This window comes from Streptomyces sp. NBC_00224, from assembly GCF_041435195.1.
In the GTDB taxonomy this organism is placed as follows: Bacteria; Actinomycetota; Actinomycetes; order Streptomycetales; family Streptomycetaceae; genus Streptomyces.
Map to the genome: position 1 here is coordinate 1 of NZ_CP108107.1, position 53,955 is coordinate 53,955.

Consider the following 53,955-nt stretch of genomic DNA (forward strand, 5'->3'; position numbering starts at 1 on the left):
TCCGCAGACACGCCGCGCCGCCGCTACGCGGCGGAAACCTTGCCCCGCTCCGCGCGGCAGCGATGCCGATCGCTCCGCGATCGGCATGAGGGAGCCCGCTCCGCGGTCCCCCTCAAGAATTCACTCCGTGAATTCCCCTGTCTGGCTAGGGAGTTAAGGCTGTTGATTTCTGACCGTTTATCAGAAATCAACATAACGAATAGTCAGCACTGAAGGTCCGGCCAGCGATCAAACCCTCCGCCGCTACTGTTGCTCCTAGGAATCATTCGGGCGCCATGCCGACGGCCAACATGTGCGAGCTCGCGGCGAGCAGGTCCGGATACGGCTCCGCCAGCCGAGCCGCCTCCAGCGCCGCGCGGAACATCGCGGTGTCCCTCACCGACTCCCCCGAGTGCTGCTCGGCGCCCTTGAGTACGGCCCAGGCCGGGCCCTCGATCCCGTACACCTCCACACCACGGACACCAGCCGCCGTGAGTTCCTCGGCCAGGCCCTGAGCAGTGTGGAAGTACGCGGCGGTAAAGCCCTTCCGGCCGGGCTCGTGCACGCCTGTGCCCAGGATGTCGGTAACGGCGTCCCGTACACGGTCGATGTCGAGCAGCGTCGTGGCCACGTGCTCGAACAGCGAGGCGTACCGGCCGATGGCAGCCGCCGCGACCAAGCCGCCGGGCTTCACCGTCCGCAGGGCCTCGGCGAGCGCCCGGTCACGGTCCTGGCGTTCCAGAAGGTGGTAGAGCGGCCCCATCAGCAGCACGACGTCGTATGAGTTGTCCAGGGCAGTGAGTTTGCGGGCGTCGCCGAGCTCGGCGGTCGCCCCCGTCTTCACTGCCTGATTGACGTGGCGGGGCACGGGATCCACGACGTGGACGGTGTAGCCGTCTTGGATGAGCCACCGGGCGTGAATACCAGGGCCGCCTCCGACGTCCAGGACCGTCGCCGGGGAGGGCGGCAGATGGCGGTGCAGGATCTCCTTCGTGCGCACGAGTTCCAATAGCCCGTCGGCACTGGAGGTGAGTCGCGTCGATTCGTCAATGGTGTCGGTGTAGAAGGCCAGAACTTCAGGTGCGACTTGGGGTTCTGGTGTCATATCGGAGATGCTCTATCTTGATCGGTCAACCTGTCCAGTCTCTGAGGAGTTTCCCCATGGTCGCCCTCAAGTACGAACTGATCGCCGACTCGTTGCGCCAGCGAATCGCTGACGGCGAGTTCACTCCCGACGATCTATTGCCCTCTCAAAGGGACTTGAGTATGCAGTGGAACGTCAGTCGGGCCACGGTGATCAAGGCGTACGACGTCCTGATACAGGACGGCCTGGTCGTCGCCCGGCAAGGACAGGGCTTTCGGGTCACCACGACGCCGCTGGCGCGCCCGGCCGGCGGAAGGAAGGCCGGGACTGCCCGGACAGCAGGCGGGCGCGCCTTCCAGATCGTCGGCACTCCCGCGCGATACGTCCCACCGGGCCATGTCGCCGCCGCTCTCGGCCTCCGTGACGGGGAGTCGGCGCTGCGCCGTGACCGACTGGTCCAACTCACGGACGGCTCGCCGTTCTCCCTCGTACAGGCATGGTTCCCGCTGGAGGTCGCAGATCTGTGCCCGCGGCTGGCGGGGACAAAGCAGATCTTGGAAGGAACGACTCGCTACGTCACCCGTATGACGGGCCGAACGGTGTCGCGCGGGGTGGACATCAAGACCGTGCGGCTTGGGACGGCGGAAGAGGGAGCCTTGCTGGAGCGGGCACTGCCGTTCTCTGTCGCGGTGCTGCTGCACACCGCGTACGACCAGGAGGAACGCGCCGTGGTGGTCGAGAACGGCGTCACGCCTGGAGACCTCTGGGAAGAGACCGATACGTACTCAATGCACAACGTCAAGTAACGCCTCGTCATATGTCATACAAGGTACGCTTGTTGACGGCCTGTTGACTGGACCGGTCCACCGGTCCAGTATGTTGCTTGCGGCCCCACCGCGAGTCACAGACCACCGCTTCGGCAAGGAGCAGACCCATGAGGAAACCGTCATCCGCCGCAGAGCCGACGCTCCTGGGAAGTCCCGGACCTGAGGTCCCTGCCGTCGCCGGCGCTGACAGAGCGGTATCAGACTGGCTTGCGGCCTCCCTGGACAATCCGGCGAAGGCCCACCGCGAGTGGGATAGCGGCGTCGCCCTGCTGCGCACCGGCCTGACCTTCGACGCGATCCGTATCCCGGCCCCGGTCATTCACGCAGCCGCAGCCAGCGAAGACCCCGACACCGTCAGCGCGTTCCTCGCCGACAACCTCAACCAGGGCGCCGTCATCCACGACGCCTACACCGTCGGTGTCTCCTACTACGCCCTCGTCCCCGCAGGCACCCACGCCAACTGGCGGACCTCCGGCACCCCTTGCCTGCCACCTGGCACATGGCTCGGTGTGCCACACCCCAGCCGCACCGCCCGGCCCGGACCCTACTGGGCACTCCCACCCCACAGCCCAGGCGACCTCTGCACACCACTCGCCCTCGTCACACTCATCGCCGTCGGCCACATCCAACTCCACCAGCTATCGATGCCGTCCTGACAACCACTGCACTGGTTACGAGGTGACCTGCGTTGGTTCAATTCCGCGCCATGATTCAGGCGTACGGACGGCTCGTACGAGCAGGCTGCTCCCGCTGATCGCCGAGCGCCTGAACCCCGGCGGAGTCCTGTGACGCTCACCGGACCACCTCCCCACCGGGCCACATCTGGTGGTCGGGGTGGCGGGTGATCTCGGCGGTCGCCCGCCGGACCCGCTGGTGCTCCCGGTCCTGGCGGGCCACCTCACGATCAGCACGCCACGCGTCGCAGAGATCGCATCCCGGCGCACCGGCGCCCAACACCACGGAACGCGAAGGGCAATACCCTCTCCGCCCCCACATCCACGACGACTTCTGGTCCGCCCCCGCCACGGGCGGCCCGAGCCCTCAGAGACCCTCCCCCAACTCCGGGCGATAGAGCCCCCGTTACCGTTTTCCTGGCCCCGCAATGGCGCCTCCGGCCTTCGGGCCCGGCCCAGGGTGACGAAGAGGGTGGCCGGGAGTTCAGCGGCTAGTGCCAGGTCTGGAAGGGGCTCCTGGGGTTGTGGGTGCCGCAGGGGAAGGTGCGCAGGTGGTGGGCGGGGCTGTCGTCCAGGCACAGGCCCGTTGCCTGGTTCTTGAACTCGACGGCTCCGTCCGGGTAGCGGTGGACGATCCAGCTCTGGTCCTTGGCCTTGTCGCAGGGGTGGGGTGCGGCCTTGCCCCGGGGGTAGTCGGTGAGGCAGAGCCTGGTCTTGGAGTTCCGCAGTTCACGGGTGCCGTCAGCCCAGGGGTGGACGTTCCACTTCTGGTGGGTGTTGCCCTGGATGCAGGTGTACGTACGGACGCCGCTGGTCTCGCTGTCGTCCAGGCACGCCGAGGTCGCGGCGTTGCGGAAGGTCTGGACGCTGTCCGCCGCCTCGGCCGGTGCCGCTGCTTCAGCGGTGACACCGGCCGAGGCCAGAGCGGTGGCGAGCAGGACGCCTGCCAGGGCCGCCCGGATCCGGGTCCTGTTCGTGATCGTGTGCGTGTGCGTGCTGCTGTTCGTGGTGGTGGTCATTGTTGGTCCTTGTCGTTGTGACAGGTGTCTGTCGCGGTTCGGGGCGCTCCCGCCTCGCTGTTTTCGGCGGGGCGGGAGCGGGCCTTGCGCGGCGTGGCAGGCGATTGCCGTGCGGTGCCGTGAGACGGTGCGGGGATCCGGCGGGCAGGTCAGCCCGTGATGTTGACGGGGCGGTAGGCGTGGTAGCCGTCGCGGCCGTTCACGCCGTACGAGTGCTGCTTCCAGCGGGTTCCTACGCCGCCGGCCTGCTCGTAGGACTTGTAGACGGTGTGCGTGTTGTTGGCCCAGCCGTCGAAGATGACGACGTGGCGCTCGTCGGCGCTGTTGCTGTTGGCCTTGATGACCAGGTCGCCGGGGGCGAGCTGACTCATGGCGATGGGGCGGGTGTAGGCGCTCTTCTTGAGCTGGACGGTGTTGGGGCCGGGCATGGACAGGCCGAGGGCCATGGAGGCGTAGCCGGAGCAGTCCTGCCGGTAGCCGCCCTTCCAGTACTTGTTCTGGAAGTACGGCACGGGCCGTCCGTTGTTGGCGGTCAGCCAGGTCTTCGCCCGCTCCAGTACCTGTGCGCGGCTGATGCTAGGAGCGGCCTGGGTGAACTGGCTGTGCGGGGAAGGGGCGCTGATCGTCCGGGTCGCCGTGGGCGGCGCCGCCGGCGCCGAGGGGGCGGTCAGCGCGGCTGAGCCGACGCAGACTGCGGCGGTCAACGCCGCCATGCCCCAGCGGCGGGTGGTGTTCTTGGAGATGTTCTTGGACACGCTGGTTCTCCGACTTCTCGTAGGGAAACACGCCGGTCGGCAGGGAAGTGCGACCGGTCGGAGGCGCGCGGGCTCGGGTGATGCTCGGTTGCCGGCCCTGGCAGGTGAGGAAGTGGGCTCTTTCGCCCCTCACCCGCCGTCACGCCCAGGCCCTCGCCCTCGCCGCGAGCGCAGGGGTTCCCGCGGTCTCATGGGTGGCGAAGGGGGGGTGATGAGGAGTCTGCGGGGGCGTGTCGGGGTGCGGCAAGGTTGTCCCGGTTGCTTCACCAATGTCGGGATCCCTAGGCTTCTGACCTGCTGGGACATGACCATCCCGGGACAAGCGCGGCGGGCCGCAGGACCATGCGCGCGGCGGGCCGGAAGGGGCGAACATGACGGGCGTCGACGGGCAGCAGGCCAGTGCGGTCAAGCAACTGGCGCGGGCGCTCAAGGAACTGCAGCAGCGGTCCGGGCGCACGCTGCGTTCTCTGGAGGCGGAAGTGATGGCCAGCGACTCCTCGCTGTCGCGCTATCTGACGGGCAGTACGGTCCCGCCGTGGGCCACGGTCGAGGCTCTGTGCCGGGCCCTGGAGGTGGATCCCGCGGAGTACCGGCTGCTGTGGGACGCGGCGAACCGCTCCCAGCCCAAGCCGCCCGGAGCCCCCGGACCCGCCGCCGCACCGGGGCCGAGGTGGCGGCCGCGCCTGGCCGGGACCCGGGCCCGCGGCCGCTGGGCCTGGGGGGCTTGGGGCGCCTTCGTCGGCCTGCTGCTCGGCGCCGTACTCGCCTCGTCCGTCCTGCTCACCGACTCAGCGCCGGAGCGGAAGCCGCCGCAGGCGCAGCCGGCGGCCCAGGAGGCCCCGCGCGGGGCGCCGGCATCGCACGACGAGGTCCGCACCTTCATCAGCCGCGCAACGGGAAACAGCCTGGACCACAGCCTCGACAAGGGGTTGCGCTTGTACGGGCCCAACGGAATGAGCTACCAGCGCTGGACCGTTCACCCGCTGCCCGACGGCGCCAGCCAACTGCGCAACCACGCCACGGGAGCCTGCCTGGACAGCAGCGGCTCCGGATTCGACGCCCGCGCCTGCGGCGGGGCCGCGTCCCAGAAGTGGTCGCTCACCCGGTGGGCCGACGAGTCGGTCCAGATCAGGAGCCGCACCACCGGCGCATGCCTGGACGACGGCGGCAACGCCGGGCTGCGCGCCCTGCCCTGCAACCGCTCCGCATCGCAGAGATGGGGCTGACGCGCTGACGGGGCGGTTCAGGCGACTTCGGCGCTGTCCAGCTCCGCGTAGTTCTCGCCCTTGGACAGGCGCACGGTGTTCCAGCCTCCGCGCAGGTCGAGGGCGACAGCCGACTTCTCCCAGTGGTCCCAGCCGTGGTGCGGATAGGTCACGGCACCGGCGGCTCTGCCGTTGACCGTCAGGCCGTGCGAGGCGGGGGCCGGGGCGTCCGCGCCGTCCCGGGAGCCGTTGGCGTACCGCACCCAGAGAGTGTGGGGGCCCGCCGACGCGGCGAACACGGTGAACTCGACGAAGCTGTCCGGGTAGTCGATGTGGCCGACGGCCCGCCCGTCGAGCGCACCGGCGGCCTCGCGGACGGCCGCGTGGTTCACCCGGGCGTTCTCCGCCTGGTAGACCACCTTGCTGCCCCGGACCACGGGGTAGCCGTTCGCGAAGCCCAGATCCGCCGCGTACATGACGCGCCGCCGTGTGCCGTCGTCCCGCCAGCCGTGGAAGACGATCCGGTCCTGCCCGTCCGGCCCGGTCACCACGTCCTGGCCGCCGGGGCCGCGTACCGCGCCGTCGAAGGACGCCGTGGTCATCAGGGGTACGTCCGCCTTGGTGTACGGGCCGGTGAGGGCGGCCGCCACGGCGTAGCCGGTCTTGTACTGGTCCTCGCCGTAGAAGTCGGCCGAGTAGAACAGCACATAGTGGCCGTCCCGCTTGACGAGGGTGGGGGCCTCGACCACCTTCCACTCCCACTCGCGGTCCTGCCTGATGAGCCCGATGGGCTCGCCTTCCGTACGGGTACCGTCCCAGGAGACGGCCTGGAGGTGGATCCAGGTCTCCATCTCGCAGCAGTTGCCGTCGTTCTTCCACAGGAGGTAGCGCCGGCCGTTCTCCGTGTAGCTCGCGGCGTCGATCGCACCGCCCCGGTCGGCCGGGCACACCAGCGGCTTGTCTCCCACGGGGCGGAACGGGCCGTCGGGGGAGGCGGCCAGGGCCACGCCGATGCACTGTCTGTCGCCGGCACGGTCGTGGGCGGTGTAGTGCATGGTGAAACCGTGGCCGTTGTCGAAGACCTCGGGAGCCCACACCAGTTTGTGGTCCGGCTCCGCCCACGCCCCGACCTCGGGCAGCGCCGCAGGCCCGGCCATCGACCAGTGCACCAGGTCCCGGGAGGTGGCGTGCTGGATGTACGTGCTGCCGTCATTGCTCGCGTAGGCGTGGTACGTGCTGCCCACCTTCACGATGTCCGGGTCGGCGAATTCCCGGTCGAGGACGGGGACCGCCGCACCGGTCCCCGCCGGAGCCGCAGGCGGGGCCCCGACCTCGAACGCGACGGCGGCCAGCACCGCGAGACAACGTCCGAACCGGCGCACGCCCGAGGAAAACACGTTCTCGACTCCTTCGCACAGGACCTGTTCGTCCGATTCGCACAGGACCTGCCCGCCCGAAAGCGGAAAGCCGGCGGGCACGGCGGTACCCGCCTCGCGCCACTGGTGAACGACGCAGCCCCGCACGGGTAATGCCCGGTGCCCGGATGGTCGGCGCGCCTACTGGCGGGCTCGCCGAGCCGGGCGGGCGCTCGCCGACGGGACCGCGAGATCGTCCTCTCCCCCGGCTGTCCCGTCGTACGATCTTCGAATGGTCAAGCGCAAGGTGGAACGACGAGCCCGGAAGATCCTGGGCGAGGACCCTGTAGCCCTCGTGTGGTGCGGCATAGGCAAGGCGATCCCGACGCCGCCCAAGGACGTCCACCGAGCGGCGGGAAAGGGACGGCTCAAGGGGCGACACCACTGGCTCCTCTACGTGGGCGCCGTACTGGGGTTCTTCATCATCATCCCGTGGTACCTCCTCGACACGCTGGGCAAGAAGATCGACGGGCATCCCAGCTCCAGGCCCGCACAGGGCCGGCAAGTCCGACAGACGACCGAGGGCGACACCCGCCCGCCGACGCCGCCGACGCCGACGCCGACGACAACGGCCGACCGGGACCCGGCCGAGGGAGTCTTCGACGGAGACTGGAGCCTGACCGCCGGCCAACTACTACTGCGCTGGTACTCGCAGTCCCCCAACCCGCGACGCCTCGTCCTGCTGGCTCGGGACCGGATCTGCGTGGCCGCCTCACCCCGCCGCCATCTGTCGCCCACCAAGGCCGACGACTTCCAGATTGTGACGGAGTTCAGCCACCACGAGGCGCGCATCGAAGCGGAGACCGGTCAACCACGCGGTTTCGCGACCTTCCGCATCCACTTCGCCGACAGTTCATGGCTGGAACTCCGCCAGCTCGCCACACCCCAAGACGCGGACCACTTCCTCAGCACTGCCGGCGCTGCCGGCGGCTGACACCGGAACATGGGTCTCATCCCTGCCAGTCCGGGTTGCGCAGGCATTCGGTGGTCAGGTCGACTGTCACCTGGTTGAAGGCCGGTGCCTCGGTGGGGCGTTCATGGCTCGCGGCGACGGTGGCCATGCCTGAGCCGGGCATCTTCAGCCGCGCGGAGACCTCGCCGTTCACCGGTGCGATGTCGTCAGGTCGTGGCCCTTTCCATCCTTTCCGCTCCATCCGCGTGACGACTTCGCGTACGAGCCGCGTCGGCGTGCGCTTGTCCGACGGGGACGCGTAGAGGGTGATCCGGGCGGACCCGATGACCTCGCTCTCGTCCTCGGAGTCGCCGATGAAATCCGTGGGGTGACACGCGTCGCGTCCCCCGGCGATCTCTTCCGGTTCGATGTGCGGGTCAACGGACTTCACCGCGTCCAGGGCAGGTGGGTACATCGCATCCCATGCCTGCCTGTCCGAGCGCGCGGAAGGGTCGACGCGGCCGGCGCAGGCTGTTGCGGCGCCCGCGATGGCGAGCAGGGCTGCGGTGCGCAGAGCCCAGGTGAGCGGCAGGGAGCGAGACATGCCTCCACCTCATCGCGGTGCGGCCGCCGTGTCATGAGTGCTGGTACTCAAGGTCGGCTGTCCGGGGCCGTGTGGTGCCTGGCTCGGGTCGTACCAAGTCTCGGCGTGTCTTTCGCCCGGTGCGCGGGCACGGAATACACGTTCGCAACCGTCGCACGTCTTCCGGCGGGATGGACGCGATGGGTGACCGCAGGCAAAAGGCCCTGGCCTCCATAGGGAGGCCAGGGCCTTTGTACATGTGAGCGCTGGGCAGGCCTTGCACCTGCATCTCCCCACAGGAAGTGGGGCGCCTTTCCTTGGACCACCAACGCCGGGCCCGCAGCCGCTTGTTGCTGCTACAAGCTCAAGATCCAATATAGCGCATCCCCCGCGCCCCACGCACACCCGAGCGCCCCACGCTGCCGGAACACGGCGCCCGCCAGTGAGAGGCGGTCAGCCGCGGCGGGAGAAGAATATGGTGGACGCGACGTAGACGGCGCCGGACACTCCGCACAGGACGTCCCAGGGGTGGCCGCTGTGTCCGCGGATCAGCTCGGTCACGAATCCGGCCAGGAGCACCAGCACGAGTACGTTCATGGTGAACGCGGACGCACGCTGGTTGATGGCGTGGCGGCGCTCGTCCGTGGCCTCGCCGCGCAGCAGGGCGGCGGCCTCCGACCGGCGGGATGCCGTGACGAGGATCAGCACGTAGACGGCCATGACGACGAAGCCGGCGGCAGCCATCCCGGGCTCATGCCGGGCCATGAAGATCGCGATGTAGCCGACACCGATGGCCAGGCCCAGGGCCGGAACGCCCCAGCGCTGGCCGCGCGTGGCCTCGGGCTTGTGGTCAATCGACATGGAAGATCTCCTCCACCGTTTTTGCGAAGTAGCGGGCCATACGGATGGCCAGGGGCAGCGACGGGTCGTAGCGGCACTGCTCGATGGCGTTGATCGTCTGCCGGGACACGCCGAGCGCCTGCCCCAACTCCTGCTGGGACAAGCCCTGGGCCACGCGTAGCTGACGTAGATCGTTCCGCATGTATGGAAAGTAGGCTTTACAGCTGGGGGATGTCAAGCGTCCTTTACATCGCGTCGTGGTGGGCGGATCGGGTCGTCCTGCCCCGCACCCTGCGCACCGAGCCCGGGTCCGGGGCGACGCCCTGTGTGAAGGAACCGCCGCCCCTCCCCCGGCGTCCGAGGGCTTGGAGTTGAGCAAAGAGGCTCTTTTGCTTGTGAGTTGACGGACCATCACCGGATCGAGCCCGATGGGGCGCGGGTGGCTGCGGGGGCTGCCCGGGCGGCCTCGTCCGCCGGCTCGGGTCGACCCCGCTCGGCCGCCCCCGGCCGGCCCCGCGCAGAATGCGGGCATGCGTATTCCTACCGAACTCGTCCGGCTCGACGGCCAAGTCCACGCGTGGCTCCCTCAGTTCCCGGGCACCTGGGGTATGGCGAACTGCATCGTGGTGACCTCCGGCGCCGAGACCCTGCTGGTGGACACCCCGTACACCGCTGATCTGACGCGGGCGCTCACCGCGGCGGTGCGACGGGTGGCCGGGCCGGGTGCGCGGGTGTCGACGGTCGTCAACACGCACGCCAACGGCGACCACAGCTACGGCAACGGCCTGTTCCCGGACGCGGAGATCATCAGTACCGACGCCAATCTGGCGCATCTGTGCGCGGAGCCGACGCCGGGGCAGCTGCAGGCGATGCTGGACGGGTGCCGGGCCGAGGTCGCCTTCGAGCGGTATCTGCTGACGCACTTCGGGCGGTACGACTACGGCGGCCTCGAAGTCGCCCCGCCCACACGGACGTTCAGCGGCCGCCTGGACCTGCTGGTCGGGTCGATGCCGGTCGAGTTGTACGAGGTGGGGCCCGCGCACACCGTCGGGGACCTGATCGTGCATCTGCCGCGGAGCGGGGTGGTGTGCGCCGGGGACGTGTTGTTCGTCGGGGACGTGCCGGTGCACTGGGCCGGGCCGCTGAGCGGGGTCGTCGACGCGTGCCGGCAGATCCTCGACCTGGATCCGCGGGTGGTGGTTCCGGGGCACGGGCCGGTGGTGGGGCAGGCGGAAGTGCGCACGTACATGGCGTACATGGAGGAGCTGCGGGGGCGGCTGCACGAGCTGTACGGCGCGGGTGTGGACGTCGAGGAGGCATCGCGGGTGCTGCTGCGGGAGCACCGGCGGGCGGGGCTTGGACTGTGGGAGCGGCTGGCGGTGCTGGCGGCGGTGGAGTACCGGCATCTGGGCGGCGTCGAGGAGCCGCTCAGCCTGGTCGAGGTGCTCGCTTCGGCGGTGCGGCTCGCGCCGGACTGCGTACCGGCGGTGGTGGCTTCGCGCGGGGAGCTGACGGCGGGGCTGGCGGAGCTGGGGGTGGCGGCTGTGCCGCCTGGGCCGCGGGACGGTGGGGCTGCTGTGGCCGGGGATGGGGCGGGTGTGGTGCCTGGGGATTGGGCGTACTAGGGGGCGGCTGAGGGGTGGGTGTGCGGTGCTGCGCGAGCCGTAGGTCGACGTCCGGCCCGTCCCCCATCGGCGCGCGGGAGAACCGTCGGCGCCAGCCCCTCTGCCTGCCCCGCCCCCGGCCCCCGCCGTGACGGCAACTCGGCCTGCCGCGCGGGTCGTTACGGCGGCCGCGCCGTGCGCGGGCCGGTCAGGGGCGGTGCACGGGGCGGATCATCGCCGTGTACACGGTGGGGTCGCCGGGTCCTCGGTGGTTGGCGACGCTCCGGTACCCCCAGGTCTCGCAGACGGTCTGGAGCGCCCCGGCGCCGATGGCGGAGTCCACCAGGAGCGTTACGCGCTCCTCCGGCCGGAGTGAGAGCCATATGTCGTGGAGCTGCGCTGCGACGCCGGTGCCGCGCCAGGGCTCGCGGACGACGACCTCGCTGAGGACGGCCGTCCGCTGCCCGCTCTCCCTGGTGACGTACTCCGGCAGCGGCACGATCACGTTCGTCCACCAGTCGGTGTCGGCCGCGAGGGAGAAGCCATGGCAGTACCCGACGGCCCGGCTTCCTTCGTACGCGATGGCCGTCATCCAGCCCGGCTCGGCGACGGCCGCCTGGAGGCGCGCCTCGGACTGCTCGGCGTCGGAAGCCTCGGCCTCCGTGTGCACTTCGAGCAGGCTGTGCTTGACGTACGGGAGGTGCTGGGCGTCGGCCAGGCTGTACTCGACTGTCACGGATGTCGTCCTCTCGCCTGCGGTGGGCCGGTGAGCCGTGCCAGTGAGTCACTCGGCTCCGGCGAGTCGGCCGCACCAGGCTAGCCGGAAACCGACCGCCTGCGCTGTTTTGGCCTCTCCCCCGTCGGCCCTGTGCTCAGTAGATCTGGAGGTTGGCCCCGAACAGGCCGAGTCCGGCCTCGGCTGCCTGTCGCCACTGTCGCAGGGGGCCGTCCAGGACGTTCTCGTCCGTACTCTCGTCGAGCCAGTTCTGGTCGTCGGCTGCGGCCCGTTCCTCGGCGGTGAACGTCAGCGCTCGCTCGACTTCCGGCAGGGTCGCGCACACCTGCGCCGAGGTGAGCAGGAAGTTGCCGCACCAGCCGGGGATCCGTGCCGCCCGGACCGGTCCGATCGCATGGAAGAAGGCCCTCAGCGCGAAGTCCTTGCTCTGCACGGAGAGGAACATCCGGTCGGGGGACTCGTCGGGTTCCCATACGTCGTCGACGATCCAGAAGTCGTCCTCCGGGCCCGCGCCGCCGTACAGCTGCTGGATGTGCTCACCGGGCGCGGTCAGCTCGCAGAACGAGTCGACGGCAGCGGCCGTCTCGGCGTCCGCGCCGTACCACGTACGGTGACTCGGCAGCGGAGCCCGCTGCCATCGCTGCCACCGCTCCCGCGCGTACGGAACGTCGCGCTCGGCCGCGATCAGTGGCAGTACCCGCGGGGCGAGTTCGCCCACCACGCTGTCACGGTGGGCGCTGATGGCCCAGGCCGAGGTGATACCCATCGCGCCACCGTACGGCAGACGACTGACAGCGCTCAGGCGGCTGCCATGTCCGCTCCGGCTGAGCGGAGTCGGAGCAGCTCGACGTCAAGTCCGACGGCCGGGCGACTGGTCCTGTCCCCCGACCGTGACGTTGCGTGGATCCGCCTGCCGTCGACAAGAGTCGATGTGACTGAGCGCTTCAGTTGGCCCGATTGGCCAACTGACGCACTCAGTCTGCACAACCCCGGTTACGGGTGTTTCAGGCTACGAAGGCCGGTGCTGCAGGCGCTGACCAGTACTCGCCCAGCCACGCTTCCAGGGACGTCAGCCCGGGGTGCTGTGCACGCAGCGTCGCCAGGTCGGCCTTGAAGCCGACCGTGTTGAACCAGTCGAACATGGCGGCCAGCTCCTCGCTGTGGGCGCGTACCTGCTCGATCGGCTGGGAGGTGAAGCGGACCGGACGGGCTGCGGTGCGAGCGAAGGCTTCGGCCAGCTGCGGGCCGGTCAGTTCGTCTGCGGCGATCTCGACGGTGCGCCCCAGGTAGTCGGCCGGGGTGTCGAATGCGTCGGCGGCGATGCCCCCGATGTCGCCCGGGGTGATCATCTGGAGCTTCGTGTCCGGGGCCAGCGCCATCGTCAGCGTGAGCTCGCCATCCACCCACTGGGGGCCCAGGTGCTCGAAGTTGGTGATGAAGAAGGTTGGCCGCAGGATCGTCGCGGGCAGGCCCAGCGCCTCGATGTGCCGCTCGACTGCGCCCTTGCTCGCGAAATGCTTCACCTGGCCGGGGCGGTCGGCTCCGTCGACGGAGCTGTAGAGGAAATGCGCGACGCCCGCGCGGGCGGCTGCCTCCGCGACCGCCTCACCCTGGCGGATTTCGCCGGCGAAGCCATCCGGCCCAGCGAAGGTCTGCACGCTGAACACGCCGTACGCGCCACGCAGGGCCGCATCCAGCGATGCTACATCGTCCAGGTCACCGCGGACCAGGACGGCGCCGGCCTCCTTCAGCGCCAGCGCCTCGGGCTTGTCCGGATCACGGACCAGCGCGTGCACCGTCCAGCCGCGAGACAGCAGTGCGCGCGCGGTGGCGCCACCCTGTCGGCCGGTCGCACCAGTCACCACAATGACGCGGTTGTCAGACATCTAAGGCTCCTCGGTAGCGCAGGTCCGGGTGCCTTGAGCGGCATCCCCCGGTGCCCAGAACCCTGCCTCCTCAACCAGAGTTGAGGTCAAACCCCCGTGGCCTACCTCATAACCACCAGGCCACCGTCACCCCACGCCGCAAGCGAACCATCGCGCTCAGCGAGCCGACTCGGGCACTAAAGGACCAACTGAAGCGCTCAGTCACAGTCGACTTCCCAGGCCGGTTTTCGAGGCCGCCCGGGCGGATCCCGAAACCACACGGCGCTGTGCAGCTCCCTGACGGCCCCGCGCAAGCTCCCGGACCCGATCACACCAACTCCCTCCCGAACGGGCGCCACAGGCCCTCTCACGCGAGTCGCCTCTGTGCCGGTATGCCAGTTTCTGCCTTCATTCATCCGATGTACCGAAGATCTGCACGTCATCCTTGAACCCACCACCGTCTGCCCCGAGCCGCGCTCGTCGGGCTGAGCAGGGGCGGCCGCCCTTGGGCCGCGCGGCTCCTGGCGGAGAGCTGATCAAGGCGATGGTGGAGGAGAACGTGACACGGCGAGTCATCAGCGAGCGGCTCTTCCCGCACTCCCCCGACCGCGACGCCGAATCAAGGCTGGGCCGCCGCATCACGGCGCCCACCCTGGTTCTCCATGGTGACCATGGCCACCCGGAGGTCGAAGTCATCGCCAGCCGGCGCATCGCCGACATCCCCAACGCCCATGGCCAGGTCATCCCCCATGCCGACCGCACCTGCCGCTACGCGCCCCCGCACGGCTGACCGCCCTGCTGCTGGCGCATCTGCGCTGAGGGCTCCCCCGGCTCCGGTTATCACGGCGTGATAAGTCAGTTGCTGATGCCCGATGGGCTCGCTTACCTATCACGCCGTGATAATCCGGCTGCCTCCTCGGGGGCTGCTCGCCACGCCTGAGGCGGCGTGATGGCTCCCCTGTCGACGTACTGATGTACCGGTACGCCGAGGTGCCCGCCGGGCCGTCAGTCAGCCGTTGCCGGTTCCGTTCTGGTGGCTTCTCGGGCCGCCTCTTCCTGGAGCCGTTCCAACATCCGGTTGCGCTCCGCGGAGGTCATCCGCGAGATCGCGATCTCGGCACATGCGACGCCGTCGTTCCACGGCATCTTGACGACGGGCCGGGCGCCGGGGCCGGAGTTGGTCTCGGGGCGCGGGGCGGGGAGGTCACTGCCGTGGACGGGGTCGGGTTCGGCCTCCGACCTATCACGGCGTGATAGGTCGGCATCGGGCGTGGAGTTATCACGGCGTGATAGGTCCGTGTCGGCCCTGTGGGTATCACGGCGTGATAGGTCGGCGTCGTGTGCAGGGCTGTCGTGGCGGGATGGGGCGGGGTCGGTCGGTGGGGTATCACGGCGTGATAGGTCGGCCGCTTCGCCGGGTTCGGCCTGGGGGTACAGCTCGACCTTCTGGCCGCGCGCCAGGGCGACGATGGCCGAGGTGCTGTCGTTCGGTGCGAGGTCCGGGATCATCGATGAGCTATTACGGCGTGATAGTTCGGCTGCTCGTCGGGTCGCCTCGCGGCGTTCGTCCGAGGCGGTGGCGCGGGCGTCGGCCTGTTCGCGCTGCTGGTCGGCGGTGTACTTGGACAGGTTCCGTACATGCTCGACCTTGCGGCGGCCCTCGACCAGGTCGGCCTGGAGTTCGGGGGTCAGGTCCAGGACGGACAGCTTGGAGGAGATCGTGGACTGGGCGATGCCGAGCCTCTTGGCGGCGCGGTTCTGGGAGCCGTAGAACTCGACGAGTTTCTTGAGCGCGTTCGCCTGCTCCAGCGGGTTCATGTCGTCGCGGTGGACGTTGGCGACGAAGGCCGCTTCGAGGAGCGCCTCGTCCGTGGAGACGAGGGCGTTGTCGACGCTGACCCGGACGGTCGGTACGCCGGCGAGCTTGGCGGCTGCCAGGCGGCGGTGGCCGTCGATGACGATGAAGCGGGTGTCGGGGTCGAGGTCGTCTGCGCGGTCGGGGCGTTCGCGCAGATAGGCCTCGACCGAGGCGATGGTGATGGCGTTGACGAGGCCGATCTCGCGGATGCTGTCGGCCAGGCCGTCCAGGTCGCGCAGTTGCTCGCGCGGGTTGTCGGGGTTCTGGCTGATGCGGCCGACGGGGAGCTCTGTGGGGTCGGGGACGCCGGCGGTCGGCGCTACGGTCGCGGCGCCGATCGCGGCGCGCCGGGCGGAGACGGCCCGGGCCTGGCCGAACGACGTGCCTGCTCCGAGGTCCTTGGCTTTGCTCACTTGCTGATCTCCCGGGCGAGGGCGCGCAGCCCGACGGACTGGTCGCAGCGCGGGGCGTACGACAGGAGCGGACGCTTGACCCGTACCGCTTCCTTCTGCTCTTTCAGGTCTCCGATGACGCCGACGACACGTGGGTCCTTGATGTCCATCCAGGACTGGAGGGAGGAGGTGGCGATGTACCCGCGCCGGGCGTCGTAGTGGTTGACGACGATCCCGAGGTAGTCGAGTTCGAGCGCGAGGTCGGTGCGCATGTCCTCTATCTGCGACGTCAACAGGTCGTAGGCGTCCGCGCTGCTGTCCTCGGCCTGGACGACGATGAGCGCGCCGGAGTTGCCGGGCACCTCGTCGGGGCGGCGGCGCCCGTAGTACGCGGCGGCATCCATGCTGAGGCCGAGGCTGGGCGGGCAGTCGATGAGGATGACGTCGTAGTCGGCCTCGACGGGGGCGAGGGCACGTTCGAGGGCGGCCTCGCGGGCGCGTACCGATGCCAGGCGTACGTCGAGGAGGAAGGCGTCGGTGCAGGCGGGCAGGAGGTGGAGGCGGTCGCCGAAGCGGTCCTCGTCGATGGCGACGATCACGTCGCGCAGCTCGCCCTTGGCGTCGCCGGCCATGTGGTTGGTGAGGGAGTCCCCGCCCATGGGCAGTGGCTCCTGGCCGAGCTGCTTGGTGAGGTGGCCCTGCGGGTCGAAGTCGACGAGCAGGACGCGCTGGCCGAGGCCGGGCAGGTCTTCGAGGGCGAGGGGGTCGTAGCGGTCGCCGCCGTTGTCCGTGTCCGTGTCATCGGCTTCGTCGAGGAGGGCGGCGAAGTGCTTGGAGACGCGTACGGGCATGAGGACGGTGGGGTCTTCGGCCAGGGCCTCGCCCGTCCCGGCGGTGATGGCGGTCTTGCCCACGCCGCCCTTCTGGTTGCAGACGACAATGCGCCGCACGATCGCGGGCCGCCGTACGGCCGGGGCGGGGTGGTGGTCGAGCCATACCTGTACGGACTGGGCGAGGCCCTGGATGAGGGAGACGCCCCGGTCCTTGCAGTCGGCGCGGAAGCCGGTCCACTGGGTGGCGGGGAGGAAGGTGGCGAACGATTCGGCGCCGGAGGTGTCGATGGGGGAGAGGTTCGAGCCGAGGCTGCGCCAGGTCGTGATGCCGGTCTCGACGGCTTCCTGGATGTCGACTCCGAGCTGTGCCGCGCGGATCTTCAACTCCTGGCGGAGCCGCAGGGGGAGCTTCGAGACGACCTTCTCCCGGTCGCTTCTGGTGGCAGGTGAGGTCATGAACGTAACCCTACTAACGTTGTAGATCGTTTGATGGATCGACACGTTAGCTTTCTGGCTTTGCGGGCGGGGAAGTTGGGGTGATTGGGGTGAATCGGCCGATGTGGTGGTGAAGTGCGGAGTGGGGGAGGGGAGTTATCACGGCGTGATAGGTCCGGTGCTGGAGGCTGACCTATCACGCCGTGATAACTCGGCTCTCCCGGCTTGGTTGCGGCCGCTGACCTATCACGCCGTGATAGGTCAGCCTCGCGTCACCTTGTTCTGCCTCCGTGCGCGTCGGCTGGCACGTCGGGCTTCAGGTCGTGGGCCGGCTCCAAGCACCCGGAGCCGGGGCCTTCCCGGTCACAGCAGGGCCGCCAGGCGCTGAACGCTGCGGCTGCCCTCACGACGCACGCCCAGGGGGATCAGGGCGGCGCGGGTCGGCAGGCGCACCCCTCCGGTGAATGCGACCCGCGTGCCCAGTCCGTCGGGCGCTGCAGCCACGCCGAGCAGCAGGAAGCGGCTCTGCAGCCAGCACCAGCCGGGGCGCTGCACCCCGCGCAGTCGTGCCCGCATCCCGTACTTGCTGCGCGCCAGCGCCTCTACGCGCTCGCCCTGACGACGGACGACGCGCAGCCGCTCCATGTCGGGCACGACCTGCCCGAAGGCGCCTTCCAGGTCACCCAGCAGGGCCCAGACCTGCTCGAAGGGGGCATCGATGTGCGCCTCGGTCACGTGGGCCCCCCGAATGCCGCCGACCAGGACGTGCAGGCGGCGTACGGGGTCGAGGTCGGTGGTGGGCCAGGGCTCGTTCATGACATCCACGCCTTCCGGAAGGTGTCACGGGCCCGGTGCAGCCGCGACTTGACGGTGCCCGTGCGCACACCGAGCAGGGCGGCTGCGGTGCGCTCGTCCAGGCCCTCGACGTCGCGCAGCATCAGCACCGCGCGGTGCTCGGGGGAGAGCCGGTCCAGTACGTCCCTGATGTCGGCGGAGAGTTGGGGGTCGCCGCGGGCGGGAAGCGCGCTGAGATCGGCCGGTACGGTGCGGGCGGCGCGGTGCGCGGTGCGGATCGCCTCCCGTACCGCGATGGCACGGACCCAGCCGCGCAGTGCGGCCGGGTCCCTCAGGGTGCGCAGCGACTTGAAGACCGCCACCAGGGCCTCCTGCGCGGCGTCCGCGCCCTGGCTCAGGGCTATGGGCGCGCAGACGCGGCCCACGTATGGGGCGAGGACGTCCAGGAGTTCGGCCATGGCGAGGGTGTCGCCACGCTGGGCAGCTCGCACTAGCCGGACCGTCCGGTCATCTGGTTGTTCCTCAGGCACGGGCCGCATCCTTCCATCGCGCCACGCGCAGGGCGGCGACGGCCAGGGCGGCGCACAGTGGGGTGTAGAGGATGAGGTTGAGCCAGTAGAAGGCGGTGCCGGTCTCCTTGGCGAACAGCCAGTAGATCCCCGCCAGAGCGCGCAGCGAGAGGCTTGCGGCCACGGCCAGGGTGGCGAGGCGGAGGAGCAGGTGGTGGGGCCGGCGAGCGTGGGCGAGGACGAAGGCGGCCGCGGTGATGAGGAGGGCGACCAGGGGAAGCAAGGTCGGTGGTGTGAACGGCACCTCCGTCCCGAGAACCGCGTGGGACAGGCTCTTGTCGTCGGCCGCGGGCCAGGTGGCTCCCGTCGTCCAGTACAGGTGGAGCACAGCGTCCACGGTGAGCACCGAGGCGACGAGCGCGGCGGCGCGGGTCGGGGCGGGGGTGTGGGGGCGGTACGGCATGGGTCCTCCAACGGCGGCGAGGGAATTCCGTCGCCGTGTTGAGGAGCCGTCCACGCGAAACGTTCCCTCGGAGTACGCGAAATCTCAGCACCGGTGGCGGCCTTCACGGTTCGCCCCCCAGGGACGGGGCTCTCCGCCGGCAGCTATGGCCTCTTGGGGTTATCACGGCGTGATAGGTCGGGCCTGGGTCTCGCCCAAACGGGCGTGCGCTAGGTCAGGGCTACGTACAGGACGCCCAGCAGGCCGTAGATGCCCGTCACCACTCCGCCCCAGGAGAGCGCGGCGAGGATCTTGCTGCGGTGGCGGATCGCGTACGGGTCGCTGCGGGCGTGGGACTTGCTGAGGCGGGTGCGCAGGGAGCGGTAGTCGGTGAGGAGGGCTGCCGACGTCGACGTCCAGCAGACGAACAGCAGGAGGAGGAACAGGTCCAGGACGCTCATGGGTGCCTCGGGGTGTCTGCTCGGAGCATCGGGGTGCGGGTGTGGCGGCGGCGTTCGCCGGGGTGGAAGACCAGGATCGTCATGCGGGCGCCTGGGGCGGCCATCGGCTGGGCCGCGCACAGGGTGACCCAGCCGGGGCCGAGCGCGAGGTGGTGCAGGGGGCGTTCGTCGCCGTCGAGGGGGAGGTGGGCGCCGGCCCGGTCGTAGATGCGGGAGGAGACGGTGTCGGCGAGGACTTCCTTCTCGATCTGTTTGAGCGTCTCGTCGTGGGGGTCGGCCGCGAGCGCGCCGCGCAGATGAGGGAGGGCGAAGGGGGCCCAGGAGTTCTCCCAGTCGGCCAGGACCGAGCGGGCGGTGCGGTCGAGGGCCATCCAGCGCATGGTGTTGTGCGGGGCGCGGCCGTCGGGGAAGAGGGCGGCGAAGGCGGAGTTGAAGGCGAGGAGGTTCCAGGAGCGGTCGTGGACGTACGCCATGTGCGTGATGCCGTCGACGGCTTCCTGCCAGACCCCGGAGATCTCCTCACCGGACCGCGAGTTGAGGGGGTAGGGGGGATCCTGGCCGAGTCCGTACCGCCACAGGGCGATCCATTCCTGCTCGTTCATGCCCAGCAGGCGGGCCACGTCTTCGAGGAGGTCGGCGGGCGGGTTGCCGTAGCGGCCGGACTCCAGGCGCCCGTAGGTGTCGGGGGCGCGGTGCAGCAACTGGTCGATCTGCGCCTGGGAGAGGCCGGGCGCGCGCCGGCCCTGGCGGGTGGGCCGGTTCAGGCCGTGGCTCTCGGGTGTGATGAGTGCGCGGCGTTCGCGCAGCAGGCCGCGCAGAGCAACCTTGTCCATGAAACGTGTTCCCCGTGCGTGGGCGGCCCCCGGCAGAAGGGCGCCGCCGCGGTGAGCTGTGCCGGTGCGGGGTACGGGGATCAGCAGCCCCAGGCGGAGTCCCGCCGTACGCCCGGGGCGGGTTGTGGAGCGCCGTGGGGCGACAGCGGTGTCGCGGGTGTGGCCGTGGGTGCCTCGCCGTGCCGCATCGGTGCTTCCTCTCGTACGCCGTGGCGCGGGCGGCGGGGGGAGGAGTGGCAGCAGCCTCCCCCCGCCGTACAAACGTCCTGCACACGGAACGGGATCGAACATCGGCCGTCCGTGCGAGCGTTTTCGGCCGGGCCCTGGCGGGGCGCCCCGGCGGGGCCGGGTCCCGTACAGGCCCACCGGTACGCTGCCTGGTCGGACATGCGGCGATCAAGCGGTGGCGGCTGCGTGCGTACGCCGGGCGTACGCACGCAGCGCATCGACGGGGGCATACCAGGTGGAGAGCGACAATCCGGCGCGGCGCAGGGACCGTCTGCCGCCGGAGGCGGTCGAGTTGTACGGGCGGATCACCCGGCACGAGCCACTCACCCCCGAGGACGGGCCGGTCCTGGACCGGCTGCGGGAGCGGGGCCTGGTGGCGGTGGACGCCGATCTGCCGGACATCCCGATCGCGCTCGACCCGCAGGAGGCGGCCCGGCGGCAACTGGACGCGGACCTGCGGGAGATGGCGGCGCGGGCGGCGCGGATGGCGGCGATACCCGAGGACGCGGACGAGCTGAGCGTGCACTTCGAGCGGGCCAAGTGGCGTTCGGGGCGCGGTTCGGAGTTCCTGACGGAGCCGGGGCTGGTCAACGCCCGTATCGAGCACGCGATCAGTCAGGCGCAGGGCGAGCTGCTCACGGCCCAGCCGGGCGGGCCGCGCAGCCGGGAGCTGCTCGCCATCGCCATGGACCGGGACAGCCGGGCGCTGGAGCGCGGGGTGAGCGTACGCACGCTGTACCGCGACAGTGTCCGCGACGACGAGGCGACGCGTCAGTGGGCTCGGGTGATGACCGGCAAGGGCGCTCAGTTCCGTACGCTCATCGGGCCGTTCCAGCGGTGCATCATCGTGGACCGGCGCACCGCGTTCGTCTCCGACCACATCGTGAACTCGGTGCCCAGCCATGCCGCCTGGCACGTCCTGGACCGGGCGGCCGTCGCGTACATGGCGGAGGGCTTCGACCAGGAGTGGCGGCGCGCGGAGATCTGGCACGGCGATCCGCGGGCCTCGGACGTGGCGGCGGGGGCGCGTACGACCCGGCTTCAGCGGGAGATCCTGCGGGACACGGCCGCGGGGATCGAGCAGCGGATCACGGCGCAGCGCCTGGGCATCGGGCTGCGTACGCTCTCGAAGGAGATCGGCAAGCTGCGTGAGCTGTGGCAGGTGTCGACGCTGGCGGAACTCACGTATCGCTGGGCGCTGTCGGCGGAGCGGCTGATCGACGACGATTGACGGCACCGGCGGGGGGCCCTGACTGTCTGCGGGCCGGTGGGGGCTGGTCGCGCAGTTCGCCGCGCCCCTCAAGGCAGAAGGCGTCCCGGCACCTCCTGCCTGCGAGGAACGGGGTTGGATCCACTGCCCCCACGGTTTTTAGGCGGAAAAATCATCGGGAGAAAACGCGGTCTTCTCTGTTGCATGCTGAGCCCGGCCGATCGGAGAAGCCCGCAGCCTGGGGCTACTTCGGTCCGTACGTCCGCTGTCACGGGGGACTGCCATCCGTGCGCATGCCAGAACCGGCAGTGCAGGGCCTGTCGTCGGGTCCTGCCGGGCATCGCGCGGGGCCGGGCATCCGAGCCGGGATGCCCGGACGCTGCCGAGTCTCGGCACGCCTCCCGTGCCCAGCGCCGGCGTGCCCGGCGCCCGTCCCGCCCCCATGTCCCGGCGCGGACGGTCGCCCGAAAACCCTGAATTCCCCGAATTCCCGGAGTTGTTGGCGAAACGTCTCACCAGCAACTTGAATGCGCCCATGCACAGACGGGGAGACGGCGGAAGCAGCACAGCCCTGGACAGCCGCCTGCGGGCCCGGCTGTACGCGGGGTTCGCCTCCGCCCTGCTGACGCTGAACGCGGCCGCCTGCGGGCCCTCAGCCACCTCGGACGCGCCCGAGGACGACAAGGGCCGCCCAGCAACCCGTACGGGCTTCTCCGTCCGCTACGAGCCCCCTTCCGCCCCCGACCGGGCCAACGCCGCCTTCCTGCGCGGGCGCAGAGTCCTGGAGCAGGCCTTGGCCGACGTCAACGCGTTCAGCCACGCAGAGGCCGTGGCGGCGATCGGCCGCTCCTGCGGGGGAGAGGGCTCCGCCTACGACCCCGGGGCGCGGCGGATCGAGATCTGTTACGACGACGTGGCGCAGGAGCGGGAGCTGTTCGAGGACGCGGGCGTACGGCCGGCCGACGACGAGGTCACCGCCGTACTGACAGAAACGTTCTTCCACGAGGCCGGGCACGCCCTCGCCGACGCCCTCGGCCTGGACCTCGGCGACCGGGCCGAGGAGGACGCCGCCGACCAGTTCGCGGCCCTGATGCTGATCCGCAGGGGCGCGGCGGGGGAGGGGCAGTTGCGGGTGGCGGCCCGGGAGTACGAGCTGTCGGCGGCCGGGGAGGCGGGTGCGGGCCCAGCGGGCGGAGGGGCCCGGGACGAGCACTCCTCGGACCTCGTCCGCGCCACCAACCACCTCTGCTACCTCTACGGCGCCGATCCCACCCGTAACACCGACCTCGTCGGCACCAAGCTGCTCTCCCGGGAGCGGGCCGGTCGCTGCGGGGAGGAGTGGCGCGGGGTGCGCGAGGCCTGGCAGACACGTCTCGCTTCGGTCGCCGCACCCAGCGACTGAAGCGACCGGAGCGACTCAAGGCCAAGGAAGGCAAAAAGAAGGCCCGGCAGCACGGAGACCGGCCGGGGTTGCGGTTGTCGTAGCGACTGAAGCGACCGAAGCGACTGAGGCCCGAACCTCTTGGCGTGTCCCGGACCAGTCGGGGGAGCAGGTGCGGCGCTCGGTCGCTTCAGTCGCTACGACAACCGACCCGAGGGGCTCTTCAGTCGCTGCCGTTCGGTCGCTCCGCGAGCGTTCAGTCGCTGATTCGGGCGGCGAGGGTGACGGGTCCCGGGGGGTCCAGGGCGGGCAGCGACTGAAGCGAGCGACCCGGAAAAGTTCGGTCGCTGTTCAGTCGCTGCACCGAAACCGCAGGTCAGATGATGTTTCATCGGACAATCAGCGACTGAAGCGACTCAAGCTCCTATGTTATCCGGGAATTCTGTTTTCCGTCCTCGTGTGCGTGTGCGTTGGATAAGAAGGGGGCTAGAGTCGCTTTGAGTCGCTGAATGATCTCTCACAACCGTCTGACCTGCTGTTTTTGGCAGCACTGAGCGCAGCGACTGAAAGAATCCCAGTCGCTGGCCTTCAGTCGCTCCCGCCGGGTTCGGTCGCTGACTGTCCCATCATCGACACGGGAGACGGGTTTTACGTGGCCCTGCGCCACACCGGCCACAAGCTTCGCTAACCTATGTCCGTCGTTGAGTCGCTTCAGTCGCTGAGTAGGGGAACCACATGACTGCTGAGCTGCGGTTTTCTCGCAGCGACTCAGAGCAGTCGGCTCCCGCTCATTCAGTCGCTGCGCTTTCGGTCGCTCGGTCGCTGTCCATCGCCCGCTGGTGTGCCTCCAAGGACTGGCCCGTGCACCCGCTGGCACCTGGCCGCAAGACACCGGCCGCCAACTGCAAGCACTGCAGTCGGCCCGGGCACACCCGCAGCAGGTGCCAGTGCCTGCCCAAGGGCCGCTGGTGCCACGGCTTCCACGCGGCCACCGTCGACCCCGCCCTCATCGAGCGCTGGTGGGGACGCAACCCCGACCTCGGCGTAGGCGTGGCCTGCGGCGCCGCCCGCCTCGTCGTCATCGACATCGACGACCACCCCCAGCCGCTGCCGGGCCGCGACCGGATCCTGCCGGGCATCCCCATCCCGGACCAGGTCGATCTCACCGGCCTGACCAACGGCTTCCACTCCCTGGGCGTCCTCGCGGCCCTGCGCGGCGCCCAGAGCCCCGCCGACGACGCCTCGACCCTGCGCGTGCGTACGCCGTCGGGCGGGCTGCACGTCTGGTACCGGGCCCCCGGGGACGCCCGCCGCTGGCACTCCTCGGTCGGCCAGGGCGGCGGGGCCTCGCTGGCCTGGCAGGTCGACGTACGGGCGCACGGCGGCTACATCGTGGCCCCGGGCACCGTGACCCCCGCCGGGGCCTACACGCCCCTGGAAGGGGCCAAGGAGCCCGCCCTGCTGCCCGCCTGGCTCGCCGAGGAGCTTTCCCGTACCGGGCATCTGCGCTCCCAGCGCGTTCCGGCCGCCAAGCCCCAGCCGGGTCCTTCCCCCGCCCGACGGGCCGTCATCGCGGCGGGCGGCGGCCGCGACCGGGCCGCCAGGGTGCTGGCCTCCGCCCTGGCCGAGGTCGCCGACTGCGCCTCGGTGCCCCAGGGCGCGGGCTTCACGGACAAGCTGAACCGGGCCGCGTACACCGTGGGCGGGCTGGTGGCCGCCGGGTACCTGGGCGAGGCCGACGCCGAGCGGGTGCTGCTGGAGGCGGCCGAGTTCGCCCGGCCCGGGCAGGACCGCAGGGCCGCCCCGATCGTCCGCAGCGGCATGGCCGCCGGCTCGCGCCACCCCCTCCAGCTCCGGAGCCGCCCGTGACCGCCTCCGGCCAAGGCCGCAACGACGACGTGCTGTTCGACTTCGACCCGCAGACGGTCGCCTCGCAGATCCTGGCGCACTCCCAGGCCCCCGCGCCCGGCGGACGCACGCTGCCCGCTCAGAGCGGCGCTGAGGGCCGTACGGAGGCCACCCAGGCCACCCACGCCGGGCTGCTGCCCGACACGCTCACCGACCGGGGCAACGCCAAGCTGTTCGTGCGGCTGTTCGCGGACGACTACCGGCATGTGCCGGGCCTGGGCTGGTACCGCTGGGACACCACGCGCTGGCAGCTCGACGAGGACGACACAGTGATGTGGGCGGCCGGCGACCTGGCCGAGAACATCGCCGACAGCGACCCGCGCGGCCTGTACACGATCCAGGCGCTCCAGCAGCACCGCCGCCGGGCCCTGTCGACGTCCGGGATGAACGCGATGCTCGCGCAGGCCCGTTCGGCGCCGGGCATGGTGCTGAACGCGGCGCTGCTTGACGCCGACCCGTACGCGCTGTGCACGCCCGCCGGGATCGTCGACCTGCGCACCGGGCTGCTGCGCACCCCGGACCCGAACAAGGACTTCCACTCCCGCTCGACCTCGACCGGGCCCCGGCAGATGCCCACGCCCCGCTGGAACCGGTTCCTGACGGACACGTTCGGCGAGGACCCGGAGTCCGCCGAGATGATCGGCTTCCTGCATCTGCTGCTCGGCTACTCGATCACCGGGGACGTCGGCGGGCAGATCATGCCGTTCCTGTTCGGATCGGGCAAGAACGGCAAATCGGTCTTGCTGGATGTGGTGATGAAGCTGCTCGGCGACTACGCGGACGCGGGTCCCCCCGGGTTCCTGATGGCCCGGCCCTTCGAGGGCCACCCCACCGACCTCGCCGAGCTGCACGGGCGGCGCGTCATCGTCTGCTCCGAGGTCAAGCCCGGCGACAAGTTCGACGAGGCCCGCGTCAAGCTGCTCACCGGCGGCGACCGCATCAAGGCCCGCCGGATGCGCCAGGACTTCTTCAGCTTCCAGCCCACCCACAAGCTCTGGCTGCTGGGCAACCACCGCCCCGAGGTCGGCACCGGCGGCTTCGCGTTCTGGCGCCGTATGCGGCTGATTCCCTTCGAACGCGTCGTCTCCGACGAACGCAAGATCGACAACCTGGCGGACGTCCTGGTCACCGAGGAGGGCCCGGGCATCCTGAACTGGCTGATCGAGGGCGCCCGCCGCTATCTGGGCGGCGACAAGGATCTCACCGGTCCCGAGCGGGTACGGATCGCCACGACCGTGTACGCGGAGACCGAGGACCACACCGGGCGCTTCTTCGAGGAGACCTGTGCCCTGCACCCCGATCACCGGGCGGAGCAGACCCGCCTCTACGCCGCGTACCGGGCCTGGTGTCAGAATGAGGGGGCACCCGTCATCACCTCCCGCGCGTTCGCCGCGCGCGCACGCGAACTGGTCGGGCTGGCCTCGCCCAAGGAGATGATCTTGTCCAATTCGCGGAAGTACTACCCGGGCATCGGACTGCTCGCCGACGAGGAGAGGGCATGAGCTCCCTGATCACCGACGACGAGATCAGCCACGAGACCGAGCTGGTCTGGCTGGAGGACATCTCCGGTCTCGACTACGTACGCCAGAGCCTGGACCGGCTGCCGACGCGCCGCAGCAAGCCCGCCTACCACCGCGACGGGCGCATGGTCGGCTATGCGCTGCTGGGCCCCAAGGCCAAGGCGTCGCCGTCCTCGGGCACCTGGCGCCGCCGCGTCTTCTGGGTGCTGCCGCACGACCGCGACAGCGAGCCCGACGGTCTGTACGCGACGGGCGCCCCCGCCGAGGCCATCGACCCGCGCACGCTCGCCCCGGGCAGCAAGGGCCGCAAGACGGAGCGCTCGGAGGGCGGGCCGCCGTCCTCGGCGATGCGCGAACTCGGGATAACGCTGCCGCTCTGAGACGGCGCTCCCACAGGTACCGGCGTTACGCGGGCACGACGCTCACCAGCTCGCCCCGGCCGGCTGCCGCGTCGTCGCGTTGAGCCGGTTGAAGAGGTTCGTCAGGGCGATCATCAGGGTCAGGGAGGCGAGCTGACGCTCGTCGTAGTGGCGCGCGGCCTCGTCCCAGACGGCGTCCGGCACCGGGTCGGCGCGGTCGTTCAGCCGGGTCGCCGCCTCGGCCAGCGCCAGGGCCGCCCGTTCGGCACCGGTGAAGCACAGCGCCTCGCGCCAGGCCGCCACCGCGTGCAGCCGCTCGTCGCTCTCCCCGGCCTTCTTGGCACTGAGCACGCCGCCGTGGACGCAGTACGAGCACCCGTTGATCTGGCTCGCCCGCAGATGCACCAGCTCCAGCGTCGCCGGCGGCACTCCGCCGCTCTTGGCGGCCTCGAAGGTGGCGAGCAGCGCCCGCATCGCCTCGGGCAGCACCACGGCGGGGTTGCGCATCCGGGACGGGGGCGTCGTCGGGGCGGTCGCGGTCATGGAGTGCCTCCTTGTGCTCATCTCACGAAGACCAACGAGCCAGTACGGCAAACGGGACGATCCCGGCGCGGGGAAACCGTGCGGCAGAACGCAAAAAAACCGGGCTGTCGGCACCGCCCCGTGGGGGGAGTGCCGACAGCCCGATGCGCCCGGGGGCCGGGGGAGCGGCTCAGCTCTCGGTGGCGCCGTTGCCGGACAGGACCGGGATGTTGTTCAGGACGTGCGAGAGCGGCTCGTCCTTCTTGGCCTGGGTCGAGCCCTCGGTGCACTGCTGGTTCTGCTGCGCCGACAGGATCGGGATGTCCTGCACGCCGACGTTGAGCAGGGCGATGAGGGACTGCGCCTGGACCTTCTGGAGCGCACCGATGCAGGGCTTGTTCAGCGTGCCCTGGACCAGGCTGAGCTGCCCGCTCATGTCGCCCTTGGTCTTCTGGTTGCCGTACTCCTGCACGGCGTCGTTGCCGCTGAACGACGTGGAGCCGTTCTCGTTGCCGATGGCCAGGGCCTGCGGCGCCACCATCATCGTGACACCGGAGACGGCTGCGGCGACGGTCGCGGCCGACCACAACTTCTGCATGTTGGCTCCTTATTGAGTCCGACTCCACGGGTGGAGCTCTGTGACCATCAACGGATGAAGACCGGTAGCGGTTGCTGTCCGTGACGATTGATGGCCCGAATGGCCCATCGGGGCCGTGAACGGGCGCGCCGCACGGTATGGGTGTCAGGGACCGCTCCCGCGAATCCGAGGTGAGAGACATGCCGGAGCCCGAACGCACCTGGCACCGACAGGCGTTCATCCCCGCCAGCCGCAGGGAGAGCGCCCCGCCGCCCGCGCCCGTCGCCGAGCCGCCCATCTACCGGGAGCTGGCCGCCGCCTGGGCCGCTCAGGGCCGCACCCTGCCCGGCGTCCCCGACCGCGAGTGGAAGGCTCTGATGACCCGCCCCTGCTGGCCCGTCTGACCCCGACCGTACGTAAGGGGGGTACGCGAAAGGGGCTGTACCACCGTCACCGGTGGTACAGCCCCTTTTCCGTGCTCGGTCAGCTGCCGTTGGCGCCGTTGCCGGACAGGATCGGGATGTTGCTGAGGATGTGCGAGAGCGGCTCGTCGCCCTTGGCCTGGGTCGAGTTCTCGGTGCACTGCTGCGTCTGCTGCGAGGAGAGGATCGGAATGTCCTGCACGCCGACGTTCAGAAGGCCGATCAGGGACTGGAGGTTGGCCTTCGCCGGCAGGGCGATGCAGGGCTTGTTGAAGGAGCCCTGGATGAGCGCGATCTGGGGGCTCATGTTGCCGTACGTGGCGGAGTTCCCGTAGGACTGCATCGCGTTGTTGCCGCTGAACGTGGTGGTGCCGTTCTCGTTCCCGATGGCCAGGGCCTGGGGCGCCGCAGCCGCGGAAACTCCGACGACGGACGCGGAAACGGCAACTGCCGCCATAGCCTTCTTGAGCACGCTGGTCCCTTCCTCATGGATGCCCCGTCCGGAATGGATGCCCCGTCCGGAGCTGTAGGAGCTGTCTGGTCAACTGACTTGTCGCGTTTTGGTTTCCCTTCGTCACCCGTACGGCCGATAGGGGGCGGGCTGTCGGGAAGGGGAAACTCAACCGCGTTTCGCCGTGGACATGTTGGGGCGGCGGTGCAGATGGAGGAAGGACAGTCGGGTGTTCGTCTCCGCGGTGCGCAGGTGGGGCGGTGCGCAGTCCGCGGGGGCCGCCGGGCCCTCGCCGAGCCCGGCGAACAGATGCCAGTCGTCGGGTGCCACCCGCCACGACAGCCGGCCCGCCGCCGTGTGCACGTGCACCAGTGACCAGCCCGTACGCTCCGCGGTGACATCGCCGCCGTGCAGCCGCGCCACGTACGAGATCAGGGCGGCGCGTTCCTGGTGCAGGGCGTCCAACTGGTGGTGGAGGGCCGCCAGTCGCTCGACCAGCCTCAGCTCCCGGTCGCTCCAGAAACCGCGGCGCCGCCGTCTGCCGGCACTCGCGTCAGCCGCGCTCGCGCGCTTCAAAGGACCTCCTGTTGGTGAGATTGGTGAGAAACGAAACGGAATGATAAACGGCCTGCATACGTCCGCCTCCGTGGCGCGCCGCGTGGCAGCCTGAATTCCGTTCCCCACCGATCGGGTGAATGGGCGTCACTAAACCTCACCAAGGCAGTTGATCGGAGTGCAGTAAACGCGTGAACTCCTCTCTCCGAGAAAAGGAACACCCTGTGATCAAGAAGGTTATGGCGGCCACGGCGGTCACCGCGTCCATCCTCGGCGCTGCGGCCGTCACCGCTCCTCAGGCCATGGCCATCGGGAACGAGAACGGCGCCACGGCGTACAGCGGGAACGACGCGAAGCAGGCCTACGGCAACCAGAAGACTGAGGGTGACATGAGCCCTCAGCTCAGCCTGGTCCAGGGATCGCTGAACAAGCCCTGCATCGGTCTCGCGCAGAAGCTCCAGGCGCAGTCGATCCTCGCGCTGATCAACGTCGGCGTGCAGGACATCCCGATCCTGTCGGCGCAGCAGAACCAGCAGTGCACCGAGAACTCGACCCAGGCCAAGAAGGACGAGCCGCTCTCGCACATCCTCAGCAACATCCCGGTTCTGTCCGGAAACGGCGCCAACGGCAGCTGAAGCGGGCCCGCGAGTTCGTCTGAGTGACGGCTGTCGGCATCTCCCTTTTTCGAGGTGCCGGCAGCCTCATTTATTTGTGCGAGGCCGGTTCCGGTGGGGCGGCTGCCAAGAGAGTGAATATACGGCGTACGCCCCTCGGCCGGTTTCCTTTACCGCACGCAATCGTTACCAATTCGTCAACGGTGCCTCTCCTGTGCGCCGCGCGCAACAATTCGTTGCGCGGCCTTTCTCCAAGGAAAGAGAAACAAGTGAAGTACATGAAGACCGCCTCCGTCCTGGCCGGCCTCGTCATGGCGGCGGGTGCGGCCACCCCGGCCCTCGCCGACGCCGGTGCCCACGGCGAGGCGCACGGCTCCCCGGGTGTCCTGTCGGGCAACGTCATCCAGGTCCCGGTCCACATTCCCGTGAACGTCTGCGGCAACTCGATCAACATCATCGCGCTGCTGAACCCCGCGTTCGGCAACAAGTGCGAGAACAACTGACACCGCACAAGGGATTTCTCCCGCCGGCTTCGGGACGTGCGGCGGCATATCCCGAAGCCGGCTCCCGAACCGAGAGCGCGAGCAGACCGTGAGCCCCCAGGAAGGCACCGCATTGCGACAGGTCATCAAAAAGACGCTGTTCACCGCCATGGCGGCGACCAGTGTTCTCTCCATGAGCGGCGCCTGCGCTCACGCGGCGGATGCGAATTCCGAAACCGGGGATTCCCCGGGTGTCCTGTCCGGCAACTCCATTCAGGCACCGCTGGACGTCCCGGTGAACGCCTGTGGCAATACGGTCGACCCGGTGGCCGCGCTCAACCCGTCGTTCGGCAACGCGTGTTCGCACGGTGAGCGGGACGACGAGCGTGCGCACGAGCGGTATGAGCGGTACGAGGGGCGTGACTCGTACGACGACAACTCGTATGACGACGACTCGTACCGTGGCGGTCACGGCGGTGGTCACGGCGGGGGCTATGGCCACGAGCGGCGCCACGAGCACGGTGGTTACGGCGATGAGCGCGGCTATGGCGACGACCGCGAGGGCTCGTACGGACGTGAGTACGGCTACGGCGACGAGTACGGCGGCGACGACTACCGCCGGGACGACTACCGTCACGAGGAGCACCGCCACGGCAGCCCCTCCGGTACGCACGCCGTGGCGCACGACTCCCCGGGTGTCCTGTCCGGCAACGCGGTCAGCGCCCCGGTCAAGGCGCCGGTGAACCTGTGCGGCAACACGGTCGACGTCATCGCGCTGTTGAACCCCGCGTTCGGCACCGAGTGCGCGAGCAAGGAGGGCGGCCCGCGCCACGCCCGGCCGCCGCACGCCACGCCCCGCGCGCACACTCCCGTGCATCCGGCTCCCGCGCCGCGCCCGGTGACGCCTGCGCCCGAGGCGAAGCCGCCCGTAACGCACGCGCCGGTGGTCCACGCGCCGAAGCCGCACCACCCGAAGCCGCACCACCCGAAGCCCCACCATCCGGTGACGCACCCGCCGGTCGCGCACCCCCCGGTGACGCACGCCCCCGCGCCCAAGCCGCCGGTGCACCACGTCCCGGCCGCGAAGCCGCCGGTGCACCACCAGCACGTGACGCCGCCTGTCCACCACCGCCCGCCTGCGCCGCGGCCTCCGGCTCCCCAGCCTCCGGCGCCGCAGCCGCCCGTGGTCCAGCCTCCGGCCGCGCAACCGCCGGTGGTCGCCCCGCCCGCGGCCACGCCGCCGAAGGTGACGGTTCCGCCGAAGGCCGAGCAGCCGCCGGTGGTGCACGTGCCGCAGCAGACGCCTCCGGCCGCCAGGCCCGAGACGCCCGCGCAGCCCGTGACGCCGTCGAAGGTGACGCCGCCGGTGACCCGGGTGATCCCGCCCCAGCACGTACGGACGTACACGCCCCGGCACGCCGCCCCCGTGGCGCCGGACCGTCCGCAGCTCGCCGCGACCGGTGGTGACGCGGACCTGCTGGGCATGGCCGGAGTGGCCGCCGCGGCGCTGCTGGTCGGCGGCGGGGTTCTCTACCGCAGGGGTACGGCAGCGGCGTCCGTCCGCCGCTGACCGTCTGTACGAGCGGGCAGGAGGAGGCCGGGAGAGCCGGAGGGCGCTCTCCCGGCCAAGGGACGGTGACGTACCGTCACATCAGGGGCGCTCGCCCACGGCAAGGAAGCCGACGGCTGGCGGACGGGCGCCGTTCACGCACCTTCGAGTGCACCACACCGGCCGCGCCGGACCCGCCCGCGTTCACCCGATCGGCGAGGACTTCACACGGACGGGGCCCCGTGCCCGTGCCCGTAACTCCTGCGGCAGCCGACGAACTCGGCCTCGGCGAAGACCGCGACGACCAGCGCGCCGATGAGCAGGAACGCGGTGCCGGCCGCGGTGAGCGGGATGACGTCCGTGAACGCGAGGACGACGAGCGCCGCGCACGAGAGCGTGTTGCCGACGACGACGGCCGCGGCCAGGCGCGCAACGTGGTCACCGGCGACAGCGCCATGTCCGTCCTGATGGACGGCATACCCGAGCACCTGCTGGCCCCTCGCCCGAACGTGTTCCGGCTGACCCTGCACCCCGAGGGCCTGGCCCCGCGCCTCGCCAACCTCGCCGAGGTCCGCGCCCTGACCCTCGACCGTCTGCGCCACGAGGCCGCCACGACCGGCGGCGCGGAGCTGCGCGCGCTGTACGACGAGGTGAGCGCGTACCCGGTCCCCGCGCAGGAGGCCGAGCCGCCCGCGCCGCCGTCGCCCGCGAGCCCCGTCCAGGTCCCCCTGCGCATCCGTACTCCGCTGGGCGAACTGTCGATGTTCAGCACGATGACGACGTTCGGCACCCCGGCCGACGTCACGCTCTCGGAGTTGGCGATCGAGCTGTTCTATCCGTTGGACGACTTCACGAAAAGGGTGCTGCGGGGGAGGGGGTGAGTTCCGGCGATCGGCCGTCGGGGCGGGTCTGGGGTGGGGGCTTTCGTGTTACGCGGTCAGGTGCGCGGCCAGGCTGAGGGCCAGCGCGGCGATGCCGGTGGCCAGGCCGATGGCGGCCTGCTTCGTCCCGGCGCCGTCGAGGCGGCGGGCGTTGGCCAGGCCGGTGGCCGCGAGGGCGATCGCGGGGACGGCGAGGCTGCCGGTGATCTCGCGGACGGCCGGGAGGAGGCCGGCCGCGAGGGCGACGACTCCGTAGGTGAGGGCGAGGACGGCCAGGCCGTTCAGGGGCCGCTTGGCGGGCTGCGGCTGCGCCGGGCCGTGCCGGTCGAGGGGTGCGGTGGAGGCGGAAGAAGTGGTCATGGGGCTGGTCCTTTCGTCCCGGTCGACCTCCACCGTAGGAATACCGACGCCATAGTTCAAAGACGAAATTTCACACAACCCCATAGAGTTCACCTATGTCGGCCGCAACCCTCAGACAGCTCGAATACCTCCTCGCCGTCGTCGACCACGGCTCCGTCACCGAGGCCGCCGCCCATCTGCGCGTCAGCCAGCCCACCCTTTCCCAGCAGCTCAAGTCGTTGGAGCGCGGTGTGGGCACCCTGCTCCTGGAGCGCACCCCGCGCGGCGTCCATCTCACCCCGGCCGGACGTGCCTTCCTCCCCGGCGCCCGCCATGCGCTGGCCGGTGCTCGGCGCGCCACCGGCGCGGCCCGGGCCGTCGCCGGGATGACCCATGGCGAACTGCACCTCGCCTCCGTGCTGTCCGTGACGCTCGGCGTGCTTCCCTCCGTACTGGCCGCCTGGCACGGGCACCACCCGCGCGTCGACGTGGTCCTGCACGAGTACGCGGACCTCGACGAGTTCGCCGCCGCCATGGCCGATGCCACCGCCGACGTCGCGATCGGCCCCCTGCCGGAGGGCTGGACCGGGCCGCACCACCGGCTGGGGGCGGAGGAGATCGTCGTGATCGTGCCGCCCGGCGACCCGCTGCGCGGCCGCCGTACGGTGCGCCTGAGCGAGCTGGCCGGGCGGCGCTGGGTCCAGTACGACAGCGCGCACGGCCTGGCCGCGACCGTCGAACAGCTCTGCGCCCAGGCCGGTTTCACCCCCAGCGCCGCGATCCGCTCCCGTCAGACCGCCGCCGTGCCCCGGCTGGTGGCCGCGGGCCTCGGGGTCGCCGTGGTGCCCGCGAACATCCTCACCCCCGACTTCCCCGGCACGGTCCTGCGCCTCACACCGCGCCAACGCCGCCCGCTGGCGGCCTTCACCCGCCCTGCCCCGCACCCGCTGGTCAGCGAGTTCCTCACGGTGGCCCGCGACAGCGCCCGCCTGCTCCCGGACCACCTCGCCGGCCTGCTCGGACCCGGCCGTTGAACCTGGGGTCCACCACCCGGTGGACCCCAAGTTCAACCGGCCGGGCGTGTCGGGGGGTTGGGGCCGGCGGACAGGATCGTGGGCATGAGTCGACTTCCTGTGCGGATAGCCCGTTGGAGTGCGCGGCACGCGTGGCGTGCGGTGGCCGGATGGTTCGTGTTCGTCGTTCTGTGTCTCGGCGCCGGCATCGCCGTCGGCACCGACCAGGCCACCACCGAGGACTTCAGGGTCGGGGAGGCGGGGCGGGCCGAGGCGATCGCCGCCGATGGCGGGCTGCAGCGCAGACCCACCGAGCATGTCCTCCTGTACGCCCGGTCCGGGCGGCTGGACGTGGCCGAGGCCCGGACCGCCGCCAGGGAGATCGGCGCGCGGATGCGGGCGCTGGACGAGGTGGAGCGGGTGGGGGAGCCCGTGCGGTCCGCGGACGGCAGCGCTCTTCGCGTCGCGGTGGTCCTGAAGGGACCCGAGCTGGACGGGAGGAAGAACGTCGGGCCGCTGCTCGCGCAGACCGCGAAGGTGCGCGCGGCGCACCCGGGGCTCGTCGTGGAGGAGACCGGCTCGCCCTCCATCAGCAAGGGCGTCAACGACCAGCGCGGCAAGGACCTCGCGCTCTCCGAGCGCATCACGCTGCCGGTCACCCTCGTCACCCTGCTGGTCGTCTTCGGGTCCGTGGCCATGGCAGCGGTACCGCTGCTGCTCGCGCTCTCCTCGATCGCCGCCGCGCTGGGCCTTTCGATGGTCGCCTCGCACGTTCTGCCCGACCCCGGGGTCGGAACGAACATGATCCTGCTCATCGGTCTGGCCGTCGGCGTCGACTACACGCTCTTCTACCTCAAGCGCGAACGCGAGGAACGGGTCCGGGCCGGCGGCAGGCTCACCTCGGAGGCGCTGGTGGAGCTGGCCGCGGCCACCGCCGGACGTGCCATCGTCGTCTCCGGCCTCGCCGTGATCGTCTCCACCGCCACCCTCTATCTGGCCACGGACGTCATCTTCTCCTCGCTCGCCACCGGCACGATCCTGGTCGTGGCCGTCGCCATGGTCAGCTCTCTGACCGTGCTCCCGGCCCTGCTGGCGGCGAGCGGCCGGCGCGCCGAGCGCCGTGCCGAGAAGCGGGCACGCCGTGGCAAGGAGACTCGGCCGATCCGCGACGGGGAAGGCAACGGGCGGGTGTACGGGGCCCTGCTGCGGCCCGCCCAGCGGCGTCCCGGCCTCACGCTGTGCGTGTCCGTGCTCGTCATGCTCGGCCTCGCCGCACCCGCGCTCGGCCTCAAGCTCGTCGACCCGGGCAAGGACACGTTCTCCCGTTCCATCCCGGCCATGCAGGTCTACGACCGGCTCAACGCCGTCTTCCCGGAGCTCCTCGTCGAGCACGAGGTCGTCGTCCGCTCGACCCCCGACCGGACTGTCGAGGTGCGGCGCGCCCTGGCCGACCTCGGCCGCCGGGCCCAGGCCGACCCCCTGTTCGCCCCCAGGTCCGTCGCGAAGCCGACGGCCTCGAACGCCGGCCCGGTCTCCGGATCGGGCGCCGCCCCGGACGCCGCCCCGAACGCCGGGCCCACCGTGCTCACCTCAGCCGACGGCCGCATCAGCGTCCTGGAACTCGCCGTCGCGCACCCCGCGCCGTCCGCCGAGGCCATCGCCTCGCTAGAACACCTCCGCGGCACCTATCTGCCGGACACCGTCGGCAGGCTCTCCGGCGTGGAGAGCGCCGTCAGCGGTGACGTGGCCCGCGGCCGCGACTACGTGAAGCACGAGAAGGGCCAACTGCCGCTGGTCATCGGCTTCCTGCTCCTGCTGACCTTCCTGATGACGCTGTGGGCGTTCCGCTCGGTGGTCATCGCCGCCATCGGTGTCGTACTCAACCTGCTGTCCGCCGGGGCCTCGCTCGGTCTGCTGGTCGTGGTGTTCCAGGGGACGTGGGCGCAGGATCTGCTGGCCTTCGACTCGCTGGGCGCGATCGCCTCCCGGGTGCCGCTGTTCCTCTTCGTGATCCTCTTCGGGCTGTCGATGGACTATCAGGTGTTCGTGGTCAGCCGGATCCAGGAGGCGCGGCGCAACGGGATGAGCGCACGGGAGGCCGTCCTTGAGGGCATCGGACGGTCGGCCAAGGTGGTGACCAGCGCGGCGATCGTGATGGTGACGGTGTTCGGCGCGTTCGTCGCCCTGCACCTCACCGAGATGAAGCAGATGGGCTTCTGCCTGGCGGTGGCGGTGCTGCTGGACGCCGTGGTGATCCGGCTGATGGTCCTGCCCTCGCTCCTGCTGCTCCTGGGGGAGCGGGCGTGGTGGCCGCTGCGGCCCTCCCGCCGGACACCGCCGCAGATGGTCGAACGTACGTCCGTCGCCGGAGCCGTCGAGAACGTAAGCTGACGATCATGATGCGACGGGGGCCGCAGCCCGACGACCGGTTCCGTATACGGGCGTTGCGCCGGGGGTACGCGGTGGCCTGGGTGCTGCTCGGCGTCTGTCCGCCGGTCCTGTCCGTGGTGGGCGACTCCGGTACGGAGAAGTACTGGACGGCGGGGCTGCTGGCCGCGATCGCCTTGAGCTACGCGGCCGTCGCGGGCCCGGCGGGCAGACGCGGACCGGGCCCCCGCACGTTCCTGGGGGTGCTCGCCCTGGGGCTTGGCGCCCTGGCCTGGCTGCGGGGCGACGGGGCGGCGCTGTTCATCGTGTCGCTGCCGCACTTCTGGCTCCACGCCAGGAGCCCGCGCCAAGCCATCGCGTTCAGCGGCGCCGCGGCCGCCGCCACCGTCGCCGGGATCGGCCTCCACCGGGGCGGGTACGCCGAGTTGCTCACCGGCAACATCGTCTTCACCCTGATCGGCTGGACGGCGGGCGTACTGCTGGGGCTGGGCCTGGCCCGGGTCGTCGAGCACAGCGACGAGCGCGCCCGCAGGCTGGGCGCCGAGCTGGAGAGCGCCCGGACGCGCCTCGCCGAGGCGCACAGGAGCCAGGGGGCGACCGAGGAGCGCGAGCGGCTCGCCCGGGAGATCCACGACACCCTCGCCCAGGGTTTCGCGTCCATCATCGTGCTGGCCGAGGCCGCCCGAACGAGCCTCGGCCACGATCCCGCCAGGAGCGCCCAGCAGTTGCTCTCCATCGAGAACACGGCGCGCGAGAACTTCGCCGAGGCCCGCGTCCTGGTCGGCTCCGCCCCGCAGGGCGGGCTCGTGCCCGCCTCGCTCGCCGCCGTCCTGCGCCGCACCCTGGACCGGTTCGCCGAGGACACCGGGCTCGCCGTCACCGCGGAGCTCGCGGACGTCGCGTGCGACCAGCCGACCCGGATCGCGCTGCTGCGCTGCACCCAGGAGTCCCTGGCCAACGTACGCAAGCACGCGGCCGCCTCCACCGTTCACGTCGTCCTGGCGCAGCCGGCGCACGGCGTCGAACTGGAGATCACCGACGACGGCCGGGGCTTCGTGGTGGAGGACTCGCGCGGCTTCGGCCTGCACGGCATGAGCCGGCGCCTGGCGGAACTCGGCGGCGAACTCACCGTCACCAGCTCGGTCGGCGACGGCACCCGCGTCCTCGCCACGGCGCCCACTTCCACGACGAACGGTCAGGTGTGACATGACGGACACGGCGCGGGGCACGCTCCGGATCATCGTGGTGGACGACCACACCGTGATGCGCGCGGGCGTGATCGCCCTGCTGGCCACGGAGCCCGGCATCGAGATCGTGGGAGAGGCGGGCGACGGCCGGGCCGCCGTCGAGCTCGTCGAGCGCCTCGATCCCGATGTGGCGCTGATCGACCTGCGGATGCCGGTGCTCGACGGGGCGGGCGCCACCGCCGAGATCGTCGCCCGCCGCTCACGCGCCCGGGTGCTGATCCTGACCACGTACGACAGCGACGCGGAGATCGAGCGGGCGGTCGAGGCGGGGGCGGTCGGCTATCTGCTCAAGGACACCACGCGCGACCAGCTCGTCGACGCCATCCGCTCGGCGGCCCGGGGCGAGACCGTACTGGCCCCCCGGGTCGCCGAGCGCCTGGTCGCCCGGATGCGCCGGCCCGCCCAGGCGGCGCTGACCGCGCGCGAGGCACAGGTGCTGAACGCGGTCGCCGACGGTCTGTCCAACGGGGAGATCGGGCGGCGGCTGGTGATCGGGGAGGCCACGGTGAAGACCCATCTGCTGCGGATCTTCGCCAAACTCGACGTCAGCGACCGTACGCACGCGGTGGTCGTGGCGCTGGAACGGGGCCTGCTCGACCGGCGTTGACCGGCTTTGACCGGCTAGCGCAGCCGCGTGCCCAGCCGTCCGCGGACTCCCTTGAGGACCCGCCGGGCCGTGAACTCCGCCCCGTGCGCGGACCGTATCGCCGGGCCGAAGAACGCCGCCGTGAGCAAGCCCGCGAAGAACAGCCCCGGGTGGGCGGATTCGAAGCGGGTGTCCACCCAGGGGGGCGCGTCGGGGGTGCGGCTGAGGCGGCGGCGTACCGGCATCGACAGCACGGTGACGCGGTCGGTGCTCGCGCTCGTGTGGCCGGTCGGCCGGTCGGTCAGCAGGATGCGTACGAAGGTGGGGAGGCGGCGGAACAGGGCCGGGTGGGCGGCGTAGAACCGGTTGCGGCGGGCCTGACGACGAGGGAACTCGCCTGCCGGGGTGGGGTGTTCGGCGAAGGTGGGTTGTTCGGTGAACAGGGCCGCTCCCAGGGCCAGGGCCACCGTCCGGGTGCGCATGCTCTCGCCGTCCTCGGTCACCACCTCGAAGCCGTCGCGGCCGTACGGGCGGACCGCCGTCACCGTGCGTTCGTCCACCGTGCGTTCGTCCACGGGGAGTGCGGCCCGCTGCGTGCGGCGGCCCAGGAGGCGCAGGTTCAGGCCCGCGGCGGTGGCGTGGGCGGCGATCGAGCGGCCGTAGGGGCCCGCGCCGACGACGATCAGGTCGTACTCGTACATCGCGCGCGCATTCTCGGCGGCATCCTGACGGTGTCCTTTCCCCGGTGCCGGTGGCGGTCACTGTGTACGTACCCCAATAGAGGGATCAACGTATCCAACTGATTATCTTCCCGATCAGCGTAATAAGAATATTTTCCAACCGGGTATATCGGGTATGGGGGGGATCCGTCGTGGAGGAGTGGACATGCGCCAGGGGAAGCACCGCAACGGAAAACACCGGCGGAAAAGCCGGTCGGCCACGGCAACCTACAAAGCGGCGTGCGCGATCGTGGCGGCCGGTGCCCTCGCCTCGTGTCTCGCCATTTCCCCGCCGGGCCGCGACCCAGGTCCCGCGGGCGGCGCCGAACCGGGCCCGAAGCATCCCTCCACCACCTGGTTCGGCGCGTTCCTGGAGTCCGACGACCGGGGCGTGCAGCGGATCGGGGAGCTGGAGAAGTGGCTGGGCGGAGCCGATCTGAGGGTGGGTCACACCTATCTGCCCGGGGGGACCTGGAGCGACATCGAGGGCCGTGCGCACTTCCTGGAGAGCTGGGCCGACTGGCGGCGCCGGCGCGCCGACCGGCTGTTCGTGCTCAATGTGCCGATGCAGGCCCACAACGAGGAAGGCGTCTCGGACAACGCGGTCCGCAGACTGCTGAGGCAGGGCCAGGAAGGCCGTTTCGACGAGCATTTCAGGAAACTCGCCGAACGCCTGGTCGCGCTGAACATCCCGGACACGGTCATCGTGCTCGGCTGGGAGATGAACGGCACCACGTACACCCATCGCTGCGGGCCCGACCCGGAGGCCTGGAAGACGTACTGGCGGCGCGCCGTCACCGCGATGCGCTCGGTGCCCGGCCAGAAATTCCGCTTCGATTTCGCGCCGAGCCGGGGGCGGGACGCCGTACCGTGGACGGAATGCTATCCCGGTGACGACGTCGTGGACGTGATCGGCATGGACTCCTACGACCAGCCGCCGGGCCAGAACTTCGACGAACAGATCAAGGAACCGTACGGCCTGCAGCAGCACGTGGACTTCGCCGCCGCGCACAAAAAGGAGATCTCCTATCCGGAGTGGGGGCTTTTCCGCAACGGCGACAACCCGGAATACATGCGGCGCATGCTGGAATGGATGGACGCGCACAAGCCGCTCTACAACACCATCACCGACTACTGCCCGCACGGGGTGTGGCAGTGCGGCGCCAATCCGAAGGCGTCGCAGGTGTACCGGTCGGTGCTGTTCGGCCGCACGGAACCGACACCGAAGCCGCCGGTGACGCCGCCGGTCACTCCGCCGGTCACTCCGCCGGTGACCCCGCCCGTGACGCCCCCGGTGACGCCCCCGGTGACCCCGCCGGTCACGCCGCCTCTCACCCCGCCCCTGACACCTCCGGTGAACCCGCCGGCGCCGAGCCCCGCCGTGCCTCCGGTCGCGCCTCCGGCGAAGCCGCCCGTATCGCCGCCCGTTCCCCCGGCCAACTGCCAGCCGGTGGACCTGGGTCCCTGGATCGAGTACTGGCTCGGCGGCAAGCTCTGCCTCCGTTTCGACTGGTACTCCAGGAGTCGGTGAGCTGCTGAACCCACGCCCCCGTCCGGCCTTCGGGCCGGGCGGGGGCGTGCCGTATCCGCGGCCCTGACGCTCTGGGGTCTAGCTTGCTAGATCACTAGGATGCTAGCATCGGTCTCGTGGGTGATGAGGAAGTCAAGCAATTCAACGTGTACCTGCCGATCTCGCTGATCAAGCAGGTCAAGTACCGGGCCATCGAGTCGGGCACGTCCTTGTCGGCGCTGGTCGCCGACGCCCTGCGTGCCTACCTCGACGACGCCCATGGGACCGGACGGCAACCGAACGAGGGGAAGAACTGACATGGCGACTGAAGACATGGCGACCGAAGGAAAAGCCACCGAAGGCATCGAGGCCGTTTTCCTGACGACCCACAACTGGGGCAGGGCGGCGAAGTTCTTCCAGACGCTCGGCTACGAGCTGGAGTTCGCGACGGACCACAACTCCGCGCTGCTGCGCAACGGCGACGGCGCGTACGTGTTCATCGCCGAGGTCCCCGAGGACCAGGAGCCCCAGACGCGGATCGTGCTGAAGGTGCCCGACGCGGACGCCTTCCGCCCCGACGCGGACCTCGACGTGGTCACGCCGTTCGAGGACACCCATTACGGGACCAGGGAGATGACCGTACGCGACCCCGACGGGCGGGTGTGGAGCCTGCAGGCTCCCGGCAAGAACTGATCACGCAGGAACGGAGGGGAGCATCATGAGGGGGAATATCGTGAAGGACGCGACAACCGACGAGCAGACCGCCGCACCGGACAACACCGCTGTACGTACCGCCCTGTGGCGGGCGATGCACGTTCAGGTCGACCCGGCCCCGCACATCATCGAGGACGAGATCGGTCTGCGGATCGCGGACCCCGGCGACGGCTGGCGCGAGCGCCCGGACATGGACCCGCAGCGCACCAGCGGGTTGCGTGCGGCCATGGCGGCCCGCGCCCGTTTCGTCGAGGACCTGATCGTCGAACAGGCCGACGCCGGCGTCACCCAGTACGTCATCCTGGGCGCGGGCCTTGACACCTTCGCCCAGCGCAGGCCCGAGATCGCCTCCCGTCTGCGGATCTTCGAGGTGGACCAGCCGGGCCCGCAGGCCTGGAAGCGCCGCCGCCTGGCCGAACTCGGGTACGCCGTCCCCGAGTGGCTGCACCTGGTGCCGGTCGACTTCGAGGCGAACGAGAACTGGTGGGAGCAGCTGGCCGCCGCCGGATTCGACAGCTCCCGGCCCGCGGTCGTCGTCTCCACCGGCGTCACCATGTACCTCACCAAGGACGCCACCGCCGCCACCCTGCGCCAGATCGCCTCGCTCGCCCCCGGCTCGACGCTCGCCATGACGTTCCTGCTGCCGACCGAACTCGTCGACGCGGCCGACCGCCCCGGCCTGCGAGCCAGCGAGGAGGGCGCACGCGCGTCCGGCACGCCGTTCCTCAGCTTCTACGCCCCGCAGGAGATGCTGCACTTGGCCCGCGAGGCCGGTTTCCGGGACGCCCATCATGTGTCGGCGGCGACGCATGCGGAGCGGTACTTCGCGGGGCGCGCCGACGGTCTGCGGCCGTCGAGCGGGGAGGATGTGCTGGTGGCGACGGTCTGACCGTGGCCGGGCACGTGCCGCCGCCCGCGCATGTGGCGAGCGGATGATCCGCTAGACCGTCCAGGGGAGGACATCACATGACGCAACAAGGAACGATCACCGTAGAGCGCATCGACGGGTCGGCGGCCGCGCAGGTCGAGGACGCGTTCAGGCTGGTCTACGCCGAGGCATTCGCGGAACCGCCGTACAACGAGACCGCGGACGACGTCGCGGCCGCCTTCCGCCGTTTCGGCTCGCGGACCCGCGAGGGGATCTTCCGCGCCGCTCTGGCCCGTACCGGGGACGGCGAGCCTGTCGGCATGGCGTACGGCTACCCGGTCGGGCCCGACACGGGATGGTGGGACCAGCTGACCGAGGCCGTTCCCGACGACATGCGACGTGAGGACGGACGCCGGACCTTCGGCCTGATGGAACTCGCCGTGCGCGGGCCGTGGCGCGGGCAGGGCGTCGCGCGCCGACTGCACGAGACGCTGACCGACGGCCTGGAGGCCGAGCGCGTACTGCTCAACGTCCACCCGGCCAGCAAGGCCGCGTCGGCCGCCTACCGGGCCTGGGGGTACCGCAAGGTCGGCGAGGGGCACCCCTGGGAGGGGGCGGACCTCCGTGACGTGATGGTGCTCGACCTGCGGTGAACGCCGGGGCCGGGCGTCCCGCGATGAACGGAGCCCCCGGTGACCCCGGGCGCTCCAGAAGGTGGGTCAGCGGCCCCCACCCCGCCGCTCCCGTACATACGCGGCCGCCCACCCCCGCGCCCGCGCGTACCCCGCACACCACCACAGCAGAGGCGCCGCCCGAGTGCCTCGGGCCAGCAGGAAGCGCTGGTTGTGGACGGTGTCGGGGCGCCAGTGGTGTTTGTACGGCTCGTTGCCGCGCAGCAGGCTCAGTACCGTGCGGCCGGTGCCGTCGAGGCGGCGGGTGGACGCGCGCATCAGCATCGCCGCCACGTCCACCTTGCGCTCGCGCAGGGCGGGGTGGGCGCCGTAGAGGTAGCCGCCCGCCAGGGACGGGGACTGGAGGGTGAGGTCGGCGGCGACCACCTCGCCGTCGAGGGTGAATTCAGTCAGGGCCGCCTCCCCCTGCGCCACCATCAGGCGTACCGACCGGGCCAGGTGCTCGGCGAACCGGGGCCGTACGTGCTCCGGGGTCACCCCGCGACCGCTCCACTGCAACCGGTGCAGGGCGAGGAGGGACGCCAGGGCCGTCCCGACCTCCTCGGGAGGGACCTGCCGTTCCTTCACCCCCAGTGCGTCGATCTTGCGGAGTTTCGCCCGGACCCGTTGGGCCGGTTTCGCCGACAGGCGGGTCAGGAGCTCGTCCAGGGGGGCGGCCGGGAGCTCCAGGCAGGCCGAGTCCGGCAGGCGTACCCGCGCGCCCGGCCACAGCTCGTGCAGCCGTTCCGCCGCGCCGCCCGGCCGTACCTCGCGGAGGTCGACGAGCGCGCCCCCCGCCGCCTCCCGCACCGCCGCCACCAGCGCCCGCGCCGCCTCGTCCCGGCAGTCGTCGTCCAGCAGTACGTCCGTGAAGTCGGAGATCGGGCCGCCCAGCGGCACCAGGGTGCGCAGCGGGCGGAAGAGCAGCATCAGCGGGGCCGCCGCGACCAGTTCGCCGCCCCGGCGCACCAGGACGACGCGCAGCCGGCCGGTCACGCCGTACGACGTCCACCACGAGTGCAGCCAGGCGTGGCTCTGGAACGGGGTCGCCGTGCGGCAGCGGCCGTGCAGCCGCCGCCACTCGGGCGCCAGCGCCGCGAACCGGCCGGTGTCCGCGCACACTTCGCCCACCAGGGCGGTGGTCTCCGACGCGACGACCGTCACCGGGCGCCCCCGTACGGCACCCCGGCGGGCAGGGCCGGAGCCGGCACGGGCGCGCTCTCGCGCCGCTTGGGCCGTACGAGCAGGATCAGGCCGCCCGCCAGGCCCCCGGCGCAGCCGCCGACCAGGGCGGTGAGGGAGGCGGGCGCCGACGACGGGTCGACGGGCTTGGCGGCGCGCGAGAACTGGACCAGGCGTACGCCCGTGCTCGACTGCGTGTGCTCGCCGTTGACCGTGAGCGCGCGGGCCACCGCGTTGGCGATGTCGGCGGCTTCGCCCGGCCGGTGCGAGGTGCCCGTGATGGCGATCATCGGCGCGTCCGGTGAGGTCGCCGTCTGCACATTGCGGCGGATCGTGTCGGCGGGCACGCCCGCCCAGGCCTGCGCGTCACCGATCACCGCGACCTGCGTGGCGACCCGCCCGTACGCCTGGGCGAAGCCGAGGGCGGTGGCGGGGTCCGACTTGCCGGTGGGTGTGACCACGACATAGCTGGTCGCGCTGTACTCGGCCGGCCGCACCAGCCCGTACACGCCGCCCGCCGCCGCGGCGAGCAGCGCGCACACGGGCAGCGGCCACCATCTCGGCAGCGGCCGGGTGCCCCGGTGGGACCGCATCGGGCGCCACGCCCTGCGGGATTCGCTCATCGTGCGCTCACTCCTGAGGTGACTGAGGGGTCTGTGGGAACTCGCTGGTTGAGTACGGGAGTCGTGCCGTGCAGGGCCGCCTCGTAGACCGCCGTCAGGCGGGCCGCCGCGGTGGCCACCGTGTAGTGCGCCACCGCCGGGGGCGCGGGCAGGCGCCCACCCGCCGTGGCGCGTACGGCCCGCAGCGCCTCGGTGAAGCCCGCCGCGTCGGCCCGTACCGCGCCCGGCGCCTGGCCGGGGGGCAGGTCGTCGACAGCGGGGCAGGTCGTGTAGACGACCGGGAGGCCCGCCGCCAGGGCCTCCACCACGGCTAGGCCGAACGCCTCGTCGGCGGAGGGGGAGGCGAGGACGTCCATCGCGGCGAGGAGGGTGGGGAGGTCGAGCCCCCCGCCCGTACCGCCGCTCGCGCCTTCGTACGCGCACTCGCCCGCGAAGCACACCCGCCCGGCCACCCCGAGCCGCGCCGCGAGCGCCCGCAGCGCCGCCTCCTGCTCCCCGCCGCCCACAAGCAGCAGATGCGCGCCGGGCAGTTGGGGCAGGTCCCGGACCAGGGTGTCGAAGCGTTTGCCCGCGACCAGGCGGCCGACCCCGCCGACGACGAAGGCGTCCTGCGGCAGCCCCAGGAGGGTGCGCGCCTGGGCCCGTAGGACCGGATCGAAGCGGAAGCGGTCCGCGTCGATGCCGTTGGGGACCACGTGGATGCGGCGGGCGGGCACGCCCCACTCCCGCAGCCGCCGTGCGATCGTCGCGGAGACGGCGACCGTGGAGGTGCCGAGGCGCTCCGACGCCAGATACAGGGCGCGCACTCCGGCGCCGAGCGGGCGGCCCTCGATGGTGGCGGCGCCCAGGGAGTGCTCGGTGGCCACGACCGCGCGCACCCCGGCGAGCCGGGCGGCGGCCCGCCCGTACAGGCAGGCGCGGTAGAGATGGGTGTGGACCAGGTCGTAGCGGCCCTGGCGGATCAGGCGGGTGAGGCGGGGGAGTGCGCTCAGGTCGCGGTTACCGGTCATGCCCAGGTGTCTTACGTTCACCCCGTCGGCGGCCAGGCCTTCGGCGACGGCGCCCGGGTTGGTGAGGGTGACCACCTCGCAGGAGGCGGGCAACTGCCGTACCAGCAGGCGCAGTTGCTGTTCGGCGCCGCCCACGCCGAGGCCGGTGATGACGTGCAGGACTCTCACGGGGCCTCCGGGTCCGGTACGCGTGCGTCGCGCGGCTCGACCGGTTCGGCCGGCTCGACCGGCCCGACCGGTTCGCTCGGTGCGCGCGGCGGGCCGAGCACCGACGGGCGGTCCTCGGGGACGAACCCGGCCCCCGGGCCGTCCCCGGGCGGGCGGCGCCGCCAGCGGTGCAGCCTGCGTTTGAGGTGCAGGCGCAGCGCGGTGTCGCTCTCGCCGATGTGGACGCGCGGCAGGGCGTAACGGCCGGTCAGGGGGCCGGGATTGATGGCGCAGGCGTAGCTGTAGCCGGCCGCGCGCACCGCGTCGAGGGCCCGCTGGTCGACCGTTCCGTACGGGTAGCAGAAGCCCAGCACGTCCCGGCCGGTCAGCTCGCGCAGCAGGGCGCGGCTCTCCTCGGTCTCGCGGCGCAGGGTGTCGTCGTCGACGGTGGTGAGGTCGGTGTGGAGCAGGCCGTGCGAGCCGATCTCCATGCCCCAGGTCAGGGCGCGCCGGATGCCGCGTTCGTCCAGGAGGGGGCGGCGCGGGCCGAGCGGGTCCCAGTCGTTGGCGCCGCCCAGGCGCCCGGGCAGGGCGAACAGGGTGGCGGTGCAGTCGTAGCGGCGCAGCAGCGGCAGCGCCTCCTCGGCGAAGTCGGCGTACCCGTCGTCGAAGGTGAGGCCCACCAGGCGGGTGCCGCCGCCCGCCGCGCGGGCCCGCAGCAGCCGGGCCATGCCGACGCCGAGCAGCCCCCGGGCGCGCAGCCAGCGCAGCTGCCGCTCCAGCCGGCGGGGGGTGACGGTGATGTTGTACGGGTCGTCCGCGCGGGCGTCGGCGCGGGCGCCGACCGAGTGGTACATCGCGGCCCACAGGGCGGGGGTGTCAACGGGCATGCCTCAGCCTTCGGGTGACGGGGCGGGACATCAGACGGAACAGGGCCAGGAGGAGGGCGAGGGGGGCGAAGCCGCGTACCCGCGCGGCGCGGGCCAGGGCGAGGAAGACGGCCACGGCCGCGAGCGCGCCGGTGGCGATCGCGGCGGCCGGGTCGGCGACGCGGGCCGCGCACCACCAGCAGACGGCGGTCGCCCCGGCCCCGGCGGCGGTCAGTTTCAGCAGTTCGCCGCCGACCCGGCCCCGGGCGAGCCCGACCGAGCGGCGGCCGGTCCCGGCGAGCAGCAGCAGGGCGCCGGTGACGATGCCGAGCGCGTTGGCGGCGGCGATGCCGCGCGCCCCCCAGAGGGGCGCGGCCCACGCCCCGGCGGCGGCCGTCACCGCGAGGCACACCAGCATGGTGACGGCCGGGTACCAGGTGGGGCGGGCCGCCGAGAAGTACGAGCGGACCAGGACGCCCACCATGGTCTGGGCGAGCAGGCCCAGCGCGTACACGCGCATCACGGCGGCGGTGGCGGCGGTGTCGGCCGGGCCGAACGCGCCGCGCTGGAACAGCACTTCGACGATCTGCGGGGCGCAGCCGATGACGACGGCGCCGCCGAGCAGCACGATCGCGCCCGCCACCAGCAGGTCGCCCTCGACGCGCCGCCGGGCCAGCTCGGTCTCGCCCGCCGCCAGCGCCCGGGCGACCAGGGGGAAGGTGACCGTGCAGAGCATCAGGGAGAGCACCATCGGCATCTGCGCCACTTTCTGGGCGTAGTTGAGGTGCGAGATGGCCCCGGCGGGCAGCGGGGCCGCGAGGTGGCGCTCGACGAGGGTCTGGCACTGGCGGCTGAGCGCGAAGACGACGACGGGGGCGACCATGGCCAGGCGCAGGGCGCCGGTGGGCTCCTTCGGGGTGGCGGGCTTCTGGGCGGCGGGCTTCTCGGGGCCGGGCAGTGCGCGGGGCGCGGGCAGTGCGCGGGGTCCGGGGCCCGGATGCCGGCCGCGACCCCGGCCGCCGCGCGGGCGTGCGGCGCGCCCCAGCAGCCCGTGCAGCCAACCGTCCCCCCACGGCGCCCCGCGCCGCCGCCGCATCCCGCGCCACAGCGACGGCGCCTGGGCCGCCACCATCAGGCAGCCGCCTGCCGCGACCCCGGCCGCCGCCGCCCGTACGCCCCAGTGGCCGCCGAAGGTGAGCAGCACGGTGATGATGCCGACGTTGTACGCCACGTAGATCGTCGCCGGGGCGAGGAAGCGGCCGTGGCCGCGCAGGGCGGCGCTGCAGTATCCGGCGAGCCCGAAGGTGAGCGCGCAGGTCGAGGTGGCGCGGGTGCAGTCGACGGCAAGCCCCGGCTCGGGCAGCCCGGGGGCGAGCAGCTCCACCAGGGCGGGCGCCGTCGCGATCAGCAGGGCGGCGACCGCCGCCAGCGCCAGCATGAGGCGGGGCAGGGTTGCCGCGACCAGCGCCCGGACCGGGTCGGGGCCGCCGTGCCCGCGCCGCACCGCCGCGAGGCTGAACGCCGGTACGAGCACGAGGGCGAGCCCGTCCTCGATGAGCAGGGTGGCCGCGACCTCCGGCACCGTCCACGCCACCAGGAACGCGTCGGTGCCGGTGTCCGCGCCGAAGACGTGCGCGAACGTCTGGTCGCGCAGCAGCCCGAGCACCGCTCCCGCCACGGTCAGCGCGGCGGTGACGGCGGCCGCCCGGGCCAGGAATCCGCCGGAGGGGGAGTGCGGGCGGTGGTCCGCGGCCTGACGGTCCGTCGGCGCGGGCCCCGGCAACGCAGTACGGGAGGCGTCGCTCATGGCCGTGCGGCCTCTCCGGCGCCGTCCCGGCGTCCCAGCGCCCACCACGCGGCAAGGCCGAGCGCGAAGGCGGTCAGGACGGTGGAGGGGCCGCCGATGTCGCCGTAGAAGAAGTCGACGAGGAGCCAGAGGAGGAGACCGGTGGCGGCGAGGCCGCAGTCCCTGTCCCCGTGGTGGCCCGGGGCCCTGGTCGCCGCGTACAGCCGTCGCAGCGCGCACACCAGCAGTGCCGCCCAGCCTGCCACCAGCGTGCACACCCCCACCAGGCCCTGTTCGCTCAGGACCAGGAGGTACATGTTGTGCGGGGAGAGCAGTGGCTGGCGGCGGAAGGCGGCGCCCGCGCCCGCCGTGTCGCTGCCCGACGACAGGGCGAGCGGGGCGTGGCTGTCGCGGTGGGCCGGGAAGCCCTTGAGGCCGACGCCGGTCAGCGGCGACTCGCGCCACATCCCGGCGGCCGCGCTCCACAGCGTGTACCGGTCGGTGACCGACTGGTCGGGTGCGTCGGCCACTTGCGTGATGCTGGTCAGGCGCTCCTGGAGCAGCGCGGTCCCGACCCCGGCGCCGCCCACCACGACCACGGCGAGCGCGATGGCGGTCACCGCGACGCGCAGGGCCCGCCGTACGCCCGCCAGGAGCAGCAGCACCACGCAGGTGACGGCCGTCGCGATCCAGGCGCCGCGGCTGAACGACAGCGCGAGCGGCAGGAGCAGCAGCCCCGCGCACACCAGCGCGGCCGGGCGCTGGGCGCGGCCCGCGCGGGCGTCGGGGGCGAGCGCGAAGGCGACCGCGGCCACAAGCCCGTACGCGACGACGGTCGCCATGCCCATGATGTCGGAGGCGCCGAAGGTGCCGACCGCGCGGATGTCCTCGCCCATGTACGAGGCGCCGGTCGCGGTGAGGTACTGGTGCACGCCCACCGCGCCCTCGAACAGGGCGAGCGCCACCAGCGCCGCGGTGACCACCGTGAAGTCCCGCCGGTCGCGCACCAGGAGCAGTACCGAGACGGGTACGAGGACGAAGATCTGGAGGTAGCGGGCCATCCCGGCGAGCGCCTCGCCCGGGTCGGCGGCCCCGGCGGCGGCCACCGCGATCCCGGTGGCGGCGACCGCGAACACCCCGGCCGCCGGCCGCGTCAGGGGCCGCGCCCCGGACCGCAGCGACGAGCCGAGCGCGCACAGGACGAGGATGCCGGAGGCGGCGTCCGCGAGCGTTCCGCCCGAGCCCTCGGCGCCCGCGCCGCCCGGCGGCGGCACCGCGAGCAGGACGAGGACGGCGAGCAGGGGGAGGAGGTGTACGTGGCGGCGCACGGCCGCCGTTAAGGCAGGCGGGGCCGTGGTCCGGGGCGTCGCCGCCGTGGTCTGAGCCATCGTCAGCTCCCCGTCGGACGTACCAGGGACGCCGCCGTGCGCAGCAGCACGCACACGTCCTGCCAGGGCGACCAGTGGTCGATGTAGTAATTGTCGTAGCGGGCCCGGTCCTCGATGGAGGTGTCCCCGCGCAGCCCCTCGACCTGGGCGAGGCCGGTGATGCCGACCGGCATCCGGTGGCGGGCCGGGTAGCCGGGGTGGGCCTGGCCGAACTGGGCGACGAAGTAGGGCCGTTCGGGGCGGGGCCCCACCAGGCTCATGTCGCCGCGCACCACGTTCCACAGGTTGAGGAGCTCGTCGAGCGAGGTGAGGCGCATGAGGTGGCCGGTGCGGCTCATCCGCTCGTCGTCGGCGACGCTCCAGCGGGTGGCGGCCTCGTGGGCGTCGGCGGGGCGCAGCGTACGGAACTTGCAGAGCGTGAAGGGGCGCCCGTCGCGTCCCACGCGCTCCTGGCGGAACACCACGCCGGGTCCGTCGCTGGTGCGCAGCAGCACCGCGCACACCGCGAGTACGGGCGCGGCGAGCAGCAGCGTCGGCAGGGCCACGCACAGGTCGAGCAGCCGCTTCACGGCGAACCCGGGACGGCGCAGGCCGGCCGCCCGCACCCGGCGCACGGGGAATCCGGCGAGCTCGGCGCCCCGCACCGCCCCGCCGCCCGCCCCGGGCGCGCGGGTGTCGACGTACCACAGGGCGCAGCCCCAGCCCTCCAGTTGGCGCAGCAGTACGGAGTGGGAGTGGTCGGCGGCGTCCGGGTCGGTGAACAGGATGTCGCGGACGCTGTTCTGGATGATCGCGCGCTGCACCTCCTCGATGGTGCGCAGCACCGGCACCCCGGTCGGCTCGGGCACCGGCTGGAGCACCGGGACCACGACGCCTACGGGCCGGATCCCGCCCTGCGGGCGCCGCCCGACCGCGGCCGTCACCCTCAGCGCCGCCGTCGCCGGGCCCACCACGAGGGCGGAGCGCGGCGAGCGCGCGGCGCGCCGCCTGCGCACCCCGTACGCCCCGGCCCGCACCACCACGCTCACCGCCGTCTGTACGGCGCAGCAGGCGGCAAGCACCGAAAGACCGAGCGCGGGCCCCGGCCGTACGGCCGCGAGCAGGCACCACGCGACGGCCGCCCGGAAGAGGATCGCGGGCACTTCGTCGAGGACGCCGCGCGCCACGGTGATCCCGCCCGGCCGGTACAGCCCGGCGTGCCCGTTCAGGACGAGCACGCACAGCACCAGCGCGGCGGCCGCCGCACGCGGCAGCCCCGCGCCGCCCGCCGCCGCCCCGAGCAGCACGGCGCAGCCGTCCGCGGCCATCAGAACGGTGTCCGTACGGGGCCGGGGCGCGGGCCGCGCGGGCAGCGGCGGCGGGGCGGCGGACGCCCTGCCGGGCCCCGCCACCACCGAAACGGCCCCCGGCGCACCCCCGCCGCCCCGGCGCGGACCCGCCGGGGAAGGAACGCCCCCTCCTGGGGAGGGGACGGTGTTGTCCGCAGTCACTTGATGCCGGCTTCCCTGCACTCGGAGCGCCGGGCGCCGGACAGTTCGCGGTAGAGGTCCGCGATCGCTTCCGCCGTCTGGCGCACATCGTGGGTGGTGGTCACGTGCTGGTGGCCCTGGTCGCCCAGGGCGGTGCGCAGCGGCGCGTTGACGAGCAGCGCGCCGACGGCCCGGGCCAGCGCCTGCGGGCTGTCCGGCGGGACGAGGCAGAACAGCGCGTGCCCGGGCGGCAGGCTCTGCGAGGAGCCGCCCACATCAGTAACGACGACGGGTTTCTGGCAGGCCATCGCCTCCAGGGGCGCCAGTGCCATGCCCTCCCAGCGGGACGGCAGGACGACGACGTCGGCGGCCCGGTACCAGGGGGTGACGTCGTCGACGGCTCCGGCGAACAGCACGGACGGGGGCGCGGTCGCCCGCAGGGCCGCCTCGTCGGGGCCGTCGCCCACCAGGACGAGGCGGGCGGCGGGCAGTTCGGCGGACAGCTCCCGCCAGGCGTCGAGCAGCACGTCCTGGCCTTTTTGGCGGCACAGCCGCCCCACGCACACCACCAGCGGCGCGTCGGCGTCCACCCCTTGGAGCGCGGTGAGTCGCGCGCGCGGGTTCTCGCCGGGTGCGGGCGGACGGTAGCGGTCGAGGTCGACGCCGTTGGGGACGACGACCGCGTCCGTACGGATTCCGGCGCGTTCGCCGGTTGCGCGCTCGCCCTCGCTGACGCAGACCAGCCGCGCGGTCCAGCGCACCGCGGCCCGCTCCCACGCGCGCGAGGCGAGCGCGACGGGGCCGGTGACGGCCTCGAACGACCAGGCGTGCGGCTGGAACACGGTCGGCACCCGCCCGCGCACCGCGAGCCGCGCGGCCACCCCGGCCTTGGCGCTGTGCGCGTGGACCACGTCGGGCCGGACGCGACGGATGAGGCGGGCGGCCCGGAAAGTCTCTCCCAAGAGACTCGGTCCCGGGGCGCGGGTGGCTTCCCAGGTGTACGTGTCGGCGCCGAGCCGGGCCGCCTCCGCGCCCAGGCGCCCCGCGCCCGGGCAGGCCACCGACACCCGCATCCCGCCCAGGAGCTGATCCCGCACCAGATCGGCGACGACCCGGGCCACTCCGCCGTCGACGGGCTGCACGAGGTGCAGGACGTGTACGGGACGGGGTCCGGGTCTGGGTCCGGCTTCGGCTCCGGGGAATTGCGGCTGCACGCGCAGTCACTCCGCTCATCTGAAGGTATTCGTATAAGCGGACCGCCGAACGGGTGTCGTTCCCTCGGGCCGGTCACGGAATTCCGAATTGCTGAGCCGGATGGCCGAGCATCCGGCTTACCGCTGTTTCGCCTGGTCGATGGGTGGGGAGCAACTGTAGCCGCATTCATCGCCGGGGATCGTCATGAATGTGTTTCGGAGTGTCCCATCGGGTGATCATCCGTATCCAATCGTAAACAGCGTCGTTGATGAAGTGCCCTACTTTGGCGTGAAAGGAAAAAGTGATGAATCGAATTGTCAAGTCCGTAGCAATGGTGGGTACGAGCGCCGCCGTCGTGGTGCTCGGCGCCGGTGTCGCGGGTGCCGACAGCCACGCGGACGGCAAGGCGACCCACTCCCCGGGCGTCCTGTCCGGCAACCTCATCCAGGTGCCGGTCCACATCCCGGTCAACGTCTGCGGAAACACCGTGAACGTGATCGGCGTGCTCAACCCCGTCTTCGGCAACACCTGCATCAACCGCTGAGTTCACCCGGTCGGGCCACAACTTGGGGCCTTGGCCTGCGTTGATCGATAGGCCGGGCGACAACGCCCGGTCACAGCCCCACATCAAGAGGAGCGCTTCTTCATGTCGCGTACCGCCAAGGCTCTCGCCCTCTCCGCCGCTGCCGCCGCGGCCGTCGCCGGCGGTGCCGGCGTCGCCGCCGCCGACAGTCACGCGTCGGGCGAGGCGACCCACTCCCCGGGCGTCCTGTCCGGCAACCTGATCCAGGTGCCGGTGCACATCCCGGTCAACGTCTGCGGGAACTCGGTCCAGCTGATCGGCCTGCTGAACCCGGCGTTCGGCAACGTGTGCAAGAACGACTGACGTCCCCTCACGTCAGGCCGTAGGCCCTGCCGTACGCAGACCGCCCTTCCCCCCGCGGGGGAAGGGCGGTTTCGTGCGTTGCGGGGCCTGCGGCGACTGGGCCGTACGGGGTGTGCACGCACGATTGGCCCTACGGTCCGTCAGCTCGCCGCCACCGGTTCTCCCAGTTCAGGGACGTGAGGGTATGTCAGCCGATCACCTGGTGTGATCATCCGGTTGCAGGCGTGTCGCTGCGCACACATGGTGAGGGAAATCTTGTTCCCTCACCGAAGGAGACCCCCTTCCATGCGTGGTCGCGCCTCTCGTCGTATCACCGCAACCGCCGTCTCGGCCGCGATGCTCTTCGGCGTCGCGGGTGCCACGGGCACCGCGATGGCCGCAGAACAGCCCGAGGAGCGGCCGGTGGTGGCCCCGGCCGACGCCGTCCCCCTGCCCCCCGTGCCCGGGCTCGACACGGTGCTTGCTCCGCTCAAGGGGGTCGGCCCGATCGGGCCGGTGCTCGGTGCGGCGACCGAACTGCTCAGCGCGGTGGCCAAGGGCGGTCTGTCCCCCGAGGCGCTCACCAAGCTGGTGGACGCCCTGAAGGACGCGATCGCCAAGCTGCTCGCGGCCACCGCTCCCGCAGCCCCGGCCGCCGCGACGCCCGCGACA

At 71.5% G+C, this 53,955-nt stretch carries 59 protein-coding genes and 1 pseudogene (1 of these 60 only partly in view); 28 read left to right on the forward strand and 32 right to left on the reverse strand.

The window, feature by feature from the left end; all coding sequences use genetic code 11:
* Positions 1–262 precede the first annotated feature (262 nt).
* Entirely contained in the window at positions 263–1,084 is an 822-nt protein-coding gene (locus OG965_RS39935; protein ID WP_331723550.1) for a class I SAM-dependent methyltransferase, read from the reverse strand.
* 56 nt (positions 1,085–1,140) lie between these two features.
* Between OG965_RS39935 and OG965_RS39940 the strand changes: the two genes are divergently transcribed.
* Positions 1,141–1,869: a GntR family transcriptional regulator gene (locus OG965_RS39940; protein ID WP_331723551.1), complete on the forward strand. Its 729-nt coding sequence runs from the start codon at positions 1,141–1,143 to the stop codon at positions 1,867–1,869.
* A gap of 128 nt (positions 1,870–1,997) precedes the next feature.
* Positions 1,998–2,546 carry a hypothetical protein gene (locus OG965_RS39945; RefSeq protein ID WP_331723552.1) on the forward strand — a complete coding sequence of 183 codons (549 nt, stop codon included), beginning with the start codon at positions 1,998–2,000 and terminating at the stop codon, positions 2,544–2,546.
* 509 nt (positions 2,547–3,055) lie between these two features.
* On the opposite strand, the gene OG965_RS39950 is transcribed toward OG965_RS39945, so the two are convergent.
* Positions 3,056–3,583, reverse strand: a complete 528-nt coding sequence (locus OG965_RS39950) for an RICIN domain-containing protein (RefSeq protein WP_331723553.1) — start codon at positions 3,581–3,583, stop codon at positions 3,056–3,058.
* A gap of 149 nt (positions 3,584–3,732) precedes the next feature.
* Positions 3,733–4,338, reverse strand: a complete 606-nt coding sequence (locus OG965_RS39955; protein ID WP_331723554.1) for a hypothetical protein — start codon at positions 4,336–4,338, stop codon at positions 3,733–3,735.
* Between the two features lie 371 nt (positions 4,339–4,709).
* On the opposite strand from OG965_RS39955, the gene OG965_RS39960 reads away from it, so the two are divergent.
* The gene (locus tag OG965_RS39960) at positions 4,710–5,564 is read left to right on the forward strand and encodes an RICIN domain-containing protein (protein ID WP_331723555.1); all 855 of its coding nucleotides are present in this window, start codon (positions 4,710–4,712) and stop codon (positions 5,562–5,564) included.
* A 17-nt stretch (positions 5,565–5,581) separates the two neighbouring features.
* On the opposite strand, the gene OG965_RS39965 is transcribed toward OG965_RS39960, so the two are convergent.
* Positions 5,582–6,940: a family 43 glycosylhydrolase gene (locus OG965_RS39965; RefSeq protein ID WP_371657197.1), complete on the reverse strand. Its 1,359-nt coding sequence runs from the start codon at positions 6,938–6,940 to the stop codon at positions 5,582–5,584.
* 250 nt (positions 6,941–7,190) lie between these two features.
* Here OG965_RS39965 and OG965_RS39970 point away from each other — a divergent pair, with 250 nt between their 5' ends.
* Positions 7,191–7,892: a hypothetical protein gene (locus tag OG965_RS39970; protein WP_331723557.1), complete on the forward strand. Its 702-nt coding sequence runs from the start codon at positions 7,191–7,193 to the stop codon at positions 7,890–7,892.
* A gap of 16 nt (positions 7,893–7,908) precedes the next feature.
* Here OG965_RS39970 and OG965_RS39975 read toward each other — a convergent pair whose 3' ends face one another.
* The 3 genes from OG965_RS39975 to OG965_RS39985 all read right to left on the reverse strand — a co-directional run bounded on the left by OG965_RS39975 (position 7,909) and on the right by OG965_RS39985 (position 9,475).
* Entirely contained in the window at positions 7,909–8,454 is a 546-nt protein-coding gene (locus tag OG965_RS39975; protein WP_331723558.1) for a hypothetical protein, read from the reverse strand.
* Positions 8,455–8,886: 432 nt separating this feature from the next.
* Positions 8,887–9,294: a DUF2178 domain-containing protein gene (locus tag OG965_RS39980; protein ID WP_331723559.1), complete on the reverse strand. Its 408-nt coding sequence runs from the start codon at positions 9,292–9,294 to the stop codon at positions 8,887–8,889.
* Complete coding sequence (locus OG965_RS39985) at positions 9,284–9,475, reverse strand: helix-turn-helix transcriptional regulator (RefSeq protein ID WP_331723560.1); 192 nt, start codon at positions 9,473–9,475, stop codon at positions 9,284–9,286. Before OG965_RS39985 ends, OG965_RS39980 begins: the two co-directional genes overlap by 11 nt.
* Before the next feature lie 328 nt (positions 9,476–9,803).
* Between OG965_RS39985 and OG965_RS39990 the strand changes: the two genes are divergently transcribed.
* Entirely contained in the window at positions 9,804–10,898 is a 1,095-nt protein-coding gene (locus tag OG965_RS39990; protein ID WP_331723561.1) for an MBL fold metallo-hydrolase, read from the forward strand.
* Positions 10,899–11,085: 187 nt separating this feature from the next.
* Here the strand turns inward: OG965_RS39990 and OG965_RS39995 are convergent, their stop codons facing one another.
* The 3 genes from OG965_RS39995 to OG965_RS40005 form a co-directional block, all read right to left on the reverse strand.
* Positions 11,086–11,613: an N-acetyltransferase gene (locus OG965_RS39995; protein WP_331723562.1), complete on the reverse strand. Its 528-nt coding sequence runs from the start codon at positions 11,611–11,613 to the stop codon at positions 11,086–11,088.
* A 136-nt stretch (positions 11,614–11,749) separates the two neighbouring features.
* Complete coding sequence (locus OG965_RS40000) at positions 11,750–12,379, reverse strand: hypothetical protein (RefSeq protein ID WP_331723563.1); 630 nt, start codon at positions 12,377–12,379, stop codon at positions 11,750–11,752.
* A 238-nt stretch (positions 12,380–12,617) separates the two neighbouring features.
* A complete protein-coding gene (locus tag OG965_RS40005; RefSeq protein WP_331723564.1) occupies positions 12,618–13,499 on the reverse strand; it encodes an NmrA/HSCARG family protein in 882 nt (293 codons plus the stop codon).
* A gap of 538 nt (positions 13,500–14,037) precedes the next feature.
* On the opposite strand from OG965_RS40005, the gene OG965_RS40010 reads away from it, so the two are divergent.
* The gene (locus OG965_RS40010; RefSeq protein ID WP_371657198.1) at positions 14,038–14,268 is read left to right on the forward strand and encodes a hypothetical protein; all 231 of its coding nucleotides are present in this window, start codon (positions 14,038–14,040) and stop codon (positions 14,266–14,268) included.
* A 215-nt stretch (positions 14,269–14,483) separates the two neighbouring features.
* Here the strand turns inward: OG965_RS40010 and OG965_RS40015 are convergent, their stop codons facing one another.
* From OG965_RS40015 to OG965_RS40045, 7 genes are all read right to left on the reverse strand, one after another.
* Complete coding sequence (locus OG965_RS40015; protein ID WP_331723566.1) at positions 14,484–15,749, reverse strand: ParB/RepB/Spo0J family partition protein; 1,266 nt, start codon at positions 15,747–15,749, stop codon at positions 14,484–14,486.
* A complete protein-coding gene (locus tag OG965_RS40020) occupies positions 15,746–17,017 on the reverse strand; it encodes a ParA family protein (RefSeq protein WP_331723567.1) in 1,272 nt (423 codons plus the stop codon). The genes OG965_RS40015 and OG965_RS40020 overlap by 4 nt, the downstream gene beginning before the upstream one ends.
* 342 nt (positions 17,018–17,359) lie before the next feature.
* On the reverse strand, positions 17,360–17,812 hold the full coding sequence (locus OG965_RS40025; RefSeq protein WP_331723568.1) for a hypothetical protein: 453 nt from the start codon (positions 17,810–17,812) through the stop codon (positions 17,360–17,362).
* Positions 17,809–18,282, reverse strand: coding sequence for an RNA polymerase sigma factor (locus OG965_RS40030; protein ID WP_331723569.1), 474 nt, complete (start codon positions 18,280–18,282; stop codon positions 17,809–17,811). Before OG965_RS40030 ends, OG965_RS40025 begins: the two co-directional genes overlap by 4 nt.
* Before the next feature lie 31 nt (positions 18,283–18,313).
* Positions 18,314–18,763 (reverse strand): DUF3995 domain-containing protein, encoded by a 450-nt coding sequence (locus OG965_RS40035; protein ID WP_331723570.1) that lies wholly within the window; start codon positions 18,761–18,763, stop codon positions 18,314–18,316.
* Between the two features lie 209 nt (positions 18,764–18,972).
* A complete protein-coding gene (locus OG965_RS40040) occupies positions 18,973–19,203 on the reverse strand; it encodes a hypothetical protein (RefSeq protein ID WP_331723571.1) in 231 nt (76 codons plus the stop codon).
* Positions 19,200–20,036, reverse strand: a complete 837-nt coding sequence (locus tag OG965_RS40045) for a helix-turn-helix domain-containing protein (protein WP_331723572.1) — start codon at positions 20,034–20,036, stop codon at positions 19,200–19,202. Before OG965_RS40045 ends, OG965_RS40040 begins: the two co-directional genes overlap by 4 nt.
* 463 nt (positions 20,037–20,499) lie before the next feature.
* On the opposite strand from OG965_RS40045, the gene OG965_RS40050 reads away from it, so the two are divergent.
* The 5 genes from OG965_RS40050 to OG965_RS40070 all read left to right on the forward strand — a co-directional run bounded on the left by OG965_RS40050 (position 20,500) and on the right by OG965_RS40070 (position 26,663).
* Positions 20,500–21,495: a hypothetical protein gene (locus OG965_RS40050; protein ID WP_331723573.1), complete on the forward strand. Its 996-nt coding sequence runs from the start codon at positions 20,500–20,502 to the stop codon at positions 21,493–21,495.
* Between the two features lie 514 nt (positions 21,496–22,009).
* Positions 22,010–22,876 (forward strand): DUF4344 domain-containing metallopeptidase, encoded by an 867-nt coding sequence (locus OG965_RS40055; RefSeq protein ID WP_331723574.1) that lies wholly within the window; start codon positions 22,010–22,012, stop codon positions 22,874–22,876.
* An 840-nt stretch (positions 22,877–23,716) separates the two neighbouring features.
* Positions 23,717–24,724, forward strand: coding sequence for a bifunctional DNA primase/polymerase (locus tag OG965_RS40060; RefSeq protein WP_371657199.1), 1,008 nt, complete (start codon positions 23,717–23,719; stop codon positions 24,722–24,724).
* Complete coding sequence (locus tag OG965_RS40065) at positions 24,721–26,265, forward strand: phage/plasmid primase, P4 family (RefSeq protein ID WP_331723575.1); 1,545 nt, start codon at positions 24,721–24,723, stop codon at positions 26,263–26,265. The genes OG965_RS40060 and OG965_RS40065 overlap by 4 nt, the downstream gene beginning before the upstream one ends.
* A complete protein-coding gene (locus tag OG965_RS40070) occupies positions 26,262–26,663 on the forward strand; it encodes a DUF6009 family protein (protein WP_101392907.1) in 402 nt (133 codons plus the stop codon). Before OG965_RS40065 ends, OG965_RS40070 begins: the two co-directional genes overlap by 4 nt.
* A gap of 42 nt (positions 26,664–26,705) precedes the next feature.
* Here the strand turns inward: OG965_RS40070 and OG965_RS40075 are convergent, their stop codons facing one another.
* Complete coding sequence (locus OG965_RS40075) at positions 26,706–27,185, reverse strand: carboxymuconolactone decarboxylase family protein (protein ID WP_331723576.1); 480 nt, start codon at positions 27,183–27,185, stop codon at positions 26,706–26,708.
* A 169-nt stretch (positions 27,186–27,354) separates the two neighbouring features.
* A complete protein-coding gene (locus OG965_RS40080; RefSeq protein ID WP_331723577.1) occupies positions 27,355–27,762 on the reverse strand; it encodes a rodlin in 408 nt (135 codons plus the stop codon).
* Between the two features lie 179 nt (positions 27,763–27,941).
* Here OG965_RS40080 and OG965_RS40085 point away from each other — a divergent pair, with 179 nt between their 5' ends.
* Positions 27,942–28,145 (forward strand): hypothetical protein, encoded by a 204-nt coding sequence (locus tag OG965_RS40085; protein WP_331723578.1) that lies wholly within the window; start codon positions 27,942–27,944, stop codon positions 28,143–28,145.
* A gap of 79 nt (positions 28,146–28,224) precedes the next feature.
* Here the strand turns inward: OG965_RS40085 and OG965_RS40090 are convergent, their stop codons facing one another.
* Together OG965_RS40090 and OG965_RS40095 are read right to left on the reverse strand one after the other, a co-directional pair.
* Complete coding sequence (locus tag OG965_RS40090; protein WP_331723579.1) at positions 28,225–28,635, reverse strand: rodlin; 411 nt, start codon at positions 28,633–28,635, stop codon at positions 28,225–28,227.
* Positions 28,636–28,782: 147 nt separating this feature from the next.
* Positions 28,783–29,190: a hypothetical protein gene (locus tag OG965_RS40095; protein WP_331723580.1), complete on the reverse strand. Its 408-nt coding sequence runs from the start codon at positions 29,188–29,190 to the stop codon at positions 28,783–28,785.
* Between the two features lie 203 nt (positions 29,191–29,393).
* Between OG965_RS40095 and OG965_RS40100 the strand changes: the two genes are divergently transcribed.
* From OG965_RS40100 to OG965_RS40110, 3 genes are all read left to right on the forward strand, one after another.
* Entirely contained in the window at positions 29,394–29,804 is a 411-nt protein-coding gene (locus tag OG965_RS40100; RefSeq protein WP_331723581.1) for a rodlin, read from the forward strand.
* A gap of 257 nt (positions 29,805–30,061) precedes the next feature.
* The gene (locus OG965_RS40105; RefSeq protein ID WP_371657227.1) at positions 30,062–30,286 is read left to right on the forward strand and encodes a chaplin; all 225 of its coding nucleotides are present in this window, start codon (positions 30,062–30,064) and stop codon (positions 30,284–30,286) included.
* Positions 30,287–30,374: 88 nt separating this feature from the next.
* Entirely contained in the window at positions 30,375–31,835 is a 1,461-nt protein-coding gene (locus tag OG965_RS40110) for a chaplin family protein (RefSeq protein ID WP_331723583.1), read from the forward strand.
* 203 nt (positions 31,836–32,038) lie between these two features.
* On the opposite strand, the gene OG965_RS40115 is transcribed toward OG965_RS40110, so the two are convergent.
* Complete coding sequence (locus tag OG965_RS40115; protein WP_371657200.1) at positions 32,039–32,302, reverse strand: hypothetical protein; 264 nt, start codon at positions 32,300–32,302, stop codon at positions 32,039–32,041.
* On the opposite strand from OG965_RS40115, the gene OG965_RS40120 reads away from it, so the two are divergent.
* Positions 32,282–32,695: a hypothetical protein gene (locus OG965_RS40120; protein WP_371657201.1), complete on the forward strand. Its 414-nt coding sequence runs from the start codon at positions 32,282–32,284 to the stop codon at positions 32,693–32,695. The genes OG965_RS40115 and OG965_RS40120 overlap by 21 nt on opposite strands.
* Positions 32,696–32,743: 48 nt before the next feature.
* On the opposite strand, the gene OG965_RS40125 is transcribed toward OG965_RS40120, so the two are convergent.
* Positions 32,744–33,055 (reverse strand): hypothetical protein, encoded by a 312-nt coding sequence (locus OG965_RS40125; RefSeq protein ID WP_371657202.1) that lies wholly within the window; start codon positions 33,053–33,055, stop codon positions 32,744–32,746.
* A gap of 95 nt (positions 33,056–33,150) precedes the next feature.
* Here OG965_RS40125 and OG965_RS40130 point away from each other — a divergent pair, with 95 nt between their 5' ends.
* From OG965_RS40130 to OG965_RS40145, 4 genes are all read left to right on the forward strand, one after another.
* A complete protein-coding gene (locus tag OG965_RS40130) occupies positions 33,151–34,068 on the forward strand; it encodes a LysR family transcriptional regulator (RefSeq protein WP_331723586.1) in 918 nt (305 codons plus the stop codon).
* A gap of 84 nt (positions 34,069–34,152) precedes the next feature.
* On the forward strand, positions 34,153–36,438 hold the full coding sequence (locus OG965_RS40135) for an MMPL family transporter (protein WP_331723587.1): 2,286 nt from the start codon (positions 34,153–34,155) through the stop codon (positions 36,436–36,438).
* Positions 36,439–36,446: 8 nt separating this feature from the next.
* A complete protein-coding gene (locus OG965_RS40140; RefSeq protein ID WP_331723741.1) occupies positions 36,447–37,640 on the forward strand; it encodes a sensor histidine kinase in 1,194 nt (397 codons plus the stop codon).
* Between the two features lies 1 nt (position 37,641).
* The gene (locus OG965_RS40145) at positions 37,642–38,289 is read left to right on the forward strand and encodes a response regulator transcription factor (RefSeq protein ID WP_331723588.1); all 648 of its coding nucleotides are present in this window, start codon (positions 37,642–37,644) and stop codon (positions 38,287–38,289) included.
* Positions 38,290–38,303: 14 nt separating this feature from the next.
* Here OG965_RS40145 and OG965_RS40150 read toward each other — a convergent pair whose 3' ends face one another.
* A complete protein-coding gene (locus OG965_RS40150; RefSeq protein WP_371657203.1) occupies positions 38,304–38,969 on the reverse strand; it encodes a hypothetical protein in 666 nt (221 codons plus the stop codon).
* A gap of 184 nt (positions 38,970–39,153) precedes the next feature.
* Here OG965_RS40150 and OG965_RS40155 point away from each other — a divergent pair, with 184 nt between their 5' ends.
* The 5 genes from OG965_RS40155 to OG965_RS40175 all read left to right on the forward strand — a co-directional run bounded on the left by OG965_RS40155 (position 39,154) and on the right by OG965_RS40175 (position 42,732).
* Positions 39,154–40,518, forward strand: a complete 1,365-nt coding sequence (locus OG965_RS40155; RefSeq protein ID WP_331723589.1) for a glycosyl hydrolase — start codon at positions 39,154–39,156, stop codon at positions 40,516–40,518.
* Between the two features lie 116 nt (positions 40,519–40,634).
* Positions 40,635–40,814, forward strand: coding sequence for a CopG family transcriptional regulator (locus tag OG965_RS40160; RefSeq protein WP_331723590.1), 180 nt, complete (start codon positions 40,635–40,637; stop codon positions 40,812–40,814).
* 1 nt (position 40,815) lies between these two features.
* A complete protein-coding gene (locus OG965_RS40165) occupies positions 40,816–41,190 on the forward strand; it encodes a VOC family protein (protein ID WP_331723591.1) in 375 nt (124 codons plus the stop codon).
* 25 nt (positions 41,191–41,215) lie between these two features.
* Positions 41,216–42,100 carry a class I SAM-dependent methyltransferase gene (locus OG965_RS40170; RefSeq protein WP_331723592.1) on the forward strand — a complete coding sequence of 295 codons (885 nt, stop codon included), beginning with the start codon at positions 41,216–41,218 and terminating at the stop codon, positions 42,098–42,100.
* A 77-nt stretch (positions 42,101–42,177) separates the two neighbouring features.
* On the forward strand, positions 42,178–42,732 hold the full coding sequence (locus OG965_RS40175) for a GNAT family N-acetyltransferase (protein WP_331723593.1): 555 nt from the start codon (positions 42,178–42,180) through the stop codon (positions 42,730–42,732).
* Between the two features lie 66 nt (positions 42,733–42,798).
* Here the strand turns inward: OG965_RS40175 and OG965_RS40180 are convergent, their stop codons facing one another.
* The 8 genes and pseudogenes from OG965_RS40180 to OG965_RS40215 form a co-directional block, all read right to left on the reverse strand.
* Complete coding sequence (locus OG965_RS40180) at positions 42,799–43,914, reverse strand: GNAT family N-acetyltransferase (protein WP_371657204.1); 1,116 nt, start codon at positions 43,912–43,914, stop codon at positions 42,799–42,801.
* The gene (locus OG965_RS40185) at positions 43,911–44,555 is read right to left on the reverse strand and encodes a lipopolysaccharide biosynthesis protein (protein ID WP_331723594.1); all 645 of its coding nucleotides are present in this window, start codon (positions 44,553–44,555) and stop codon (positions 43,911–43,913) included. The genes OG965_RS40180 and OG965_RS40185 overlap by 4 nt, the downstream gene beginning before the upstream one ends.
* The gene (locus OG965_RS40190) at positions 44,552–45,733 is read right to left on the reverse strand and encodes a glycosyltransferase (protein ID WP_331723595.1); all 1,182 of its coding nucleotides are present in this window, start codon (positions 45,731–45,733) and stop codon (positions 44,552–44,554) included. The genes OG965_RS40185 and OG965_RS40190 overlap by 4 nt, the downstream gene beginning before the upstream one ends.
* A gap of 149 nt (positions 45,734–45,882) precedes the next feature.
* Positions 45,883–46,569: pseudogene (locus OG965_RS40195) on the reverse strand (polysaccharide deacetylase family protein); the annotation flags it as partial.
* Between the two features lie 22 nt (positions 46,570–46,591).
* Complete coding sequence (murJ, locus tag OG965_RS40200) at positions 46,592–48,388, reverse strand: lipid II flippase MurJ (protein ID WP_331723596.1); 1,797 nt, start codon at positions 48,386–48,388, stop codon at positions 46,592–46,594.
* The gene (locus tag OG965_RS40205; RefSeq protein WP_331723597.1) at positions 48,385–49,755 is read right to left on the reverse strand and encodes an O-antigen ligase family protein; all 1,371 of its coding nucleotides are present in this window, start codon (positions 49,753–49,755) and stop codon (positions 48,385–48,387) included. The genes murJ and OG965_RS40205 overlap by 4 nt, the downstream gene beginning before the upstream one ends.
* 2 nt (positions 49,756–49,757) lie before the next feature.
* Positions 49,758–51,245 (reverse strand): exopolysaccharide biosynthesis polyprenyl glycosylphosphotransferase, encoded by a 1,488-nt coding sequence (locus tag OG965_RS40210; protein WP_371657205.1) that lies wholly within the window; start codon positions 51,243–51,245, stop codon positions 49,758–49,760.
* On the reverse strand, positions 51,242–52,366 hold the full coding sequence (locus OG965_RS40215; protein ID WP_371657206.1) for a glycosyltransferase family 4 protein: 1,125 nt from the start codon (positions 52,364–52,366) through the stop codon (positions 51,242–51,244). Before OG965_RS40215 ends, OG965_RS40210 begins: the two co-directional genes overlap by 4 nt.
* A gap of 356 nt (positions 52,367–52,722) precedes the next feature.
* Between OG965_RS40215 and OG965_RS40220 the strand changes: the two genes are divergently transcribed.
* The 3 genes from OG965_RS40220 to OG965_RS40230 form a co-directional block, all read left to right on the forward strand.
* Positions 52,723–52,962 (forward strand): chaplin, encoded by a 240-nt coding sequence (locus OG965_RS40220; RefSeq protein ID WP_331723600.1) that lies wholly within the window; start codon positions 52,723–52,725, stop codon positions 52,960–52,962.
* 102 nt (positions 52,963–53,064) lie between these two features.
* Positions 53,065–53,304, forward strand: coding sequence for a chaplin (locus OG965_RS40225; RefSeq protein WP_331723601.1), 240 nt, complete (start codon positions 53,065–53,067; stop codon positions 53,302–53,304).
* Between the two features lie 285 nt (positions 53,305–53,589).
* Positions 53,590–53,955: the 5' portion of a hypothetical protein gene (locus tag OG965_RS40230; protein WP_331723602.1), read on the forward strand. The gene runs 360 nt beyond the window's last position; only the first 366 of its 726 coding nucleotides appear in the window; the start codon lies at positions 53,590–53,592; its stop codon lies off the right edge, out of view.

What these genes read in the sequence shown, in the direction of transcription:
- OG965_RS40155 (WP_331723589.1), top strand. Translation starts at nt 39,154, where the DNA reads ATGCGCCAGGGGAAGCACCGCAACGGAAAACACCGGCGGAAAAGCCGG.
- OG965_RS40040 (WP_331723571.1), bottom strand. Translation starts at nt 19,203, where the DNA reads ATGAGCGTCCTGGACCTGTTCCTCCTCCTGCTGTTCGTCTGCTGGACG.
- OG965_RS40130 (WP_331723586.1), top strand. Translation starts at nt 33,151, where the DNA reads ATGTCGGCCGCAACCCTCAGACAGCTCGAATACCTCCTCGCCGTCGTC.
- OG965_RS40225 (WP_331723601.1), top strand. Translation starts at nt 53,065, where the DNA reads ATGTCGCGTACCGCCAAGGCTCTCGCCCTCTCCGCCGCTGCCGCCGCG.
- OG965_RS40085 (WP_331723578.1), top strand. Translation starts at nt 27,942, where the DNA reads ATGCCGGAGCCCGAACGCACCTGGCACCGACAGGCGTTCATCCCCGCC.
- OG965_RS39945 (WP_331723552.1), top strand. Translation starts at nt 1,998, where the DNA reads ATGAGGAAACCGTCATCCGCCGCAGAGCCGACGCTCCTGGGAAGTCCC.
- OG965_RS40080 (WP_331723577.1), bottom strand. Translation starts at nt 27,762, where the DNA reads ATGCAGAAGTTGTGGTCGGCCGCGACCGTCGCCGCAGCCGTCTCCGGT.
- OG965_RS39990 (WP_331723561.1), top strand. Translation starts at nt 9,804, where the DNA reads ATGCGTATTCCTACCGAACTCGTCCGGCTCGACGGCCAAGTCCACGCG.
- OG965_RS40020 (WP_331723567.1), bottom strand. Translation starts at nt 17,017, where the DNA reads ATGACCTCACCTGCCACCAGAAGCGACCGGGAGAAGGTCGTCTCGAAG.
- OG965_RS40185 (WP_331723594.1), bottom strand. Translation starts at nt 44,555, where the DNA reads ATGAGCGAATCCCGCAGGGCGTGGCGCCCGATGCGGTCCCACCGGGGC.
- OG965_RS40165 (WP_331723591.1), top strand. Translation starts at nt 40,816, where the DNA reads ATGGCGACTGAAGACATGGCGACCGAAGGAAAAGCCACCGAAGGCATC.
- OG965_RS40205 (WP_331723597.1), bottom strand. Translation starts at nt 49,755, where the DNA reads ATGGCTCAGACCACGGCGGCGACGCCCCGGACCACGGCCCCGCCTGCC.
- OG965_RS40005 (WP_331723564.1), bottom strand. Translation starts at nt 13,499, where the DNA reads ATGTCTGACAACCGCGTCATTGTGGTGACTGGTGCGACCGGCCGACAG.
- OG965_RS40045 (WP_331723572.1), bottom strand. Translation starts at nt 20,036, where the DNA reads ATGGACAAGGTTGCTCTGCGCGGCCTGCTGCGCGAACGCCGCGCACTC.
- OG965_RS39935 (WP_331723550.1), bottom strand. Translation starts at nt 1,084, where the DNA reads ATGACACCAGAACCCCAAGTCGCACCTGAAGTTCTGGCCTTCTACACC.
- OG965_RS40125 (WP_371657202.1), bottom strand. Translation starts at nt 33,055, where the DNA reads ATGACCACTTCTTCCGCCTCCACCGCACCCCTCGACCGGCACGGCCCG.
- OG965_RS39940 (WP_331723551.1), top strand. Translation starts at nt 1,141, where the DNA reads ATGGTCGCCCTCAAGTACGAACTGATCGCCGACTCGTTGCGCCAGCGA.
- OG965_RS40170 (WP_331723592.1), top strand. Translation starts at nt 41,216, where the DNA reads ATGAGGGGGAATATCGTGAAGGACGCGACAACCGACGAGCAGACCGCC.
- OG965_RS40035 (WP_331723570.1), bottom strand. Translation starts at nt 18,763, where the DNA reads ATGCCGTACCGCCCCCACACCCCCGCCCCGACCCGCGCCGCCGCGCTC.
- OG965_RS39950 (WP_331723553.1), bottom strand. Translation starts at nt 3,583, where the DNA reads ATGACCACCACCACGAACAGCAGCACGCACACGCACACGATCACGAAC.
- OG965_RS40105 (WP_371657227.1), top strand. Translation starts at nt 30,062, where the DNA reads ATGAAGACCGCCTCCGTCCTGGCCGGCCTCGTCATGGCGGCGGGTGCG.
- OG965_RS40075 (WP_331723576.1), bottom strand. Translation starts at nt 27,185, where the DNA reads ATGACCGCGACCGCCCCGACGACGCCCCCGTCCCGGATGCGCAACCCC.
- OG965_RS40220 (WP_331723600.1), top strand. Translation starts at nt 52,723, where the DNA reads ATGAATCGAATTGTCAAGTCCGTAGCAATGGTGGGTACGAGCGCCGCC.
- OG965_RS40175 (WP_331723593.1), top strand. Translation starts at nt 42,178, where the DNA reads ATGACGCAACAAGGAACGATCACCGTAGAGCGCATCGACGGGTCGGCG.
- OG965_RS40120 (WP_371657201.1), top strand. Translation starts at nt 32,282, where the DNA reads ATGGACGGCATACCCGAGCACCTGCTGGCCCCTCGCCCGAACGTGTTC.
- OG965_RS40135 (WP_331723587.1), top strand. Translation starts at nt 34,153, where the DNA reads ATGAGTCGACTTCCTGTGCGGATAGCCCGTTGGAGTGCGCGGCACGCG.
- murJ (WP_331723596.1), bottom strand. Translation starts at nt 48,388, where the DNA reads ATGAGCGACGCCTCCCGTACTGCGTTGCCGGGGCCCGCGCCGACGGAC.
- OG965_RS40145 (WP_331723588.1), top strand. Translation starts at nt 37,642, where the DNA reads ATGACGGACACGGCGCGGGGCACGCTCCGGATCATCGTGGTGGACGAC.
- OG965_RS39980 (WP_331723559.1), bottom strand. Translation starts at nt 9,294, where the DNA reads ATGTCGATTGACCACAAGCCCGAGGCCACGCGCGGCCAGCGCTGGGGC.
- OG965_RS40000 (WP_331723563.1), bottom strand. Translation starts at nt 12,379, where the DNA reads ATGGGTATCACCTCGGCCTGGGCCATCAGCGCCCACCGTGACAGCGTG.
- OG965_RS40140 (WP_331723741.1), top strand. Translation starts at nt 36,447, where the DNA reads ATGCGACGGGGGCCGCAGCCCGACGACCGGTTCCGTATACGGGCGTTG.
- OG965_RS39975 (WP_331723558.1), bottom strand. Translation starts at nt 8,454, where the DNA reads ATGTCTCGCTCCCTGCCGCTCACCTGGGCTCTGCGCACCGCAGCCCTG.
- OG965_RS39970 (WP_331723557.1), top strand. Translation starts at nt 7,191, where the DNA reads ATGGTCAAGCGCAAGGTGGAACGACGAGCCCGGAAGATCCTGGGCGAG.
- OG965_RS39960 (WP_331723555.1), top strand. Translation starts at nt 4,710, where the DNA reads ATGACGGGCGTCGACGGGCAGCAGGCCAGTGCGGTCAAGCAACTGGCG.
- OG965_RS39985 (WP_331723560.1), bottom strand. Translation starts at nt 9,475, where the DNA reads ATGCGGAACGATCTACGTCAGCTACGCGTGGCCCAGGGCTTGTCCCAG.
- OG965_RS40025 (WP_331723568.1), bottom strand. Translation starts at nt 17,812, where the DNA reads ATGAACGAGCCCTGGCCCACCACCGACCTCGACCCCGTACGCCGCCTG.
- OG965_RS40150 (WP_371657203.1), bottom strand. Translation starts at nt 38,969, where the DNA reads ATGTACGAGTACGACCTGATCGTCGTCGGCGCGGGCCCCTACGGCCGC.
- OG965_RS40070 (WP_101392907.1), top strand. Translation starts at nt 26,262, where the DNA reads ATGAGCTCCCTGATCACCGACGACGAGATCAGCCACGAGACCGAGCTG.
- OG965_RS40055 (WP_331723574.1), top strand. Translation starts at nt 22,010, where the DNA reads ATGCACAGACGGGGAGACGGCGGAAGCAGCACAGCCCTGGACAGCCGC.